General features: G+C 74.3%; 52 protein-coding genes (1 of these 52 running past the window's edge). 22 read left to right on the top strand and 30 right to left on the bottom strand.

The features are described from left to right. From SM793_RS26445 to SM793_RS26435, 3 genes are all read right to left on the bottom strand, one after another. Positions 1-1,346, bottom strand: partial view of an RICIN domain-containing protein gene (locus tag SM793_RS26445; protein WP_320440783.1) — the 5' portion only. 1,042 nt of this gene lie to the left of the window's left edge; 1,346 of the gene's 2,388 nt are visible here — the first part of the coding sequence; the start codon lies at positions 1,344-1,346; the stop codon falls past the left edge of the window. A 289-nt stretch (positions 1,347-1,635) separates the two neighbouring features. Further along, the gene (locus SM793_RS26440; protein ID WP_320440782.1) at positions 1,636-2,148 is read right to left on the bottom strand and encodes a hypothetical protein; all 513 of its coding nucleotides are present in this window, start codon (positions 2,146-2,148) and stop codon (positions 1,636-1,638) included. Positions 2,149-2,235: 87 nt separating this feature from the next. Then, the gene (locus tag SM793_RS26435) at positions 2,236-2,400 is read right to left on the bottom strand and encodes a hypothetical protein (RefSeq protein ID WP_320440781.1); all 165 of its coding nucleotides are present in this window, start codon (positions 2,398-2,400) and stop codon (positions 2,236-2,238) included. A gap of 430 nt (positions 2,401-2,830) precedes the next feature. Here SM793_RS26435 and SM793_RS26430 point away from each other — a divergent pair, with 430 nt between their 5' ends. Next, on the top strand, positions 2,831-5,896 hold the full coding sequence (locus tag SM793_RS26430; protein ID WP_320440780.1) for a cytochrome P450: 3,066 nt from the start codon (positions 2,831-2,833) through the stop codon (positions 5,894-5,896). 16 nt (positions 5,897-5,912) lie between these two features. Here the strand turns inward: SM793_RS26430 and SM793_RS26425 are convergent, their stop codons facing one another. The 6 genes from SM793_RS26425 to SM793_RS26400 form a co-directional block, all read right to left on the bottom strand. Continuing rightward, positions 5,913-6,083 (bottom strand): DUF6126 family protein, encoded by a 171-nt coding sequence (locus SM793_RS26425; protein ID WP_320440779.1) that lies wholly within the window; start codon positions 6,081-6,083, stop codon positions 5,913-5,915. Positions 6,084-6,115: 32 nt separating this feature from the next. Continuing rightward, complete coding sequence (locus SM793_RS26420; RefSeq protein ID WP_045942663.1) at positions 6,116-6,472, bottom strand: ArsR/SmtB family transcription factor; 357 nt, start codon at positions 6,470-6,472, stop codon at positions 6,116-6,118. 283 nt (positions 6,473-6,755) lie between these two features. Continuing rightward, positions 6,756-7,217: a hypothetical protein gene (locus SM793_RS26415; RefSeq protein ID WP_320440778.1), complete on the bottom strand. Its 462-nt coding sequence runs from the start codon at positions 7,215-7,217 to the stop codon at positions 6,756-6,758. 187 nt (positions 7,218-7,404) lie between these two features. After that, positions 7,405-8,232 carry a nucleotidyltransferase domain-containing protein gene (locus tag SM793_RS26410; RefSeq protein WP_320440777.1) on the bottom strand — a complete coding sequence of 276 codons (828 nt, stop codon included), beginning with the start codon at positions 8,230-8,232 and terminating at the stop codon, positions 7,405-7,407. Between the two features lie 346 nt (positions 8,233-8,578). Further along, a complete protein-coding gene (locus SM793_RS26405; protein ID WP_320440776.1) occupies positions 8,579-9,610 on the bottom strand; it encodes a glycoside hydrolase family 3 N-terminal domain-containing protein in 1,032 nt (343 codons plus the stop codon). A 489-nt stretch (positions 9,611-10,099) separates the two neighbouring features. Beyond that, on the bottom strand, positions 10,100-11,755 hold the full coding sequence (locus tag SM793_RS26400; protein ID WP_320440775.1) for an aminotransferase class I/II-fold pyridoxal phosphate-dependent enzyme: 1,656 nt from the start codon (positions 11,753-11,755) through the stop codon (positions 10,100-10,102). 28 nt (positions 11,756-11,783) lie between these two features. Here SM793_RS26400 and SM793_RS26395 point away from each other — a divergent pair, with 28 nt between their 5' ends. Further along, positions 11,784-12,680, top strand: coding sequence for a methyltransferase domain-containing protein (locus tag SM793_RS26395; RefSeq protein WP_320440774.1), 897 nt, complete (start codon positions 11,784-11,786; stop codon positions 12,678-12,680). 24 nt (positions 12,681-12,704) lie between these two features. On the opposite strand, the gene SM793_RS26390 is transcribed toward SM793_RS26395, so the two are convergent. After that, positions 12,705-13,211, bottom strand: coding sequence for a MarR family winged helix-turn-helix transcriptional regulator (locus SM793_RS26390; RefSeq protein WP_266272705.1), 507 nt, complete (start codon positions 13,209-13,211; stop codon positions 12,705-12,707). Between the two features lie 100 nt (positions 13,212-13,311). Between SM793_RS26390 and SM793_RS26385 the strand changes: the two genes are divergently transcribed. The 3 genes from SM793_RS26385 (at position 13,312) to SM793_RS26375 (ending at position 16,801) form a co-directional block, all read left to right on the top strand. Further along, positions 13,312-14,259 (top strand): EamA family transporter, encoded by a 948-nt coding sequence (locus tag SM793_RS26385; protein WP_320440773.1) that lies wholly within the window; start codon positions 13,312-13,314, stop codon positions 14,257-14,259. A 67-nt stretch (positions 14,260-14,326) separates the two neighbouring features. Further along, the gene (locus SM793_RS26380; RefSeq protein WP_320440772.1) at positions 14,327-14,962 is read left to right on the top strand and encodes an NAD(P)-dependent oxidoreductase; all 636 of its coding nucleotides are present in this window, start codon (positions 14,327-14,329) and stop codon (positions 14,960-14,962) included. 234 nt (positions 14,963-15,196) lie between these two features. Further along, positions 15,197-16,801 (top strand): alpha/beta hydrolase, encoded by a 1,605-nt coding sequence (locus SM793_RS26375; protein WP_320440771.1) that lies wholly within the window; start codon positions 15,197-15,199, stop codon positions 16,799-16,801. A gap of 187 nt (positions 16,802-16,988) precedes the next feature. On the opposite strand, the gene SM793_RS26370 is transcribed toward SM793_RS26375, so the two are convergent. The 3 genes from SM793_RS26370 to fusA all read right to left on the bottom strand — a co-directional run bounded on the left by SM793_RS26370 (position 16,989) and on the right by fusA (position 20,898). Then, positions 16,989-17,354, bottom strand: coding sequence for a hypothetical protein (locus SM793_RS26370; protein WP_320440770.1), 366 nt, complete (start codon positions 17,352-17,354; stop codon positions 16,989-16,991). A gap of 168 nt (positions 17,355-17,522) precedes the next feature. After that, positions 17,523-18,425: a neutral zinc metallopeptidase gene (locus tag SM793_RS26365; protein ID WP_320440769.1), complete on the bottom strand. Its 903-nt coding sequence runs from the start codon at positions 18,423-18,425 to the stop codon at positions 17,523-17,525. Between the two features lie 268 nt (positions 18,426-18,693). Next, entirely contained in the window at positions 18,694-20,898 is a 2,205-nt protein-coding gene (gene fusA / locus SM793_RS26360) for an elongation factor G (RefSeq protein WP_320440768.1), read from the bottom strand. A gap of 768 nt (positions 20,899-21,666) precedes the next feature. Between fusA and SM793_RS26355 the strand changes: the two genes are divergently transcribed. Further along, positions 21,667-21,978: a hypothetical protein gene (locus SM793_RS26355; protein WP_320440767.1), complete on the top strand. Its 312-nt coding sequence runs from the start codon at positions 21,667-21,669 to the stop codon at positions 21,976-21,978. 1 nt (position 21,979) lies between these two features. On the opposite strand, the gene SM793_RS26350 is transcribed toward SM793_RS26355, so the two are convergent. After that, the gene (locus SM793_RS26350) at positions 21,980-22,879 is read right to left on the bottom strand and encodes a spherulation-specific family 4 protein (RefSeq protein ID WP_320440766.1); all 900 of its coding nucleotides are present in this window, start codon (positions 22,877-22,879) and stop codon (positions 21,980-21,982) included. A 196-nt stretch (positions 22,880-23,075) separates the two neighbouring features. Beyond that, entirely contained in the window at positions 23,076-24,101 is a 1,026-nt protein-coding gene (locus SM793_RS26345) for an EamA family transporter (RefSeq protein WP_320440765.1), read from the bottom strand. A 47-nt stretch (positions 24,102-24,148) separates the two neighbouring features. Between SM793_RS26345 and SM793_RS26340 the strand changes: the two genes are divergently transcribed. The 5 genes from SM793_RS26340 (at position 24,149) to SM793_RS26320 (ending at position 27,709) form a co-directional block, all read left to right on the top strand. Then, complete coding sequence (locus SM793_RS26340) at positions 24,149-24,781, top strand: MarR family transcriptional regulator (RefSeq protein WP_320440764.1); 633 nt, start codon at positions 24,149-24,151, stop codon at positions 24,779-24,781. 81 nt (positions 24,782-24,862) lie between these two features. Then, a complete protein-coding gene (locus tag SM793_RS26335) occupies positions 24,863-25,375 on the top strand; it encodes an AAA family ATPase (protein ID WP_320440763.1) in 513 nt (170 codons plus the stop codon). Further along, entirely contained in the window at positions 25,318-26,133 is an 816-nt protein-coding gene (locus tag SM793_RS26330; RefSeq protein WP_320440762.1) for a methyltransferase domain-containing protein, read from the top strand. Before SM793_RS26335 ends, SM793_RS26330 begins: the two co-directional genes overlap by 58 nt. 72 nt (positions 26,134-26,205) lie before the next feature. Continuing rightward, positions 26,206-26,931 (top strand): AAA family ATPase, encoded by a 726-nt coding sequence (locus tag SM793_RS26325; RefSeq protein WP_320440761.1) that lies wholly within the window; start codon positions 26,206-26,208, stop codon positions 26,929-26,931. A 46-nt stretch (positions 26,932-26,977) separates the two neighbouring features. Further along, positions 26,978-27,709, top strand: a complete 732-nt coding sequence (locus SM793_RS26320; RefSeq protein WP_320440760.1) for an RNase H family protein — start codon at positions 26,978-26,980, stop codon at positions 27,707-27,709. Positions 27,710-27,746: 37 nt separating this feature from the next. Here the strand turns inward: SM793_RS26320 and SM793_RS26315 are convergent, their stop codons facing one another. Beyond that, positions 27,747-28,055 (bottom strand): hypothetical protein, encoded by a 309-nt coding sequence (locus tag SM793_RS26315; RefSeq protein WP_320440759.1) that lies wholly within the window; start codon positions 28,053-28,055, stop codon positions 27,747-27,749. A gap of 142 nt (positions 28,056-28,197) precedes the next feature. Continuing rightward, positions 28,198-28,644 carry a hypothetical protein gene (locus tag SM793_RS26310; protein WP_320440758.1) on the bottom strand — a complete coding sequence of 149 codons (447 nt, stop codon included), beginning with the start codon at positions 28,642-28,644 and terminating at the stop codon, positions 28,198-28,200. A 430-nt stretch (positions 28,645-29,074) separates the two neighbouring features. Here SM793_RS26310 and SM793_RS26305 point away from each other — a divergent pair, with 430 nt between their 5' ends. From SM793_RS26305 to SM793_RS26265, 9 genes are all read left to right on the top strand, one after another. After that, positions 29,075-29,803, top strand: a complete 729-nt coding sequence (locus SM793_RS26305; protein WP_320440757.1) for a hypothetical protein — start codon at positions 29,075-29,077, stop codon at positions 29,801-29,803. Positions 29,804-29,992: 189 nt separating this feature from the next. Further along, complete coding sequence (locus SM793_RS26300; RefSeq protein ID WP_320440756.1) at positions 29,993-31,117, top strand: DUF4185 domain-containing protein; 1,125 nt, start codon at positions 29,993-29,995, stop codon at positions 31,115-31,117. Positions 31,118-31,285: 168 nt separating this feature from the next. Beyond that, positions 31,286-33,019 (top strand): PQQ-binding-like beta-propeller repeat protein, encoded by a 1,734-nt coding sequence (locus SM793_RS26295; protein WP_320440755.1) that lies wholly within the window; start codon positions 31,286-31,288, stop codon positions 33,017-33,019. A gap of 401 nt (positions 33,020-33,420) precedes the next feature. Then, complete coding sequence (gene pqqA, locus SM793_RS26290; RefSeq protein ID WP_320440754.1) at positions 33,421-33,573, top strand: pyrroloquinoline quinone precursor peptide PqqA; 153 nt, start codon at positions 33,421-33,423, stop codon at positions 33,571-33,573. Then, positions 33,570-34,340: a pyrroloquinoline-quinone synthase PqqC gene (gene pqqC / locus SM793_RS26285; RefSeq protein ID WP_320440753.1), complete on the top strand. Its 771-nt coding sequence runs from the start codon at positions 33,570-33,572 to the stop codon at positions 34,338-34,340. The genes pqqA and pqqC overlap by 4 nt, the downstream gene beginning before the upstream one ends. Then, the gene (gene pqqE, locus SM793_RS26280) at positions 34,337-35,890 is read left to right on the top strand and encodes a pyrroloquinoline quinone biosynthesis protein PqqE (protein ID WP_320440752.1); all 1,554 of its coding nucleotides are present in this window, start codon (positions 34,337-34,339) and stop codon (positions 35,888-35,890) included. Before pqqC ends, pqqE begins: the two co-directional genes overlap by 4 nt. After that, complete coding sequence (gene pqqB / locus SM793_RS26275; RefSeq protein WP_320440786.1) at positions 35,817-36,860, top strand: pyrroloquinoline quinone biosynthesis protein PqqB; 1,044 nt, start codon at positions 35,817-35,819, stop codon at positions 36,858-36,860. Before pqqE ends, pqqB begins: the two co-directional genes overlap by 74 nt. 275 nt (positions 36,861-37,135) lie before the next feature. Further along, positions 37,136-38,707, top strand: coding sequence for a lytic transglycosylase domain-containing protein (locus SM793_RS26270; RefSeq protein ID WP_320440751.1), 1,572 nt, complete (start codon positions 37,136-37,138; stop codon positions 38,705-38,707). 158 nt (positions 38,708-38,865) lie between these two features. Further along, a complete protein-coding gene (locus SM793_RS26265; protein WP_320440750.1) occupies positions 38,866-39,516 on the top strand; it encodes an SIMPL domain-containing protein in 651 nt (216 codons plus the stop codon). Positions 39,517-39,731: 215 nt separating this feature from the next. Here the strand turns inward: SM793_RS26265 and SM793_RS26260 are convergent, their stop codons facing one another. From SM793_RS26260 to SM793_RS26250, 3 genes are all read right to left on the bottom strand, one after another. Continuing rightward, complete coding sequence (locus tag SM793_RS26260) at positions 39,732-40,844, bottom strand: DUF5954 family protein (RefSeq protein WP_320440749.1); 1,113 nt, start codon at positions 40,842-40,844, stop codon at positions 39,732-39,734. Positions 40,845-41,014: 170 nt separating this feature from the next. Beyond that, complete coding sequence (locus tag SM793_RS26255) at positions 41,015-41,599, bottom strand: TerD family protein (protein ID WP_320440748.1); 585 nt, start codon at positions 41,597-41,599, stop codon at positions 41,015-41,017. Between the two features lie 227 nt (positions 41,600-41,826). Beyond that, positions 41,827-42,474: a class I SAM-dependent methyltransferase gene (locus SM793_RS26250; RefSeq protein WP_320440747.1), complete on the bottom strand. Its 648-nt coding sequence runs from the start codon at positions 42,472-42,474 to the stop codon at positions 41,827-41,829. Positions 42,475-42,866: 392 nt separating this feature from the next. Here SM793_RS26250 and SM793_RS26245 point away from each other — a divergent pair, with 392 nt between their 5' ends. Beyond that, a complete protein-coding gene (locus tag SM793_RS26245) occupies positions 42,867-45,254 on the top strand; it encodes a glycosyl hydrolase family 18 protein (protein ID WP_320440746.1) in 2,388 nt (795 codons plus the stop codon). 75 nt (positions 45,255-45,329) lie between these two features. On the opposite strand, the gene yidD is transcribed toward SM793_RS26245, so the two are convergent. From yidD to SM793_RS26200, 9 genes are all read right to left on the bottom strand, one after another. Further along, positions 45,330-45,950 (bottom strand): membrane protein insertion efficiency factor YidD, encoded by a 621-nt coding sequence (gene yidD / locus SM793_RS36505; RefSeq protein ID WP_413816034.1) that lies wholly within the window; start codon positions 45,948-45,950, stop codon positions 45,330-45,332. Between the two features lie 113 nt (positions 45,951-46,063). Beyond that, positions 46,064-46,837, bottom strand: a complete 774-nt coding sequence (locus tag SM793_RS26235) for a hypothetical protein (protein ID WP_320440745.1) — start codon at positions 46,835-46,837, stop codon at positions 46,064-46,066. Between the two features lie 162 nt (positions 46,838-46,999). Next, complete coding sequence (locus SM793_RS26230; RefSeq protein ID WP_320440744.1) at positions 47,000-47,998, bottom strand: hypothetical protein; 999 nt, start codon at positions 47,996-47,998, stop codon at positions 47,000-47,002. 248 nt (positions 47,999-48,246) lie between these two features. Next, positions 48,247-49,653, bottom strand: coding sequence for a family 2B encapsulin nanocompartment shell protein (locus SM793_RS26225; protein WP_320440743.1), 1,407 nt, complete (start codon positions 49,651-49,653; stop codon positions 48,247-48,249). 721 nt (positions 49,654-50,374) lie between these two features. Beyond that, complete coding sequence (locus tag SM793_RS26220; protein WP_320440742.1) at positions 50,375-51,298, bottom strand: hypothetical protein; 924 nt, start codon at positions 51,296-51,298, stop codon at positions 50,375-50,377. Positions 51,299-51,726: 428 nt separating this feature from the next. Beyond that, positions 51,727-52,581, bottom strand: a complete 855-nt coding sequence (locus tag SM793_RS26215) for a YwqG family protein (RefSeq protein WP_320440741.1) — start codon at positions 52,579-52,581, stop codon at positions 51,727-51,729. 258 nt (positions 52,582-52,839) lie between these two features. Then, positions 52,840-53,349: a hypothetical protein gene (locus tag SM793_RS26210; RefSeq protein WP_320440740.1), complete on the bottom strand. Its 510-nt coding sequence runs from the start codon at positions 53,347-53,349 to the stop codon at positions 52,840-52,842. A gap of 151 nt (positions 53,350-53,500) precedes the next feature. Then, on the bottom strand, positions 53,501-55,156 hold the full coding sequence (locus SM793_RS26205; protein WP_320440739.1) for a PLP-dependent aminotransferase family protein: 1,656 nt from the start codon (positions 55,154-55,156) through the stop codon (positions 53,501-53,503). Positions 55,157-55,293: 137 nt separating this feature from the next. Beyond that, positions 55,294-55,581, bottom strand: coding sequence for a hypothetical protein (locus SM793_RS26200; RefSeq protein WP_320440738.1), 288 nt, complete (start codon positions 55,579-55,581; stop codon positions 55,294-55,296). A gap of 377 nt (positions 55,582-55,958) precedes the next feature. On the opposite strand from SM793_RS26200, the gene SM793_RS26195 reads away from it, so the two are divergent. Beyond that, positions 55,959-56,264 carry a chaplin gene (locus SM793_RS26195; RefSeq protein WP_320440737.1) on the top strand — a complete coding sequence of 102 codons (306 nt, stop codon included), beginning with the start codon at positions 55,959-55,961 and terminating at the stop codon, positions 56,262-56,264. A gap of 166 nt (positions 56,265-56,430) precedes the next feature. On the opposite strand, the gene SM793_RS26190 is transcribed toward SM793_RS26195, so the two are convergent. Beyond that, positions 56,431-56,844 (bottom strand): universal stress protein, encoded by a 414-nt coding sequence (locus SM793_RS26190; RefSeq protein ID WP_320440784.1) that lies wholly within the window; start codon positions 56,842-56,844, stop codon positions 56,431-56,433. Positions 56,845-57,182: the final 338 nt, after the last annotated feature.

The raw sequence follows: 57,182 nt of genomic DNA, 5'->3' as shown, positions 1-57,182 counted from the left end.
ATCAGGAAGCGGTTGTTGGCGACGTTCCAGTGGGTGGCGAGGTAGCTGCCGGGCGCCGGGTCGGTGTGGTAGTAGTCGTCGTGCCGGCAGTCCAGGCGCATGTCACTGGCGTTGTCCGGGCAGACCGTGCGCATCGCCGGGTAGTACGGGGCGTCCGAGTAGCACATGAGGTCCCACTCGTCGACGCAGTGGCCGCCCTTGCTGGAGTTGGGCGCGCTGTTGCTCACCGCGCCCAGGTTGTGGCCGAGTTCGTGCGCGGCGGTGTGGCCGCCCCAGCAGCCCGAGTCGGTCCGGCCGTACGAGGGGCCGAAGTTGCTCAGGTTGTCCTGGCCGGGCCGCTCGTCGCCGGCGAAGGTGCCGATGCCGCAGTACACCTTGGCATCGGCGAAGATCATGTACTTGCGGTCCTTGCGGTTGAGGCCCTGGGCCGCGATCGCACGGTTGCTGGTGTTGAAGTCGGCCATCTCCGCGTCGGACACCTGGAGGTTCAACACCGAGGCGGAGCAGTCGGATTCGGTGACGAACCGGACGTGCCGGACACCGCCCGTCTCCTGGGCGCTCGCGTTGTAGATGACGTCGACCTCGGCCGCCCACTTCTTGAAGGAGGCCAGGTACTGGGCGAACCGGTCGTTGCCCGGGGTGTGCGCGTAGACCACCTGGACCCGGTTGCCGGCGCTGCCGTCGCCCTCGCAGACGACGCCCTGGCCACCGGCGGCGGGCTCGGCGGCCGCGGCCTGGTCACCGGCCGCCTCGGCCAGCAGCGTCTTCGTCGCGGCGTCCAGGACCGGCATCGAACCCTTCACCAGGTCGGCGGCGGCGGGCGGTCGGGCATCGGCCGGGGGCGTCAGCGCGGCCGGCTGGGCGACGGCGGCGGCCACCGGCGGGACGTCCTTGCGGATGTCCACGTCCTTCGGCGGCGCGTCCGGCCCGTGGCTGCACAGCTCGCCGCCGGTCACCTCCAGGGAGCCCGCGCAGCGGTCGCCGGCGGGCAGGTTCAGTCCTGCGTAGACCAGTCCGCGCTCGGGCTGGTCCTTGGGTATCTCGTGGATCGGCGCGGCCTTCTGGTCGCGCTTCGGCCCGGGGGCCTTGGTGGCGTGCTCGGCGGTGCCGGTCTCGCCCGTGCCGTCGTCGGCGATCGTGCCGGCCATGGCACCGCCCACCCCGTCCACCGAACCCGCCACCGCGCTCGCCGCCGCGGTGTCGTGCACCGCGGACGACTCCATGGCGGTGCTGATGCCCAGCGCGCCCGCGACCAGTCCAGCCGCGACCGCCAGTGAGATCAGTGCCGTGCGCTTGCCCGTCCGTCGACGCCGCCGACGGCGGAGCTCCGTGCTCCGGTGCCCCATCGGGTGTCTCCTCTCCTCGTGCGAGGCTCCGACCACCGCTCGGGGTGATGGCCTGAACCTTCCGACACTCCGGAGACCGGCCCGGGCGGGCCGGATAACAGAAACCTCTTTTCGAAATTCGCGCGGACGGACGAGGCGGGCGGGACGGGGCGGCGGGAGCGGCCGATGACACCTCGTCGGCGCACGGCGCGGCGTGCACGGACGGGAGCGGCGCGGTGGGCGCGGACAGAAGCGGCCGGATCCGTTCGGTGCCCGGGGCCGTTCGGTCCTCCGAGGCCGGCGCGGTGCCTCAGGCCGCGACGTCGAGCCGCTGCGCGGCGAGACCGGGGCTGCCCTGCCGGTGCAGCAAGGCGAGGCCCGCCGAGAGCTGCCGGGGGTCTCCCGCCAGCCAGTACCTGAGGGCGGCCGACAGGGCGGCGCTCGCCGGGCCGACCCGCGACCCGGTCACCGCCGTGATCCGCTCGCCGACCAGTGGGAGCAGGTCGGCGACGGGCGCCGGCAGCCAGAGCGTGACCGCGCAGGGCGCGGGCCGGGCCAGCACTCGCAGCAGCCGCAGCACTCCCGCATCCCCGGGCCCTGACGCCGCCCCGACCCCGGCCCCGCCCCCCGGAGCGACGGGCAGCACCGCCGGCTCCGGCCGGACGGGGAGGACCGGGAGGACGTGCAGGCTGGGGACGACGTCGATCAGGCCGTCCGCCGCGACGTCGGACATGTCGGCACCGTGGCCACGCGCGAGTTCGCGCAGCAGGGCCCGCTCGGCGGACGCGATCCTGACGGTCAGCATGACTTCTTCGCAGTCCATGGTCCCAGTTCCCGTCCAGAGCGTGAGGGTGTGCTCGTCCGTCGTCGGTCGTGTACCGGTCAGCCCTTGCCGATCATTACCTGCCCGTCAGTGGGGGTCAGCTATCGGCGTGATCAAGCCATAGTGGCCGTCACAGCGGCGGTACAGGATCCGGCCGCGTCCGTCGCCGGCGTACTCCGCGTCCTGGCGGGGCAGTTCGCCCCGGATCTCCACCCGGACGCCGGGGGCGGACCGGCGGCGCAGACGGGTCATCAGGGGATCCTCCTCGGTTCGGCACCATGCTGGACCTGCACGCACCCTCCCGCCGAGGGCCGAAAGGCCCTGCCCACCAGGCAGGACGACCCGAACGGGCCCGAACCGTTCATCCGCCTGCGGAGTTGCCCGCGGCCATTCGGGCGACTCCATCGGGACGCCACGCGTACACCTTGAGGACACTCCACCGATGGGGTGATCAACCCCGGTACGGCGCAACGCTCACGGGACCGGCGCGTTTCCCATGGCGTGCGCCCTCTGACAGCGGCGCGCGCGGGGTCCGCGTCAACAGGCCCCCGGAACCCGGCTGTCGCGGCGGCGGCTCCGGTGGTACCGCAACGCCGGGCCGTTCGACCGGTCCGACACCGACCGGTCGCGCCGGACCGTCCCACCGGTCCGCCCCCCGGTCCATCTGGTGAGAGGTGATGTCATGATCCTGACGAACGAGACCCGCAGACCGCCCACCCCGCCGAGAACCCCCGCGGCAGGGCCCCGCCGAGCGGCCGTCCCCCCGCTCGCCCCCGGCGCACTGCCCGGACTCGGCCACGCCCCGGCCCTGCTCCGGGACCCGCTCGGCTTCCTCGGCTCCCTCTCCCGGTACGGCGATGTGGTCCGGATCCGCCTCGGCCCGCGCACGGTCTGCGTCGTCACCGACGCCGGACTCGTCCACACGCTGCTCGTCGCACTCGCCCACGACTGCCCTCGCGGCGCCGTCCAGGACACCCTCAAGACGGCCTTCGGCGACGGCCTGCTGATGTCCGAGGGCCGCGCCCACCGGGACCGCCGCCGGATCATCCAGCCCGCCTTCGCACCGGACCGGATGGCCGACTACCTGGCTGTCATGCACCAGGTCACCGAGGAGCGGGCCGACCGCTGGCGCCCCGGCCAGGTCCTCGACGTCGCCAAGGAGATGAACCACCTCGCGCTGGAGATCGTCACCCGCGCGCTGTTCGACGCCCGGCTGAGCGAGGACGCCACCCTCGCCTTCCACCGCGCCCTGCCCGACCTGGTGAAGGGGCAGATCGTCCAGTCCCTCTACCCGCACCCGGCACTCGCCCGGCTGCCGCTGCCCGTCAACCGGCGCTTCGACGCCGCCGTCCGGGTGCTCAACCGCGTCGTCGACCAGGCCGTCAACCGCACCGCGCCCGGCGGCCGGTACGGCGCGAACGGGGGGTCCGGGGGCACCGGCGGGTCCGGCGGGTCCGGCGGGTCCGGCGGGTCCGGCGGGTCCGGCGGGTCCGGCGGGTCCGGCGGGTCCGGCGGGTCCGGGGGACGGGGCACCGGCGCGGCCGGGGGCGGCTGCCCGATGACCGGGAGCGGGGCCCGGCGCCCCACCCTGCCCGCCCTGCTGCGCGCCGCCGTCGACCCCGCCACCGGCCGGCCGCTCACCGAGGCGGACGTCCGGTCCGAGGCGATCACCATGTTCGGCGCCGGCACCGAGACCGTCTCCACCACGCTGACCTGGCTGATCGACGAACTGGTCCGGCACCCCCACGTCGAGGCCCGCGTCCTGGCCGAGTTGGACGAGCACCTCCCGGCCGGGACGGTGCCCACCCCGGAGGCCCTCGCCCGACTCGCCTACACCCGTGCCGTCACCCAGGAGGTCGTCCGGCTGCACGCGCCGAACGCCTTCCTGATGCGCACCGCGCGCGTCCCGGTCACGCTCGGCGCCTACCGGATCCCGGCCGGCACCGAACTGCTCTACAGCCTCACCGCCGTCCACCGCGACCCCGCGCTCCACCCCGACCCGCTGCGGTTCGATCCCGACCGCTGGTACGACCCCGACGGGTCGGAGGGAACGGGCACCGGCGGTACCGCCGCGGCCCGCCAGACCTTCCTCCCGTTCGGTGCCGGCAAGCACAAGTGCATCGGCGAGGCCTTCGCCTGGGCCGAGTTGACCGTGGCGACCGCCGCCATCCTGCGCCGCTGGCGTCCGACGGCCGTCCCCAACGCGCGGGCCCGCGAGGTGGTCTGGACGACCGTCCAGGCCCAGGGCCTGCGCGTGCGGCTCGCGCCGCGCCGCGGCAACCGGACCGCGCACGCCCCCGGTTCGCGCCGCACGCCCGCGCCGGGCGGCCGGGACGACACGCCGGCGCGGTGCCTGCCGATCGCCGGCCCTCGCCGGTCGACCCTGCTGCCCGCGCGGTCGACCGTACTGCCCGGCCGGTCCGCGCCCGGCCGCTCGTACCCGGCGGCGCTGCACACCACCGCCCTGCGAACCGCCGCCCTGACGGTCGCCCGCACCGCTTCGCGCACGACTTCACGTTCTACTGACTCGCGTACCACTTCACGCGCCTCCGATTCACGCGCCTCCGATGCGCGCACCGCTTCGCGCACCGCCGACCGAACGGGCTTGCGCCCTCGCGGCGGTGGCGGCAGTGGCGGCGGCAGCGGTGGCCTCGCCCCGGGCGCGGGCACCGTCCGGCCCCTCGCCTCCCCCCGACAGCTCGTCCTCCTCGGTACCGCCACCGCTGTCCCCCGACCCGCGCCGTCGCTCCGCACCGCACCGCTCCCCCGACCGGCAGGCCGCACCGACGCGGCCCTCCCCCCGTTCCTCCGGCCCCGCACCGAAGAGGCCCGCACCGAGGAGGCCCGCACCCCGGCCGAACTGAGCGCCGCCACCGCCCGGCACGGCGACTGGGCCCTCGCCCGCGGCCTGCTCGCCCCGGCCGACCTCCCCCGCTACCAGTCCTACGCGCTGCCCGAGCTGATCGGCCACGCCTATCCCCGCGCCCGCGGCGCGGAACTGGATCTGCTGGTCGACATCCTGGGCTGGTTCACCATCCTCGACGACCGCTTCGACGGCCCGCCGGGGCGGGACCCCGCCGAGGCCCGCGCCATCGTCGGACCGCTGCTCGCCGTCGTGGCAGGCCGCCCCGTCCCGGTCGGCGGCCCGCAACCCCACCTGCTCGACGCCTGGCGGGAACTGTGGCAGCGCCAGACCGCCCCCATGTCACCGGAGTGGCGTCGGCGCACCGCCGAGGAATGGCACTCCTGTCTGGAGACCTTCCTCGCCGAGACCGCCCACCGGGCCGCCCGCACCCACCCCGACCTCGCCGAGACCGTCCGGCTGCGCCGCCATGCCAGCTGCCTCTATCCGTTCATGGGCATACTGGAGCACGTCCACGGCGGCGAGGCACCGGCCGCCCTGCACCGGGATCCCGCGCTGCACCGCCTGCGCGCGAACACCGCCGACGTGGCGACCCTGATCAACGACCTCTACTCGGCCGACCGCGAGGAACGCCAGCAGGTCGCGGCCTTCAACACCGTGTTCACCCTGCAACGGGTCCGCGGCTGCACCCGGGCCCGGGCGGTCCGGTCCGTCGGGACGAGGATCGCCCGGCTGGCCGCGGAGAGCGAGTCGCTGCGCCGCCGGCTGCTGCTCCGGTACCCGGACAGCGGCTGGTACCTCCACGGCACCCGGGAACTCGTCGACGGCGTGCACGCCTGGACCAGCACCAGCCACCGCTACACCGGAGAGGGCGCCGCGCGCTGATCCCGGGCGGGCCGGGTCACTTCCGGTCGCCGAGGGCGAACAGCAGCAGGACGAACCCGGCGAACAGGTGCGTGGCGAAGATGTAGATGCCCGCCCGGACCAACATCGCCCGGCGCCGCGCCTTCTCCTCCAGCGTCGCCCGCCCGCCCGTGGTGCCGTCGCCGCTGACGGTCCCGCCCGGGCTCATGGTCCCGCCCGGGTTCGTGTCCCCGTCCGGGCTCACCGGTGGCCGGCCGGGGTCGCGGGGGCCTCGGGCGCGCGAAGCTCGCCGAGCAGCGCGTCCTGGTCGGTGATCAGCTCGGTCAGGATCCGCCGGGCGGCCCGCAGCAGCTCGGCGACGTCCGGTGTGCTGAGGGCGTAGACGACGGTGTTGCCCTCGCGGGTCGCGGTGACCAGCTGGGTCCGGCGCAGGACGGAAAGCTGCTGGGAAAGGTTCGACGGCTCGATCCGGATCTCGGCCAGCAGCTCGCGCACCGGTCGCGGTCCGTTCTGGAGCAGTTCCAGGACGCGGATGCGGACCGGGTGTCCGAGTGTCCGGAAGAACTCCGCTTTCGCCTGGTAGAGCGGGACCGGCATAGTCCGTTCCCTCCTGCGGGTCGGGGATGGGATCGTTCGCCGCCCTGGCGGCGTGAAGCATCATCCTTGCGGATGAAGATCTCTTCAAGTCGTCATCACCGAACACGGAAAGCGGACGCGGAGCAGAGCGAAAGCGAAGGGAGCGCGGAGGGAGCGCGGAGGGGCGACAGAAGGACCGCAGAAGGACTCCGGAAGGACTCCAGGGAGGACTCCGGGGAGGCAGAAGGTGCGGGCCCGGGATCCGTGAATCCCGGGCCCGCACCGCCCTAGCGGGCGCGTGTCATCAACACGGCACCACAACGTCGACGGTCACCGGGTTGGGACCCCACGGGTAGGTGGCGGCGCTGAAGCTGCCGTGCACGGTGGAACCGCACGGAACGGTGCCGCCGACGCCGCGCACCTGCACGGTGCTGGCGGTGAACAGGGTGCGCCCGCTGACCGAGCCGAGCGACGAGCCGCCGACGACCTGGCCGGACAGGCCGGTGAGCACCTCGACGGTCTGCGGCCACGGGGTGCCGGGGCTCGGCGGGCCGGCCAGGCTGATCTGCCCGTACAGCTGGACGCTGTCGCCGGTGACCTCGGCACACACCCGGGTCGACAGACCGGCCTGCAGGCCGGACACGCCGCAGGTGACGGTGGTGGTCGTGGTGGTGGTCTGGGCCGCGTTCGCCTCCGCCGGCACGGCCAGCAGCGCCGCCGCGCCGACGATCCCGGCCGCGGTCAGGGTGAGTCGGTTCATCCGCATGTCCGCTCCTCCTTTTCTCTTTGATTGCAAGGAATCAGCATCGCCATATGTGACATTTCACATGTGGCATGTCGTAAGACTTTCATGTGATTCCAATGCAGGAAAGGGCCACCATCCGAACATCTGATGATCAGACTTGAAACTGGCCTTCGATGGCGGGAATTTCAGCCTCCGCTGGCTTGAACCACTACTCGCCCAACGACAATCGGCCAACACACAGCCGCTGGGCGCTCTCGATCGCCATGTCCATGAATGCGAGCGCGTCGGCCCGCCGGGTGAGCGGGTTCGGATAGAGGGAGCGACGCCGCCCGCCGTCCCGGACCCGTAGGCACTCGTCCACGATCCGGTACCACCGCTCGCCGAACACCGCCCGGGCGTACTCGCCGGCCCCGCGCTTCGAGGCGATCCGCCCGGTCGCCAGCGTGTAGTGCGCGCGGCTCACCCCGAGCACCCCGTGGGCCGGGCCCTCGCCGTTCAGAAGAGCCAGCCCCGGCCGCGAGACCAGCCGCGCGGAACGCCGCCGCCACGGGCGCCAGTGATCCTCCAGACTTCCGGCCGTCCACGCCGCGAGCGCCCCCGGCTCGGTGTCGATCATCAGTTCCTGCGCCCGTGGACCACAGAGCGTGACGCCCTGCCGCGCCAGGGTGTGCCAGAGCACCGGCGTGCGATCGGTTCTCACCCGGTGCCGGACCCTCCCCCCGAACACCTGCGGGCCCGGCGCCGCCTGCGCGGGTGGGCCCGCGAGTTCGTGCCAGGTCAGATAAGGGCCGTCGAACGCGGGGCGCGGATAGCGGGCCGCCAACCGGGCGTGCGCGCGCTCCAGCCCCGCGAGCTGCGCCGCCGTCACCGGATCGGCGGACACGGCCACGAAGTCGATGTCGCTCCGCGCCGGGTGGAAGTCCCCCAGAGCGGTTGAACCGACCACGTAGAGGCCCTCGACCAGCCCGGGTGCGGCGGCGTCGACCAGGGTCAGGTAGGCGTCGGCGATCTCGTGTACGAGAGGGTGCACAGTCACGGCGGCAAGCCTGCCATCCGGATGACCCTCCGTGTCCGCTCGTTTCCGCTACGGATCGGCGCGTGTTGGTCAGCTGCACACCCTCTTCGCGCCACCCTCACTCCCCTTTGCGCCACCCCCTCGCCACCCTCGCCACCCGCGCCACCCCGGGTGGGAGCGAGCGGGAGGCGGGTGGTAGGCGGACGGGAGCGGGCGGACAGGGGCGACAGGGGGCGGTCGGCCACGCGGCCTGCGCCGGGGAACGGGCGCGGGTAACGGGCGCCGGGCGGCGGGTGTCGGAGGCACGGGTGTCGGGGGCGGTCGAGGGCGGCGGGTGTCGGGGCGGGTGAACTCTGTGGCGTGCCGTTCAGGGGCGGCCGAGGGAAGTACGGAGGGTGTCGACGCGGCCGACGGCGTCGCTGAACTCCCCGGCATCCAGACCGCCGCCGTCGAGGGCGACGGCGAGGGCCTCGGCGGCGGCGTCGCCCTGCTGGATGTCCCGGGCGGAGCACAGCAGGAGGTCCATGCCCGCCCGGGCCGCGGCGACCGCCCGGTCCCCGGTGTCCCCGAAGGCGGCGAGGGCACCGGCCTCCAGGGCGTCGGTGACGGTCACCCCGCGGAAACCGAGGCGCCGGCGCAGCTCGCCTTGGACGACCGCGCCCGACAGTCCGGCCGGCCGGTCGGCGTCGAGGGCCGGATAGACCGCCCAGGAGGCCATCACCAGCCGGACCCCGCCGGCGATGGCGGCACGGTAGGGCTCCTCGCCCCGCGCCCGGAGTTCGGCCAGCGGGACCGGCAGGACGACCAGGCGCTCGTCGGTGTTCTCCGCACGGGCCGCGGTGCCGAGACCGGGGAAGTGCTTGGCGGTGGCGGCCACCCCCAGCTGCTGCTGGGCGGTGAGGAAGGCGGTGCCCAGCTCGGCCACCACCTCGGGCTTCCCGCTGTACGAGCGTTCGAAGTGGTCGATGAAGTTGTCCGGTGCGTCGAAGACGTCGAGCACGGGCGCGAGGTTGACGTTCAGACCCGCGCCGGCCAGGGTGCCGGCCGCTCCCGCGCCGGACCGGGCGGCGTCCCGGGCCGGGTCGGAGGCCGCGCCGGTCTGCCGGGCCGAGTGGACCGGGTCCCCGGGCAGCCGCCGGATCGCGCCGCCTTCCTGGTCGGTCATCAGCAACAGCGGTACACCGGACGGCGCTTCCTGCGCCGCCGCCTTCAACAACTGCACCGCCGCTCGGAGTTGCTCGGGCGACGGGGCGTTCTGCTTGAACAGGATGACGCCGGCGGCGCGGCCCGCCCGGATGGTGTCGAGCAGTTCGGGAGGAGGGGTGTCGCCGGGGTAGGAGTAGACGATCCGACGACCGGCGAGCCGGAGCGACGCGGTGCTGGGCATGGTGGTGGGCACGGTGGTGGTCCTCCCGGTGGGAGTCGGGGTCCCCGGGTTCGTCCCGACGGCGCCGGCCCCGGCCCCGATATCGGTCCCGGGCCTGGTATCGGTGTCGGTATCGCCGTCCGTGCGGGTTCCGGTGCCCGTGCCCGTGGCCGGGTCGACGGGCTCGCCCGGACCGGCGGGCGGCGCCGGTACGGCCAGGGGCGCGACCGGGCCGACCGCGGTCGCCGGGCCCACCGCCGCCAGCAGCAGCGCCAGGAGCGCGAAACGGGCCGGCCGACGGGGCGGCCGACGGGTCCTGCGGTGTGACGGGCGGGGTATGAGGCGTCCACGGCGGGGCGTCGACATCCGGCCTCCTCGGTCGGTCGGGGTCCGGTCCGGGCCGGCGAGCCGGCCCCGGAACGGCCAGGATCGTCGATCGGCGCGCGGGAGTCGACGGGTTCGACCGCGGGCATCCCGCCGGTGTCGCGGACACCTCGACCGGACGGCGTAACAGCAGCAGCCTCACCCCGGGAGCGGTGGTCCCGCCTCCCGGAGCAGCCGTCCGAGGACGGCGATGCCCTCCTCGATCTCGCCCGGCGTGCCGGCCGCGTACCCGAGGACCAGCCCCGGCGGGTGCGGCAGCCGGGCATGCCAGGACAGCGGGTGCACCTTCACCCCGTGGGCCAGCGCCGCCCCCGCGAGCTCGGTGTCCGTACAGGGCAGGCCGCCCGGGAAGGTGAGCATGAGGTGCAGCCCGGCCGCCGCGCCGTGGACGGCGGCGCCGGGCAGATGGGCGGCGACGGCGGCGGTCGTCGCGTCACGTCGGCGCCGGTGGCGGGTGCGCTGCAGCCGGAGGTGGCGTTCCAGGGCGCCCGAGTCCATCAGGTGGGCGAGGACCAGCTGCGGGAGCGCGGCGTTGCCGAGGTCGCTGAGCCGTTTGGCGTCGACCAGGGCGTCCCGGTAGCGGGTGGGAGCGAGCACCCAACCGGTGCGCAGCGCGGGGGCGAGCAGCTTGGAGACGCTGCCGAGGTAGAGGACCTGCTCGGGGAGGGCACCGCGCAGGGCGGGCACGGGCGGTCGGTCGTAGCGGTGTTCGGCGTCGTAGTCGTCCTCGATCACGAGCCCGCCGTCGGCCGCCCATTGGAGCAGCTCGCGCCGTCGGGCGCCGCCGAGCACCACGCCGGTCGGGAACTGGTGGGCGGGCGTGAGCAGCACGGCGCGGGCGCCGACGGCGCGCAGCGCGTCCACCCGGATCCCCTCGGCGTCGACGGGCACGGGCGGGGTGGCGGTGATCCGGTGACCGAGGTGCTGTCGGGTGCCGAGGGAGCCCGGGTCCTCGACCGCGACCACGTCGAGGCCGTCGGCCCGGAGCACCTCGCCGACGAGGGCGAGCGCCTGGGCCGCCCCGGCGACGACGAGGATCTCCCCGGGGTCGGCGCGGATGCCGCGGTTGCGGGCCAGCCAGTCCGCGACGGCGCGGCGCAGGGCGGGGGTGCCGCGCGGGTCGCCGTAGCCGAAGTCCGCTGCGGCGAGGTCGCGCAGGACGGCGCGTTCGGCGCGCAGCCAGGCGGCGCGGGGGAAGGCGGCGAGGTCGGGGACGCCGGGTGTGAGGTCGATCCGGGCGGGGGCGGTGCGGAGGGAGTCGAAGACGGTCGTGGCGGGTTCGCCGTCGAACGGCGACGCGGGCGAGGGGCCGATGACGAGGGCCGGTCCGGTGACGAGGGCGGGTCCGGGGCGGGTGCCTCCGGGGCGGGCGGGCGTCGGCCCGTCTGCCGTCGGCCGGGTGGTTGTCGGTTCGGCAGCCGTCGGCCGGACAGCCGTCGACCGGGTCGCCGTCGGCCGGACAGCCGTCAGCGAGGGCGGCGGCACGGTCTCCGGGGCGAACTGGTCGACCACGACGGTGCCACCGCGGCCCAGGCCCGCGATCCGCCCCTCCTCGGTGAGGCGGCGGTAGGCGTCTGTCACCACACCGCGCGAGACCCTCAGATCGGCGGCGAGCACCCGGGTGGCGGGCAGGCGGCTGCCGACGGGAAGCCGGCCGTCATCGATCGCCTCCCGGAGCCGCCGCGCCAGCCAGTCCGCGAGTCCACCGGCGGGCGCCTGCCCGGGATCGAGCTGGAGGAAGTCCGCACCCGCCGTTCTGGACCTGTCGATCGAATGATCATTGGACCTGTGCACCGGTCCATTGTGCCGGGAGGGTGAAGACATGACGACCACGACCACGACCACGACCTCAACCACCGCCAGCGCCGCCGCCTCCGGCGATTCGCCCTCGGCCGCTTCCCCGTCACACCTCGACCAGACCTATGTGCACGGCTACTCCCCCGCCGAGGCCCGCCGCCTGGGCGACCAGGCCGACACCCTCGCCGGACTGCTGCACGCCGGTACGGCGTACCCGCCGGGCAGCCGGGTCCTGGAGGCCGGGTGCGGGGTCGGCGCCCAGACGGTGCACCTGCTGGAGGCCAGCCCGGGCCTGCTGCTGACGGCCGCCGACATCTCCGCCGACTCGCTGGCCCGGGCCCGGGCCAGGGTCGCGGAACAGCTGCCGGAGGCCCAGGTCACCTGGCACCACGGTGATCTGCACCTGCTCCCCTTCCCCGACGGTTCGTTCGACCACCTCTTCGTCTGCTTCGTACTGGAACACCTCGCCGACCCGGCGGCGGCGCTGACGGCACTGCGCCGGGTCCTGCGCCCGGGCGGCACCATCACGGTGATCGAGGGCGACCACGGCTCGGCGTTCTTCCACCCCCGCGGCGAGGCCGCGCAGCGGGTCGTCGGCCATCTGGTCCGGCTCCAGGCGGACGGCGGCGGGGACAGCCTGATCGGGCGGCGGCTGTACCCGCTGCTCGCCGGGGCCGGGTTCCGGGACGTCTCGGTCGTCCCACGCACCGTGTACGCGGACGGCGGCCGACCCGAGCTGGCCGAGGGGTTCACCCGGCACACCTTCGTGGCGATGGTCGAGGCGGTCCGCGCCGATGCGCTCGCGGCCGGCCTCGACACGGCCGAGGACTTCGACCGCGGCGTCGCCGAGCTGCGCCGCACGGCCGAGCCGGACGGGTCGTTCCACTACACGTTCTTCAAGGCGGTGGCGGTCAACCCGTGACCGGCCGCCGGCGGTGCGGCGCGGTCACTCCGGGTCGTCCCCGAGGGTGCCGAGGAGGGTTCGCAGGGCGGCCACGAAGGCGGCGGTCCTCGGCTCGTCGAGGTCGCCCAGGATGCGGCGCTCGGTCGCCAGGTGGTCCGGCAGGGCACGGTCGATCAGGGCATACCCCTCCTCGGTGAGTTCGACCTCACGGCTCCGGCCGTCGGAGCCGCTGGGGGTTCGGGTGACCAGGCCGCGCGCTTCCAGCCGGTCGAGGCGCTGGCTGATCGCCCCGGAGGTGACCATCGCGGACTGCATCAGCAGGGTCGGTGTGAGCCGGTACGGCGGGCCGCTTCGACGCAGGGTGGCGAGCACGTCGAAGGAGGCGAAGTCGAGGTCGTGCCGGGCGAAGGTCTCCTTCAGCTCGGCGTCGACCAGTCGGGACAACCGCTTGAGGCGGCCGATCACCTCCATCGGCGAGACATCCAGGTCGGGGCGCTCGGCGCCCCACTGCTGCACGATCCGGTCCACATGATCCACGCGCTCTGCCATGGCCCCAGCCTAAACGATGCCTTAGCGGTGAGATACCTCACAGCATCCGCCGCCGGCCGGACCTTGCGAAGATTCCTTAGCGCTGAGATATATTGGCTTAGTGCTAAGGAATCGACTCGCCATCGTGCTGCTGACCGCCCTGGCCCCGGCCATCTGGGGCTCCACCTACCTCGTCACCACCGAGCTGCTGCCGCCGGGACGCCCGCTGCTCGCCGGCGTGCTCCGCGCCCTGCCCGCCGGACTGCTGCTGATCGCCCTCACCCGGCGCCTGCCGAGCGGCAGTTGGTGGTGGCGCTCGCTCGTCCTCGGCGCCCTGAACATCGGTGCCTTCTTCGCCCTCCTCTTCGTCGCCGCGTACCGGCTCCCCGGCGGGGTCGCCGCCACCGTCGGCGCCGTGCAGCCGCTGATCGCCGCCGGCCTCTCGGCCGCACTGCTCGGCGACCGACTCTCTCCGCGCACCCTCCTCTCCGGTATAGCCGGGGTGGCCGGCGTCAGCCTGCTGGTCCTGCGAGCCGGCGCCCAGTTGGACGCCCTCGGTATCGTGGCCGCACTCGGCGGCGCGGTGGTCATGGCGACCGGCGTCGTCCTCTCCAAGCGCTGGACGTCACCGGCGCCGCTGCTCGCCACCACCGGGTGGCAGCTCACCGCCGGCGGTCTGCTGCTGCTCCCGGTCGCCTTCCTGGTCGAGGGACCGCCCCCGTCCCACCTCACCGGCGCCAACCTGCTCGGCTACGGCTACCTGAGCCTCATCGGCGCGGCCGTCGCGTACGCGCTCTGGTTCCGCGGCATCCGTGCCCTCCCTCCGACCTCTGTCACCTTCCTCGGGCTGCTCAGCCCCGTGGTCGCCACCGCCCTCGGCTGGCTCGTCCTCGGTCAGGACCTCTCGCCCGTCCAGGCCCTCGGCGCGCTGATCGTGCTCGGCTCGCTCGTCGCCGCCCAGACCCAGCGCCCGCGCACCCCGTCGAGGACGGTGACCGGCCCGCCCGGCGACGTACCCTCCGACCACAGCGGTCGACCGACCAACAACCGCACCCACCAGTCCGCCTGACCGCGTTCCCGCCCCACCTCCTTCCCTTCGTTCCGATCCTTCCGACCCGCACCAAGGAGAACCACCCGTGAACATCACCGTGTTCGGCGCGACCGGCAACGTCGGCAGCCGGGTCGTGGCCGAGGCTGTCGCCCGTGGCCACCAGGTCACCGCCGTGCTGCGCGACCCCCAGCGCCCGCACCCGTTCCCCGCCACCGTCCGGATCGCCACCGGGGACGCCCGCGACCCCGAGGACGTCCGCCGCCTCGCCGCCGGCCAGGACCTGCTGATCACGGCCACCCGCCCGGCCCCCGGGCGGGAGGACGAACTGGCCGTCGCCACCAAGGGTCTGCTCTCCGGACTGACCGGCACCGGCGTCCGACTGCTGGTCGTCGGCGGCGCCGGAAGCCTCACCCTGCCCGGCGGCGGCGTCACGCTCGCCGACTCCCCGGACTTCCCCGCCGCCCTGCTGCCCATCGCCAACGCCTGCGGTGAGCAGCTCTCCCTCTACCTCGCCGAAACCGAGGTCGACTGGACCTACCTCAGCCCCTCCGCCCTCCTCGCGCCGGGCGAGCGCACCGGACTCTTCCGGCTCGGCCACGACGAACTCCTCGTCGACGCCGACGGCACCTCGACCATCTCCATGGAGGACCTCGCCGTCGCCCTCCTCGACGAGGCCGAGCGGCCCGCCCACCGCCGCGCCCGCTTCACCGCCGGCTACTGAGTGCCGCCCACCGGCTTGCTTCCCCCCGCCCTTTCCGCCCGAAACACCCCATCACCCACATGGTGGCGTGCTTCGGGCGGACAGGCATGACGGCACGTCATTTCTCTGACTCAGCAAACGTTTTGGCAGATGAGGGGCTGTACCGGGCCACCGGGTCGGGGTGGTGCAGGCACCACCGGAAAGACGGGTGCACGCCTGATCGACCACGATCGATCCGACCGTCAGGATCGTGCCATGACCACACGAGACCTGGCCCGCAGCACCAGCACCCCCACCACCGGCACCTCGACCCGCCGCGCCCGCCCAGCCCGCCGCACCACGCTCGGCGGGCGCACCGCCGCGCTGCTCGCCCTCCTCGCCCTCGCCTCCGCGACCGGCACCGCCGATGCTGTCGCGGCGCCCACCGGGGCGGCGGCCCCTGCCGCCCCCTCCCGCTACACCCACCAGCAACTCGGCTGGCAGACCTGTGCGGAGGAGGCCACGCTGGAGTGCGCCACCATGACCGCCCCCAGGGACTGGCACCACCCGGGCCGCGGCCCGGACATCACCGTCGCGGTCTCCCGGCACCGCGCGGCCGATCCGGCCCGGCGGATCGGCAGCCTGCTCACGGCCGCCGGCGGCCCCGGCGGCCAGGGTCTGCTCCGCCCGGCGGACCACGTGCGTAACGCGCCCGCCCTCGGCGCCTCTTACGACATCATCGGCTTCGACCAGCGCGGCGTCGGCCACAGCACCCGGGCCGTCTGCCAGACCCCCGAGGAGTTCCGCTCCTTCTTCTCCGGGGACTTCCGCGACGACACGCCGGCCGACCGTGCCCGCGTGATCGCCAACTCCACCGTCCTCGCGGCCGACTGCGAGCAGCGCAGCGGCGGCCTGCTGCCCTTCCTGACCACCGAGCAGACCGCACGGGACATCGACCTGCTGCGCGCCCTCCTCGGCGAGCGCCGGATCAGCTACTACGGACCGTCCTACGCCACCATGATCGGCGCCTACTACGCGACGCTCTTCCCGCACCGGATCGAGCGAATGGTGCTGGACAGCAACATCGGTTTCGACGGCACCTGGGAGCGGTTCCAGCTCGGCCAGCCGATGAGCTTCCAGCGTCGCTTCGAGGAGGACTTCCTGCCGTGGCTCGCCGCCCGCGACGCCACCTACCACTACGGCACGACCCCCGCCGAGGTGAAGGCCCGCTGGGAGGCCCGCCGCGCCACGCTGCGCGAGCACCCGATCGTCGACGGCCAGCTCACCCTCGGGCCGAACCAGTTGGACAACGGCACCATCCAGGGCATCTACCGCGAGAACAACGGCTTCACCCTGCTGGCCACCGCCCTGACCGCACTCGACGACTGGCCGACCGCCGACCCGGCCGCCCGCGCCACGGCCCGGCGGGTCTTCGGCGACTACCTCAGCCCGGAGTTCCTGGCCGAGTACTTCGCCGTCACCTGCAGCGACACCCCCTGGACCCGCGACCTCGCCCTCTGGGCCGCCCGAGGCACCGAGAACGCCGCCCGCTGGCCGCTGGTCGGGGCCCGCACCCTCGCCTTCTCCGCCGTCTGCGCCTCCTGGCCGACCCCGACCGCACCCCGGGTCCGGGTCACCGGCGCGGGTCTGCCCCCCACCCTGATGCTCAACTCGGTGCACGACCCCGCGACGTACTACGAAGCCGCCCTCTCCGCCCACCGAGCCCTGCGCGGCTCCCGCCTGGTGACCGTCACCGACAACGGCGACCACGGCCAGTACCCCGGCCCCAATCCCTGCGTGCGCACCGCCGTCGAGTCCTACCTCCTGACCGGCGCGACCCCCGCCGGCGACCTCACCTGCCCCTCCCCCACGACAACCTGAAGGGCCCCGACGAATGGCACGGCCGGCCACGGTACGGTCCGCCGCCGGGTCTCCCCCCGGAGGACCCGGCGACGGCGCGCACGGCGGGTGCGGGCGGCAGCCCGCCGATTCAGAGACTCAGGCGATCAAGGGACGAGGGGTCAGGAAGTCCGGGACTCAGGGAGTCCGGACCGAAGGAGTACGGGACTCAGGGGCGGTTCAGGGTGATGGAGTTGATCGGGGTGAGGTCGGCGTAGACGCCGGCCTGGGCGGCGATGTCGTAGCCGCAGCCGCCACCGTTGTAGCCGGTGCACAGGTGGGCGTGGGCCCCGCCGGACTGGTTGTTGAGCACCCAGTGCCAGCCGTTCTGGTTGCGGAGGTTGTGGGCGCCGTAGCTGTAGAAGACATCGGTCGGCGGCCTGCTGGTGTCGGAGTCCTGGGGGTAGATGCAGACCGCCCCGTACGGACACCCGTCCCAGGAACCGTCGGCCGCCTGGGCGCCGGAGCTCCCCATCGTGGTGACGGCGGCCGCCGCGAGGGCGAGCGCGGCGAAGGTGTGCATGATCTTGCGCATGGTGGTTCTCTCTCCGTTGCTGATCCGGCCCGGATTCGGCCGCTGATCAGCAGCGTAGGAAGCCGGTGCCCGCAGCGGTCCCTGACGAATGACAGGGTGGCGCGGGGCCAGGACGCACGGGGTCCGGGGCAGGAGTCCAGGGCAGGAGCGCGCGGCCGGGGGCGGGGGTCAGCTCGGCGTCGCGAAGGTGTCGCAACGGGCCGGGTCGCCGAAGCGGTAGCCGGCGGTGAACCAGGCCTTGCGCTGGTCCGAGGAGCCGTGGGTCCAGGTGTCCGGGTCGATCCGGCCGGTCGACTGCTTCTGGATCCGGTCGTCCCCGACGGCCGCCGCGGCGTCCAGGCCCTGGGCGATGTCCTGATCGGTAAGGGTGCGGATCAGCGGCCTCCCGGTGGAGGCCTGCGGGGCGGTGGTGGCGTGGTGCGCCCAGACACCGGCGTAGCAGTCCGCCTGGAGTTCGAGCTTCACCGAGGCGCTGTTGGCACCCTGGCGGTCGCGGCCGACCTTCTGCATGGTGCCGGTCAGGTTCTGGATGTGGTGCCCGTACTCGTGCGCGACGACATAGGCCTCGGCGAAGGGGCCGCCGGAGGCCCCGAAGCGGGTGGCCAGCTCGTCGAAGAAGCCGAGGTCGAAGTAGGCCCGCCGGTCGGCCGGGCAGTAGAACGGGCCGACCGCCGAACTCGCCGCGCCGCAGCCGGTGGACACCCGCCCGGTGAACAGGACCGTCTCGGCGGGACGGTAGGCCGCACCGGACCGGGGCAGCTGGCCGCCCCAGTAGTCCTGGAGGCTGTTGGTGACGGCGACGATCCGGCAGTCCTGACGGCTGTTGGCGTCAGCACCGGTACGGCAGACCTGCTGCACCTCGCCCGCGGTGGTGCCCCGGCCGGACCCGGCGCCCGGGTCTGCCCCACTGTCGGAGAGTCCGAGGACGCTCGGGTCGACACCGAAGAGCACCGCGATCAGGACGGCGATCAGACCGGCCGCGCCGCCCCCGACGGCGACCTTCCCGCCGGGGATACGGCGCCGGTCGTCGACCTGCGAGGTGTCGAGGTCACCCTGATCGTCGAACTGCATGCCTGCCGTCCCTGGTGGTACCGGCGGCGTCCCACGGCGCCGCGCGACCGACCACGGCCGCCCGGCCACGCTATCCGCTCGATCTGCCACCGCCGAGGAAGGACGCGCAGGTCAGAGGCGGTTCGCCACCCTCCCCGGGCGGAGAACCGCCGAACCGACCGGCCCGCCACCACTCGGCCGGCCACCACCCGACCCGCCACCACCCGCGTGCCACCCGCCGGCGGGGCCGCCGGACCCACCCGGAGGCGGATCCGGCGGCCGGCCCGCCCTACCGAGCCGGGGCCGGGGCCGGGGCGTACCCGGCCGGACGGGTGGTGAACGTGCCCCGGCCCTGGGTGCGGCTGCGCAGGGCGGTCGCGTAGCCGAACAGTTCGGCCAGCGGCACGACCGCCGTCACCGCCGCCGTCGCGCCGTGCGGGTCCGAGCCCTGGACCCGGCCCCGGCGGGCGGCGAGGTCACCGAGGACCCCGCCCACCGCCTCCTGCGGCACGGTCACCGTCACCTCGACGACCGGTTCCAGGAGCAGCATCCGGCAGGCGCGCATCGCGTCCCGCAGCGCCGTCCGCCCGGCGGTGCGGAAGGCGAGGTCGGAGGAGTCCTTGCTGTGAGTGGCCCCGTCGGTCAGGGTGACCCGCAGCCCGGTGACCGGGTGGCCGCCCAGCGGGCCCTCGGCGAGCGCGTCCCGGCAGCCCGCCTCGACCGCCTGGACGTACTCCTTCGGCACCCGCCCGCCGGTCACGGTGGACGCGAACACGAAGCCCCCGCCCTCCTGCGTGCCGACCGGTCCGTCCAGCGGCGCCACGTCGATCACGACCTGGGCGAACTGGCCGGCGCCACCGTCCTGTTTGACGTGACGGTGGACATGGCCGGTGACTCCGCGTTCGACCGTCTCCCGATGGGCGACCTGCGGGCGGCCGACGGTCACCTCCAGACCGTTGTGGTCCCGGCGGATCTTCTCCACCGCCACCTCCAGGTGCAGTTCGCCCAGACCCGAGAGCACCCGCTGCCCCGTCTCCGGATCGGTGCGGACGACCAGTGACGGATCCTCCTCCGCGAGCCGGGCCAGTGCGACCGCCAGCCGGTCGGTGTCGACCGTGCGCCGCGCCTCGACCGCGACCGTCACCACCGGCTCGGCGGTGACGGGTGGTTCGAGGACCAGCGGCGCGCCGGGCGCGCAGAGCGTGGCGCCCGCGCGGGCGGCCTTGACTCCGATCACCGCGACGATGTCTCCGGCGACCGCCGAGTCCGTCTCGGTATGACTGTCGGCCTGCGCCCGCAGGATCCGGGCGATCCGTTCGGGACGGCCGGTCGTGGCGTCCAGCACGGTGTCCCCCTTTCGCAGTGTTCCGGCGTAGAGGCGCAGATAGGTCAGACGGCCGGAGGCGGTGACGTTCACCTTGAACACCAGCGCGGTGAGCGGCCCGGCGGGATCGGCGGCCCGCTCCACCTCCGCGCCCGCCACCCCCTCCGCGCCCGCCACCCCCTCCGTACCGGCCGCGCCCGCAGAGCCCGCCGCACCCACGGCGGATCCGCGCACCGCGGGGACATCCAGCGGCGAGGGCAGGTAGGCCGTGATCGCGGCCAGCAGCGGTTCGACACCGCGGTTGCGGTAGGCCGATCCGCACAGCACGACGACGGCCTCGCCGCTGTGGGTGAGGTCCCGCAGCGCGGCGGCCAGGGTCGCGGTGGAGAGTGCCGAGTGCTCGTAGTACTCCTCCAGTGCGGCCGGATGGAGCCCGGCCACGGCCTCGTCCAGCCGTCGGCGCCGGTGCTCGGCCTCGGCCCGGAGCTCCTCCGGCACCGGCCCCTCCTGCAGACCGTCCCGCCCGGGGCCGTCGTCCCAGGTCAGGGCACGCATCGTCAGCAGGTCGACAACGCCCGTGAACTCGCTCTCCCGGCCGATCGGCAGTTGGACGGCGAGCGGGACCGGGTGCAGCCGTTCCCGGATGGAGGCGACGGCCGCGTCCAGATCGGCGCCGGCCCGGTCCATCTTGTTGACGAAGGCGATCCGGGGCACACCGTGCCGGTCGGCCTGGCGCCAGACGCTCTCGCTCTGCGGCTCCACCCCGGCGACGGCGTCGAACACCGCCACCGCCCCGTCCAGCACCCGCAGCGAGCGTTCGACCTCGTCGGCGAAGTCGACGTGCCCGGGGGTGTCGATGAGGTTGATCCGATGGCCGTCCCAGAGGCAGCTGACCGCGGCGGCGAAGATGGTGATGCCGCGTTCGCGCTCCTGCGGGTGGCAGTCGGTGACGGTGGTCCCGTCGTGGACCTCGCCGCGCTTGTGGGTCTCGCCGGCCAGGAAGAGGATCCGCTCGGTGACGGTGGTCTTGCCCGCGTCCACGTGGGCCAGGATGCCCAGGTTACGGACGGTGGTGATGCCGGCCAGGACGGCGGCGGCAGCAGCGGTGGTGGTGGTGGTGCTGGTCGTGGTGGTGACGGCGTTGTGCGTACGGCGGACGTCGGTGCGCATGGCCCGGTGCCTTTCGAGGTGGAGCGAGATGCTGGGGCGGCGCGATTGCGGCGACGACGCGCCCGGCCCTGCCGGCCTCACCACGTCCGGCCCACCCGCGAACCCGCCCGCGCCCCACCCCGCCCAGCCCGACCCGGTCAACGCAGGTGAACACCCGGTCAACACAGGTATGGAGGCGGTCGAGCACCCGGGCACACAGAGCGCAGGACACACAGGGGCCTGGGCACTCGGACGGGCGGCAGGAGACAGGAAAGCAGAAGAGCCGGAATGCGGCGGACGACCGGAGGAGTGACCCGAGGAGTGCCCCGAGGTCAGCGGTCCGTCACGCTGATCCGGTGCCGGCCGCGCAGCGGGCACCGGAGGAACGAGGACACCAGGATCACCTCGAACCGGGACGAGGGGATGACGGCAGCGGTGCGGTTTCGCACGACCGGTCCTCCCTCAGCTCATCACGGCGCGCACCGCCACCGGAACCACGGCGGTGCGTCTCTGGATGCCGAGTGTACGGAGCGGCCCGCCTCCGGGTCACGTGGTTTTCCCGAGGCGCGCCCCCGCACCGGAGCACCACCGCACCGGAGCACGCCGCCGACCGGGACCAGCAACGGGACCGCTCCCAAACCGAACCGCCCCGAACCGAACCGAACCGAACCACCCGAACGGAACCGCCCCGCGCCTCCCGCGCGTCGAAGCGCGTGTGCGTACGCACCGGCCGCCCTCCACGGTTGGGCGGAGTCGGTGGAGTCGGAGGAATCCGGGGAGGCTCTCCAGGTGTTGATCCCACTCGTCCTGCTGGTCGCCGGTGTCGGTCTGGTCCTCATGGGCGTCAACAAGCTGAACACCGCCGAGCCCACCTGCTACGGCCGGCCCATGTCACCCGGCGACATCTGCCACGTCCAGGTGAAGGGCTCCTTCGGCGACGGCATGCCGGAACCTCATGACACCACCTACCAGGAGCAGTTGGACGGCCTGACCAGCGGCGGCTGGACGGCGATCGTCTTCGGTGCCGTCCTGCTGGCACTCGCGGTCGTGATCACGGTCTCCTGGGCCGTCACCGCCGCCCGCCAGGACCGGGAGTACTGAGTCAGCCCTTCGCGGCGGCGTACGCGGTCTCGGCGGCGAAACCCCAGCCCGGGGCGGCGTCCCAGGGCACCAGCAGTGCGTCGTCCGTGGCGTAGACGTAGCCGGCACCCCGGGTGAAGGCGGCGTCGAGGGCGGTTCGCATCGCGGCCCGGTCCGGGGTGTCGTACACCAGGTGCCAGAAGGCCGTGCCGCTGGCGTCGAGGGCCGCGCCGGAGTAGTAGCCCGCCGTGGGGTTGAAGACGTTGCCGCCCAGCCAGGCGCCGGTGTAGTCGTCGTAGTCGCCCTCGAAGGTCACGAAGACGTCGGCCGTGCGGTGGCCGGGCTCGAGGTAGCAGTCGGCGACGGCGGTGCCCGGGTTGTTCACCACCAGGTCCTGGACCTGCGGGGCGACGGCGTGGACGGTCTCCTGGACGTAGCGGCGCAGCTCCGCGTAGTAGTCGCGGTCGGTGTTGCCCGGGCCGCAGTCGCGCCCGGTCTGGTCGAAGAAGATGCCGTCGACGTGCAGCCGGTGGTCGGCCGTCCTGAGGTAGTTGTCGACGACCGCGCGGACGGCGGACGGCGGGAGCGAGCCGTGGCCCGTGTCGACGTAGCCCAGCACCCGGGTGTTGGTGCCGTGCGCGGTGATCCCGGCGCGCAGCGCGTCGGCCTGGGCCTGCCAGGCCGCGTCGAAGGGGGCGTAGCCGTTGGACGGATTGAGGACGACGACCGAGGGTGCGGGGCGGGCGCTCGCCGCAGCGGCCAGCATGGGCTCGCCGGGCAGGACGTAGGCCGGAACGGCGACCTCCAGACCGTGGGGTCTTTCGGTGGTCGCCGCGTCGGCGCCGCTGGGGGACGCCAGCGCGGCCGCGGTGAGCGCCGCGCCGGCCAGCAGGACGGGCAGGGTCTTGGTGAACGAACGCATCGGGTCCCTTGCTCGCGGAAGACAGGAAGGCAGGAGAGGGCTCCCCCGCGGCGCCCGGGCACGGTCCGTCCAGCCCCTCGCGCCCCGCCCCCTCCACCCGCCCCGGCGGGGTCGGGCGCTCCCATTCCTACCGGTCCGATCCGCTCCCGGTGGCCAACTTATGGGGAAAGCAGGGAAGTTCGCGCAAGTACCGACATCAGTCGGAACCGCCCCGAGCGCTCCCGCCACCATTACCACCGACGCCACCACCCCCTCCGACCGCACCGGTCGCCGCACCAGCCGCCGCGCTATGCCCGACGGACCGCCTGTGGCGCGAGCGCGACGAGCCGCCGAGCGGGCCACCCTCCGGACGGCGGCCCCCCGGACCACCCCCCGAACCGCCACGCGGGCGGCCCAGCGCGACCCCCGCCAGCACCAGCAGCAGCCCGGCGAACTGCGGCGGGCCGAGCCGCTCGCCCGCCACCACGGTGCCGAGCAGCACACCGGTCAGCGGATTGAGCAGCCCCAGCAGCCCGACCGTGCCCGCCGGCAGTCGGCGCAGGCCCGCGAACCAGGCGGCGAAGGCCAGCGCGGTCGCCACCACCGCGACATAACCGAAGGCCGCCAGCTCTCGCCCGGCGGGCAGCACGGGCGGGCCCTCGAACACCGAGGCCAGGGGCAGCAGGACCAGTCCGCCCGCCAGCAGCTGCCAGGCGGTGGTGGCCAGGACGTCCGCACCCTCCCGCCACCGGGCGGCCAGGACGTAGCCGAGCGAGGAGACCAGCATCGCCGCCGCCGAGGCGGCCAGGCCAGGCAGGCTGACCGGTTCGCTCCTGGTCAGCAGCATCAGCCCGACACCGGCCAGGCCGACCAGGGCGCCGAGCAGGTGTGCCCGGGCGGGGCGGGCGGCGGTCAGCGCCCAGGCCAGGAGCAGCATCGCGAGCGGCGAGGCCGCCATCACGGTGGAGGCGACGCTGGTGGCCAGGGACTGCGAGGCGATGTAGAGCAGGACGAAGAATCCCGCCGTGTTGAGCAGTCCGAGGACGGCCGACCGCCACCACCAGGCTCCCCGCGGCCGGCGCGGACGCAGCGCGAGCAGGAGCAGTCCCGCGGGCAGGGCCCGCAGGGCGGCTCCCCAGAGCGGACGGTCCGCCGGGAGGAACTCGCGGGTGACGTAGTAGTTCGCGCCCCACGCCACCGGCGCGACGGCGGTCAGCAGCACCCATCGAAAACTGGCTTCCATGGAAGGCAATGTACCTTCCATGGAAGCTACTGCGCTAGGATGCAGCCATGGCACCCGCGCCCACCAGCCCTGACCACGGCCCCGCCGACCACACGGTCACCGACCGCACCGACTACACGGCCATCGACCAGACCGACCACGCTGCCACCGACCAGACCGCCACCGACCATGTGGCAGCCATCCAGGCCGAGTGGCGCCGGGAACGGCCCGACCTCGACGTCTCCCCGCAGGCGGTGATCGGACGCCTGCACCGGCTGTCCGGCCGGCTGACCGAGGAGCTCTGCCTGGTCTACGGCCGCTACGGCCTGGGCGAAGGCGAGTTCGACGTCCTCGCCGCACTCCGCCGGGCGGGCGCCCCGTTCGAGCGGGCACCCGGGGAGCTCGCCGCCCACACCATGGTCACCACCGGTGCCATGACCAAGCGGATCGACCGGCTGGAACGGGCGGGCCTGGTCACCCGCCGCCGCAGCGAGGCCGACGGCCGAGGCCGGGTGGTGGCACTCACCGAGGCCGGCCGACGGCTCTTCGACGAGGCGTTCACGGCGCACATGCGCAACGAGCACCGCCTGCTGAGCGTCCTCACCCCCGAGGAGGCCTCCGCCCTGGAGGCCCTCCTGACGACCTGGCAGCGCCGACTCGACCACCCCGGACCACCCCCGGCCGGGCACCCTCACCCCTGAGGCTCCGCCCGGCGGGGCTCACCAGGGACGCCGGATCGCCAGGGCCCGGCCTGGCCGGGTGTCCGGCGATAGGGCCGTCGGATGGTCACGGTACTGGTCAACGGGCTTCCCGGAGCGGGGAAGACAACGCTCGCGCGAGCCTTGGCAGCCGAGTCGGACCTTCCGCTCCTCAGCAAGGACGCGATCAAGGAGACCCTGGCGGACACCCTGGCGGGCCTCCGGACGCCCGAGTGCCCCGACCACGAGTGGAGCCGGATCCTGGGGACTGCCGCCGGCGAGACCCTGTGGACGCTGCTCGGCGACGCCGCTGCTGGAACGCCTACGGTGACAAGGGCGTCCACAGCGACCCGACCGGCCACAACGGTCTGGTGCGCTGAGACAGCGGCGGGAACCGACGGTCGGGCCGATCGGCCCGTCATGGGTGTCTGCCGATCGCTTCGGACGGGGCGTCGGCCGGCCGGTCCTCGTCGGTCCGCTGGAGAAACGTGCGAAGCAGCCGCCGTCGACCCTGAAACGATCCTTCATAGGGTGGGTGCATGTCCGAATTCTCCGTGCGGGATTTCTACGACGAGTTGGCCCGTGACTACCACCTGATGTTCCGGGACTGGGACGCGAGCATGGCGTATCAGGCCGGGGTGCTGAGCGAGTTCGTCCGTCAGGGGCTGGGGGCGGGGCCGCAGCGGGTCCTCGACTGCTCGTGCGGGATCGGCACCCAGGCGATCGGGCTGGCCTCGGCCGGGCATCAGGTCGTCGGCAGCGACCTCAGCCCGGCCGCCGCCGCCCGGGCCGCGGCCGAGGCGGCGGCCAGGGGCAGCCGGCTTCCGGTCACTGCGGCGGACGTGCGCCGACTGCCGTTCGCTGACGGCGCCTTCGATGTGATCGTCTGCGCGGACAACTCCCTGCCGCACCTGCTCTCCGGCGAGGACCTCCGAGCGGCGCTCCTCGGCATGAGGCGGGTCCTCCGGGACGACGGACTGCTGATGGTCACCGTCCGGGACTACGACGAGGCGCGGCGGGCCAGACCCACCGCGACGCCTCCGCAGGTCTCGGGAACGGGCGAAGGGAAGGTGATCACCTTCCAGCTCTGGCACTGGCACGAAGACGGTGAGTGCTACGACCTGGAGCACTTCCAGCTCATCCCCGCGGAGAGCACCTGGGACGTCCGGGTCCGCCGGACGACCTACTGGGCGCTGACGCGCTCGCAGTTGACGGAGTTCGTGGCCGAGGCCGGCTTCACCGGCATCACCTGGCACAGCCCGGAGTCCAGCGGGTACTACCAGCCCGTGCTCACCGCCCGGCGCGGTGGCCCGGACAGCGGATCCGTGCCGCCCGCGGTCTCCGTTCGGCCGTGACCGACCGGTGAACCGTCGGGTGGGTACGGAATCCGGATGATCCGCCCGGATGCCGCGCGATAGTGTCATCGGATGCCGAAACGGACCTGGGAACTCGTACTGCTCGGTGGCGCCTCCGGCGTCGGGAAGAGTGTGGCGGCCGCCCGGATCGCCGGGGCGACCGGTGCCTTCGTCGTGGAGTTCGACGACGTGGTCGCCGCCGTCCAGGCACTCACCACCGCCGAGCGGTATCCGGCGCTGCACCATTTCGACGGGCCCACCGTGTCCGAGCGGCCGGGGGACACGTGGCCGCCCGGGCGCGTATTGGAGCTCCAGATCGCCACCGCCGAGGCGCTGGAGCCGGCCGCGCTGGGCGTGGTGCGCAACCGGTTGACCGTCCCCGTCCCGGCCGTGATCGAGGGCGACTACCTCACTCCCGCCGTCTGCGCCCGGGCGGTCGCCCTCGGACGCGCGACGGGACGGGACGTCCGGGCGGTGTTCCTGCACGAGGGCGAGGCGGACCGGATCGCCGCCAACTACGCGGCGCGCGAACCGGCGAGCGGCGCCCAGACGGGGCGCGCCGAGGTGGGCGCCCGGTACTCGCACTGGCTCGCCGCCGAGGCCCGCCGGCACGCGCTCCCGGTGGTCGACTGCCACCCGTGGAGCACCCTCGCCGACCGCCTGGACGCCGCACTGGAAGCCACACCCCCCGCCGCACCGGCCGCCGTACTGCCCGCCGCACCGCCCGCCGCGTCGACCGATGCCCCGACCGGCGTGCCGTCGCGGATGCCGTCACGGGAGGCGCCGTGGCTCACGTAGCCCGCCGTGGTCCGGGGACCATCGCCCGTCCTGGCATGATCGCTGTATGAACGACCGAATCATCGCCGCCTGTGACGGGGCGGCCAAGGGAAACCCGGGCCCGGCGGCCTGGGCCTACGTGGTGGCGGACAGTGCCGGGGTGCCGCAGCGCTGGCAGGCCGGACCGCTCGGGCACAGCACCAACAACGTGGGCGAACTCACCGCACTGGAGCGGCTGCTGGCCGACACGGACGCCGCCGTGCCGCTGGAGGTCCGGCTGGACAGCACCTACACCCGTGATTCGGTCACCAAATGGCTGAAGGCCTGGAAGCGCAACGGCTGGAAGACCGCCGCGGGCAAGCCGGTCGCCAACCAGGAGCTGATCCAGCGGATCGACGAGCTGCTCGACGGGCGGGACGTCACCTTCGTCTACGTGCCCGCGCACCAGGTGGACGGCGATCCGCTGAACGCCGTGGCGGACAAGGCCGCCAGCGACGCCGCCCGTACCCAGGAGGCCGCCGGCGGGACGGCCGCCGACCTCCCCGTGCCGGACCCGGCCCCGAGCGGCCCCGCCCGCGGAGGAGCCACCCGCGGCGGCGCGGCCCGAAGCGGCACCCGAAGCGCGGGTACCGCCTCCCCGGCCGCGGCGAAGCGCCGGTCCTCGGGAAGCGCTCCGACGCTGTCCGCGCGCTTCCCCGGTACCTGCCCGTGCTCGCGGCCCTACGCCAAGGGCGACAAGATCACCAAGGTGGGCGGCGGTTGGGGCCACCCCGAGTGCGCGACGGGCGCGCAGGACTGAACTCGCGCGTCCGGGCCGCCCGAGCGGCCCGGACGCCTCAGGCGGCGTCCGTCCGCCGGTCCGCGCGGCGGGCCCTGAGCCAGCCGAGGGCGGCGACCAGTCCGACCGTGCCGCCGGCGCCGATCTTCACGGCGCCCTTGGCGGCCAGCCAACCGAGGCCGGGAGCCGTCCAGCCCAGCCCGTGCAGCACGAGCAGCATCACCAGCCCGCCGCAGAACGCGGCGAGCAGGGTGACCAGTACGGCCGGGCCGGTCGACAGTTCGCGCTCCTCCGACGCTGGACCGCGGTCCTCGGTCGGCAGCTTCCGGGCCTCCGGCTCCGGGTCGTTCGTTCCCCCATGATTCATGGGCCGAGTCTAACGACGCGGCCGACCCGGCCGGTCCCCGCCGATCGGCCCCTCCCGCCCGACCTCCGCCCGACCTCCCGCCCGTCCCGCCCGGCCTTCTACGAGGACTCCTACGAGAACTCGTCCGAGGGCTCCCCCGGTGTCAGCGCCGGGCGTGGTGGGTGTCCCCGGAGTGCTCGCCGGTCTCCTGGTCGGGGAAGCTGACGGCGAGGGTGACCCGGTACTCGAAGACGTCGTCGCGATGGCCGGGGACGCGCGCCCAGGCCAGCGAGTGCACCTCCGCCTCCGGCGCCTGCCGGCACCAGGCGGCGGCCTCCTCCAGCGCGCGGGCCGCCGACCGCCCGGTGCACACCACCGCCGTGTACGCGGCCACCGCGAGGTCCCCGCCGCTCCGGCCGCCCCGGGAGGCGGCCCGGACGGCGGCGGCCGCGTGGGTGAGGTCGCGGGTGAGGTCATCGACGACTCTCGGCGGCGCGGGCAGCACGGGCAGCACGGGTGGCGCGGGCAGCACGGGTGGCGCGGGTGGTACGGGTGGTACGGGTGGCGCGGCCGGGGCCTCGACCACGGTCTCCGGCAGGTTGGTGCTCATTGTCAGGGCCTCCGTCCCTCAGGTGTCCCACTGGTCGCGCGCCCCGCCCCGCCCCGGGATCCGCCTGATCACGGGCTCAGGATGCCGGGCCGCCGTTCCTGGCATGACCACTTTCACCAGAACGTCACCCGTCCGGGGAAGACGCCCTCCGGTCCTCGACAGCGACCCGACCGCACTGGTATTGAGGGATTCCGCATCCGGCCTGGTCAGTCGCTCGGCCCAGGGCGCCGCCGGGAGCCCGGCCGCACGTGCGCGTACCACCCCCGTGCCCCGGACCGCCGTTCCGGCCTCCGGAGGCGCCGGCTCCGCGCCCGTGACCGGGTTGTCCAACTCCCGTAGCAGGAACGGGAAATACCGGCCCCCTCCCGGCCGTAGGATCCTGCCACCACGCCGTCCGCCGCACCGGTGGACGACCATCGGAGGGGGTTCCATGGACCGCAGGACACCGATCACGGCCGGCCGCCGGTACACCTGGCTGCCGGCGCTGGCCCTCGCGGCCGTCGCGGTGGCCGGCTGCTCGTCCTCGGGCGGCGGATCCACCGCGGCCCCCGCGCCGACGAGCACCGCCACCACGGCCCCCGGCACCGGCACCGGCACGACGAGCAGCCCGGCGGCCACCACCCCCGCCACCGCCCCGACCCCCACCGCACCGACCCCCACCGCACCGACCCCCGCCGCACCGCCCTCGGCCACGCCGTCCGCCACCTCCGAGCCCACGGCGGGGACCACCCCGGCGGGCACCGGCAAGCGCCCCGCGGACGCCTGCACCCTCCTCACCTCCCCGCAGGTCATCGCCGTCGTCGGGACCGCCGGACCGTTCACCGGCACCCACTTCAGCCCGGTGGACGGCAAGCCGGTCTGGGGCTGCACCTGGGGCTCCCGGCAGTCCTACGCCGACATCCGGGAGAGCTCCCCCTCCACCCTCGCCGCGCTGAAGAGCAACCCGGAGTTCACGTCCACCCCGCTCCCGGGCGTCGGCCAGGAGGCCTACCTGGTCCAGCGCAAGGACGGCTTCCGGCCCGAGGTGTTCTTCGTCTCCGACGGGCACGTCTACTCCGTCGAGGTGGTCAAGGACCGGGGCCCGAACGACGAGGTCAACGCCGCGGCCGAGGCGGCGGCCGCGAGCACGCTCGCCCTCGCCCTGTCCAAGCTGGTCTAGGACAGGGCGAGGCCGCTCGGGGGCACACCACCCCGGTCTACTCACTTCGGGTGAAGGTCCGTCCACCGACCGATGCGGCGAGCGTCCTGCGCCCTAGTCTCGGTGACGGGCCGTCACCGCCAACACGCGGATGTCCACGGTCCGTTCGCAGCCGCGGGAACGCGGCTCTCCGGAAGGGCCATCCGCACCATGACACACTCATCGGACGGGCACGAAGCGACGACCGGCGGACCCTCCCGCCGCGAGCTCCTGAGGATCGGCCTCGGGGTCGCGGTGGGAGCGGGGGCCATCGGTTCGGGCGCCCCGGCGGCGGTCGCCAACGGTCCGTACGACCCGACCAGCCCGACGATCACGGTCAAGGTGAAGAACCTCAGCGGCCCAGCCGAGACCGGCCCGTTCTCGGCGCCGTGGACGGATCTCGGCATTCCCGTCCGCTGCCCCGACGGCACCATGCTCTTCGTGTGCGGCGACACCTTCGGCGGCGACCAGGTCGGCGCGCCCGACTGGAACGCGCCGGTCGGCCTGCGTTCCAGCAGCGCGGACCCCGGCAGCCTGCGCATCGACGGCGTCGTCCGCGGTGAGCACGGCATCAGCCTCGTCGACGAGCCGCACAATCCGGTCGGCGACCACAACACGACGGCGATCCCGTCCGACGCCTTCGTCGTCGACGGGGTGATGTACATGCACCTCATGCGCGGCGTCATCTACGACACCCACCACACCGACTTCTGGCGCTCCACCGACAACGGCGAGACCTGGGAGTACCTCTGCCAGTGGCCGGGGGACCTGCACGGCGGACAGTTCCAGCAGAAGACCTACGCCGTGGCCGACGACGGCTACTGCTACGTCCTGTCCACGGTCTTCAACCGTGACGTGCAGTCGGGCATGCTGCTGCACCGGGTGCGGCAGGACCGCCTCGGCGAGCCGGACGCCTACGAGCCGTGGGGCTACACGGACGACGGCTGGCGGTGGAACGCGCCCGCCCCGACGACCGTGTTCGGCACCCGCAGGTGGGGCGAGCTGTGTTTCCGCGCCATGGACGGCAAGTACGTCCTCACCTGGCTCAACATGGACCCGCTGTCGATCAGGGCGATGGTCTTCCCGCTTCCGACCGCCGACCTGACCAGGACCCTGGAGCAGACCATGATCCTCCCCGGCAACCCGGGCCAGGAGGTCGGCAACCTGGTCGCCGCCCCGTACGGCGGCTTCGTCGTCCCCGGCTCCACGTTCGGCAACTTCCACATCGTCGTCAGCCAGTGGTACGACGCGACGAACTACCGGATCATGCAGTACCGCAGCGCCCTGCTGTCCTGACCGCCACCGGATCCCGGCCGGGGGCGCCGCCGCCCGGCGCAGTGCGTTCCCCCCGGGGCGTGAACGGGGCGGGCTCCGGGGTTCGGGCGGATGCGGGTACGGCGCGGGCGTTCGCAGAATGACGCCACGGCGCCGTAGCCGTACTCCCCGACAGCCAAGGCGGATCGCATGAGCCGATCTCACCCACCCGCGCACCCCACCGGACGGCACCCCACCGGACGGCACCCGGAGCCGATACCCCGGGGTCCGATATCCCCGGACGCGACCTCCCCGGACGCGACCTCCCCGGGCGCGACCTCCCCGGGCTCGACCTCCCCGCCGGCGGGCCCCCGGCGGAGGCGCACCGGGGCGGCCCTGCTCTCCGGTTTCGCGCTGCTCGCCCCGGCCCTCGCCGCCGGCGCGCTCGGCGGCGCGGTCCCCGCCCGGGCCGACAGCCCGACCGTCTCGGTCAACACCATGCGCACCGCCTGGGACGCCAACGAACCCGGCCTCGCGCCCGCCCAGGTGTCCGGCGCCGACTTCGGACGCCGCTGGTCGACCGCCGTCGACGGCGCGGTGTACGCCCAACCGCTGGTGGCCGGTTCGACCGTGGTGGTCGCGACCTCGACCAACCACGTCTACGGCGTCAACGCGTCGGACGGGAAGATCCTCTGGCAGCGCGCGCTCGGCACCCCGGTGGCCTCCTCCACCGCCTGCCTCTCGCCGGGTACCGGCATCATCTCGACCCCGGTCTACGACAAGGCGACCAAGACGGTCTACCTGGTGAGCAAGTCCGGCGACGGCGGAGCGCACTTCTCAGTGCACGCCCTGGACGCCACCACGGGCGCCTCGCGCAGCGGCTGGCCGGTCACCGTCGCGGGCTCGCCGGTGAACAGTCCCGGGGTGCCGTTCAACCCCAACACCTCGGCCCAGCGGGCCGGACTGCTGCTGCTCGACGGCGCGGTCTACTTCGGCTTCGCCTCGGACTGCGGGGTCGGCACGTACGTCGGCACGGTCGCGGGCGTCAACACCAGCACCCGCAAACTCACCCTCTGGTCCACCGAGTCCGGTTCCGCCTCGCAGAACGCGGGTGTCTGGATGAGCGGCGGCGGCCTGGTCTCGGACGGCTCCGGGCGGATCTTCGTCGCGACCGGCAACGGCGCGGGCGAGGGTTCCTCGCCGCTCAAGGGCCCGGGCGACAAGCCCGGCGGCCACTTCGCCGAGTCCGTCGTCCGGCTGGGCGTCAACAGCGACGGCAGCCTCGCCCCGCGGGACTTCTTCAGCCCCACCAACAACCGCGAGATGGACCACGGCGACGTGGACCTCGGCTCCGGCGGCCCGGTCGCCCTGCCGTCCGGTTTCGGCAACGCCGCGCACCCGCACCTCATGGTGCAGGTCGGCAAGGACGGGCGGATCTTCCTGCTCGACCGGGACCGGCTCGGCGGCATGGGCCAGGGCCCCAACGGCACGGACGGCGTGGTCGGCACCACCGGCCCGTTCAAGGGCGTCTGGGGCCACGCCGGCGTCTGGGGCGGCGACGGCGGCTACGTCTACCTGGTCGAGAACTACGGCTCGCTGCGCGCCCTCAAGTACTCGGTGAACAGCGCCGGGAACCCCCAGTTGACCAGTGCCGCGACCAGCCCCGAGGGCTTCGGCTACGCCTCCGGCTCCCCGGTCGTCACCTCCAACGGGACGGCGGCCGGCTCGGCCCTGGTGTGGTCGATCTACTCGGGCACCGGACCGGGCGGCCAGAACGGCGAACTGCGGGCCTACGACGCGCTTCCGGTCAACGGCTCGCTCAAGCTGCGGCGCAGCTTCGCGCTCGGCACGGTGACCAGGTTCTCGGTCCCGGCGACGGACGGCGGGCGGGTGTTCGTCGGTACCAAGGACGGCCATCTGGTGGCCTTCGGCCGGTCCACCTGAGCCGGTCCGGCCGAGCCTGTCCGTCCGAGCCCGTCCGTCCGAGCCCGACACACCCCGGCACCCCCGCCGCGTCCCGGCACATCCCTTGCCGGAACACATCACCACAGCCCCGCACATCCCGCGCGGAACAACCCGTCCCGCCCTGACCGAAACTGTCCGGCTCACCCCGACACACCCCGTGACGCCCACTCGACACGGCACTGCCCGACCGGCACACTCGACACCGGTTTCCCTCCCGGGCCCCGCCCGGGTGCGGAGTCCGTCGCGTCACCCGTTCGATCGCGAATGTCACACGATCGCACGGTCCGGACCGGCGGGCGGACCCGGCGGCTCGTAGCGTCCTGCTCCAGAGGCCGCCGGACCCCGACCCCCACCCCCACTTCACCGAGGAGGGCACTCCCATGAAGTCCACGCTCACGCCCCAGCTGCCCGTCACCACCGCCGCGCCGGCCGCGCCGTCGGCCGCGGCCAAGCCCGCCTGGTCCGCCCCGTCGGTGGAGTGCCACCGCACCGGCGCCGAAGTCACCGCGTACGCCGCGCGGACCACTCGGTGACCCAGGCTTCCACCATCGCGTCGACCCGCGAGGAGTTCGCGGCCAGGCTGTACGGCCTGCGGGGACGGTACTGGGACACCCACCCGTTCCATCTGCGCCTGCACTCCGGTGGCTGCACGCCACCGGAGTTGCGGCGCTGGGTCGCCAACCGCTGGTACTACCAGCTGTGCCTGACCCGGAAGAACGCCGCGATCATCGCCAACTGCCCGCTCCCGGAGGTCCGTCGGGAGTGGACCCGGCGGCTCGGCCAGCAGGACGGGCCGCAGGAGGGCGAGGGCGGGCTGGCCGACTGGCTGGTGCTCGCCGAGGCCGTCGGACTGGACCGCGCCGAGGTCCTGGACGAGCGGCACGTGACGCGCGGTGTGCGCTTCGCCGTCGACGGCTACCTGCACTTCTGCCAGACCCGGCCGTGGACGGAGGGCGTCGCGGCGGCACTGACCGAGATGTTCTCGCCCGACCACATGGCCGAGCGGGTGATCGCCTGGCAGAAGCACTACGACTGGATCGATCCGGCCGGCTACGCCTACTTCGAGCACCGGATCCCCGACGCCCGGCGGGACAGCGCCCGGACGCTCGACGTGGTGCTGGACCACTGCGTGACGGCCGAGCAGCAACGCGCCGCGGTGTCGGCGCTCGCCTTCAAGTGCGAGGTGCTGCGGGCGATGCTCGACGCGGTCGACTACGGCCCGGAGACCGCCGCCACGGCGGAGGCCACCGCCATCGCGGAGGCCGCCGGGGCCCCTGTGCCGGCCGGGGCCGGCCGGTGAACGCCGCACCCGCCGCCGTGGCCCCCGGGCTGCGGCGCGGAGTGCGGCTGGTCCACGACCCGGTCCGCCGACAGGCCGCCCTGCTCTACCCGGAGGGCGTGCTGCTGCTCAACGGGACCGCCGCCGCGGTCCTGCGGCACTGCGACGGACGGCGCGACGCCGCCGAGGTCACCGCCCGGCTCGCCGAGGAGTACGAGGGCGTGGACTCCGGCCAGGTGCTCGCCCTGCTGGCCGACCTCGCCGAACGGCGGCTGCTCGCCCTCGACGGCACCGGCGGCCCGGCCGACCCGCAGCCGGCCGCCGGACTGCCCGGCGCCGCGGTCGGCAAGCGCGCCCCCGCCCCCCTGGGCCTGGTCGCCGAACTCACCCACCGCTGCCCCCTGCAGTGCCACTACTGCGCCAACCCGGTGGAACTCATCCGGCAGCGGGACGAACTGGACACCGAGCAGTGGCTGCGGGTCCTCGACCAGGCGCGCGGGCTCGGTGTGCTCCAGGTCCACCTCACCGGCGGCGAGCCGCTGCTGCGCCGCGATCTGGCCATCATCGTCGCGCACGCGCGGGAGCTCGGCCTCTACACCAATCTGATCACCAGCGGTCTGCCGCTGGACGGCCCCCGCGCCGAGGAACTCGCCGCGGCCGGCCTGGACCATGTGCAGCTGTCCGTCCAGGACGCCGACCCGCGGCAGGCCGACGCCATCGCCGGGCTGACCCGGTTGAAGGGTCCCACCGGGCACGAGCGCAAGCTCGCCGCGGCCGCCCTGCTCACCGGCGCCGGCCTGCCGCTCACCGTCAACGCCGTGCTGCACCGCGCCAACGTCGAGCGCCTCGGCGAGATCGCCGACCTCGCGGTCGAGCTCGGCGCCGACCGGGTGGAGCTGGCGCACACGCAGTTCTACGGCTGGGCCTGGGTCAACCGGGCCCACCTCGCGCCGAGCGACGCGCAGGTCCGGCAGGCCGAACAGGACGTCGCCGCCGCCCGCGCGCGGCACGGCGACCGGATCGAGATCACCCATGTCGTCGCCGACCACCACAGCGGCACCGCCAAGCCCTGCATGAACGGCTGGGGGAACGAGCAACTGGTGGTCGCGCCCGACGGAGCCGTGCTGCCCTGCCTGGCCGCCGCCCAACTGCCCGGGCTGCCGGTGCCGAACGCGGTCACCGACGGTCTGGCCGCGAGCTGGCACGACTCGCCCGCGTTCAACCGCTACCGCGGCACCGACTGGATGCCCGAACCGTGCCGCAGCTGCGACCTCCGCGAGCAGGACTTCGGCGGCTGCCGCTGCCAGGCCTTCCAGTTCACCGGGGACCCGGGCGCCACCGACCCCGCGTGCCGGCTCTCCCCGCAGCACCACCTGGTGCACGCGCCCGACCCGGAGGCCGGTCCGGCTCCCCGGCCGCGCCGCTTCACCGCGCCCGTCCCGCCACTGCCGTCCGTGCCGTCCGTGCTGCCGGTCCCGGCGGTCCCGACCGGGCCGGCTGCCCCGGCTGCCCCGGCTGCCCCGGCTGCCCCGGCCAAGTCTCCCGACCCGTCCGCGCCGGGCCCGGCGTGAGCGCCCCCGGCCCTGGACCCGTCCCTCGGAGCACGCCCTGAAGATCCGGATCCTCGGCACCGCCGCCGGCGGCGGCCTGCCCCAGTGGAACTGCGGCTGCGCGGGCTGCGCCACCGCCCGCCGCACCGGTGCCACCCGCAGCCAGGACTGCCTCGCGGTCAGCGCCGACGGCGCCGCCTGGTACCTCGTCAACGCCTCCCCCGACCTGCGGTCCCAGCTGCTCGCCACCCCCGAGCTGGCGCCCCCGCCCGGCACCCGGGACACCCCGCTCCGCGGCGTCCTGCTGACCAGCGGCGAACTCGACCACACCCTCGGCCTGGTGACCCTGCGCGAGGCCGCCGGGCTGACGGTGCACGCGACCGCTCCGGTCCGGGCCGCGCTGCACGAGGCGTTCCCGGTCGGCCCGCTGCTCGCCCCGTACACCAAGGCGCGCTGGCACACCGTCGTCCCCGGGGAGCCGGTCGAACTGGCCGGAGGGCTGGTGGCCGAACCGCTGGCCCTCGGCGGCAAGCGCCCCCGCTACGCCGCCGACCTGGCCGCCCTGCCGGCGGGCGAACGGTCCGAGGACCCGTACGGCGGGCGCACGGACTGGGTGATCGGCTACCGCTTCACCGAGACCGGCGGCAGCGCCGGCGCCGTGTACGCCCCCGGTCTGGCCGCCTGGACGCCCGCCATGGACCGGGCGGTGGCCGACGCGGACGTGGTGATCCTGGACGGCACCTTCGCGACGGACGACGAGCTCGGCGAGCGCACCGGCGGCGCCCGGGGCTCGCGCGGTATGGGACACCTGGCGGTCGCCGACTCGCTCCCCCACCTGGCCGGCCGACCCGGACCGCGCTACCTCTACACCCACCTCAACAACACCAACCCGCTGGCCCACCCGGGTTCACCGGAGGCCACCGCGCTGGCGCCGGCACTCGCGGCGGCCGGCGCGGCCGTGGCCGAGGACGGGATGCTCCTCGAACTCTGAGGCGCGCCGCCGCCCCGCGCGACCGGCCGTCCCGATTGTCCGCGTCATCCCGGTTGTCCCAGGTGTCCCGTTCAGCCCTGACCGTGTCCGGTCGAACCGGTCCACCGTCCGTTCACCGAACGGTGGCGCCCGGTATCGCCCCAGGCCACCGGGGACCTGTCAGATCGTCGTGATACTAATCATTCGGGTCATGAGATCTGTCATGCACCGGAAGGCACGATGGTGACAGCCCGTCCGTTCCCCGAGAACCGGACGGTGACGGGGAGGGGCAGAGCATGGTGACCAGGAACGGCACGGCCGCGCGAGGCGACGGCGGGCCCACGGGGACGGAGCGGCGGACCGGTCGGACGACCGGACGCCGGCTGCGGCTCGGCAAGCGGCTGACCGGCATGCTGGCGGTCTTCACCGCGCTCGCGGCCCTGACCGGCTCCCAGGTGACCGGCCTCCGGCTCGCCCCGACCGCCGCGGCCGAGCCCGCCCCGGACCAGCCCGGCGGCAGCGCCGCGCTCCTCCCCGGCCTCGGCGCCGACGGCACCGCGCCGTTCGGCACCGGCGCCACCCCGCTCCCGGGCACCCTCGGCACCGCGCCGGTCGACGGCGGCGGCACCCTCCCGCTCGCCCAGCCGCCGCTCGCGCCGCTCACCTCCCCCTTCGCCGATCCGCTGCGCTCCGGGCCGGCCCTGCCGGAGACGGTCTTCGCCGCCTATCGCAAGGCCGAGGCCGCGCTGCTCGTGCGCTCCCCCGGCTGCCACCTGCCCTGGCAGCTGCTCGCCGCGATCGGCGAGGTGGAGTCCGGCCAGGCCGGCCGCGGCGCGGTCGACGCCGCCGGGACGACGTTCCGTCCGATCCTCGGCCCGGCGCTGAACGGCGCCGGCTTCGCGGCGATCGGCGACACCGACGGCGGCCGCTTCGACGGTGACACCCAGTGGGACCGCGCCGTCGGACCGATGCAGTTCATCCCCTCCACCTGGGCCTCCTGGGGCGTGGACGCCAACGGGGACGGCAAGGCCGACCCGAACAACATCTTCGACGCCGCCGAGGCGGCCGGCCGGTACCTGTGCGCGGGAAGCCGCGACCTGTCCGACCCGGCCCAGCTGGACCGGGCGATCCTCGGCTACAACCACTCCGCCGAGTACCTGCGCACGGTCCGGAACTGGATGGCCCACTTCGGCTCCGGCAGCCCGGTCACCACGCCGAACCGCCCGGGCACCCCGAGCCCGCTGACCCCGCTGCTCCCGGTCGCTCCGGTGACGCCGCTCGTGCCGACCACGCCGCCGACCCCGGTCGCACCGACCCCGGCCACGATGCCGGCCACGGCGCCGACGCCGAGCCAGAGCACCGCGCCGACCGTCCCGGGCACCCCGAGCACCGCCCCGACCATCACGCCGTCGGGCGAGCCCTCGCCGAGCGCGACGCCCTCCGGCACCCCCTCGCCCTCCGCGTCCGGCTCTCCGTCCGCCGAGCCGAGCGGCACCCCGAGCAGCACGCCCACCACTCCCTCCACCACGCCGTCGGGAAGCCCGAGCCCCAGCGCGACCGCGACGCCGACGACGAGCCCCACCGCGACGCCGACCGGCACCCCGTCCACGACGCCCACCGCGACGCCGACGGCGACGCCCACGGCCACCCCGACCACCTGCCCCACGCCGACCGGCACCCCGAGCGCGAGCCCGACCGCGACGCCGTCCGGCACCCCGTCGATCACCCCCTCGGCCACCCCGAGCGCAACGGCCACCCCGACCGCCCCGGGCTGCCCCACCCCCACCCCGACGGACACCCCGTCCGCGAGCAGCACCCCGAGCGCCACGACCTCCCCGTCCGCCGCGCCATCCCCTTCGGCTCACTAGTACCTGAGCCGCGCTCCTTCGTTCCCGGGTCAACGGCTCGGGAGTACGGGGCGTGGTGGCACGGAATTGAGACCCGAGGGCTCGGCGCGACCGCCGGGCCCTCGTCCCGCGTACGGACACCTGGATCGTCAAGTCATCGTGCTGATTGGATGAGCCGTATGTTTGACAGGCATTCGATAGACGCCCCCTGGGGCGCATCCGTCTTCGGTGCGGCAAGCGTGGACGCGGTGCCGGACCTGGCCCGGCTCCGGGTGGCGATCGCGGAGACGCGGCCGAAGCCGGGTGAGGCGTTCGAGGCCACCCGGGGCGGGGTCAACCGGATCCGGGAAGTCCTGCGTGGCCACGGGATCCCCGACACGGCGGTCTCGACCTCCCGACTGGACCTCAAGTCCTCCTGGGACTACGGCAGTAAGCGCAAGTTCCTCGGTTACGAGTGCACCGCCTCGTTCGTGATCGAGCTGCGCGAGCTCGATCTGCTGGAGTCCGTGCTCGTCGATGTCGTCGAGGCCGGGGCGAACGAGGTCGACGGTGTCGAGTTCGACGTCAGCGCGAAGAAGGAACTGCGCGCGCAGGCCCGCACGGCCGCGGTGGCCGCCGCGCGGGAGAAGGCCGAGCTGTATGCCGAGGCCGCCCGGGTCCGGCTCGGTCCGGTCGTCCACATCAAGGACGTGGACTCCGAGCAGTTGCAGAACAACTACCGCAGCCACCGCGGCGGCGGCGCGGGTGGCGACGGCGACGGCGACCTGACGCCGGGCAGGATCAGTGTCACCGCGGGCGTGGTCCTCGGCTTCTCGCTCATCGGGGGCTGACAGCACCCACCTGGTTCGCGGTGCCCGGCAGGCCGTACGGCAGGGCACCGCGACCCGTCTACCGCGTCCCACACGCCGTCGGTGCCGATCGCGATGTCCTGGACCATGGCGGCGACGGCCGTTCTCCCCGGTCGTAGCGGCGACTGACACACCGTCATCGTCACCGTCGACCGGGGGCGGCGGTCCCGGCGGCGGGGGGTGGGTGCGGGCCTTCGTCAACCGGGCTTCCCGCGCTCCTCGGGGGCGCCCTCGCCCTCGTTCTCGCCCTCGTTCTCGCCCTCAGCCTCGTTCTCAGCCTCGTTCTCGGCGTAGCAGATGCCCGCCTCGCGGTCGCGCTGTTCCTGAACGCGCAGCGGGAGTTCCGGGTCCCAGTCCGAGCTGCGCGGAAGTTCCGGGCCGTCGGGGCCGAGGCGGACCACGGGCTCGACCCGGACCAGGCGGAAGTGGCGGCCCGCGGCGCGGAGTTCGTCGGAGCGCTCGGCGTCCAGGCGGTCGGCGGCCTCCGCGTACCGGGCGAGTTCCTCCTCCCCGAGGTGCGGGTCCAACCGGGGGGCGAACTCGCGGAGGTAGGCGGCCAGGGTGTCGCGGGCGTGCTGCGGGGTCTCGCAGGCGCCGGTCATCGGGCCCCAGCCGCCGTCCCGGTACTCGGCGACCGCGCAGTGCACGGGCAGCGCCAGCACGTTCGGGTGGAGGTGGGAGGAGCGCCGCGCCTGCTCCCGGACGTCCTCCGGGATGGAACGGCCGGTCGGCACCAGCGACATCATGTCCAGCCGCAGGATCCCGTCGACCAGGGTGACGCCCGCCGCCGGGTCGATCACGAACCCGTTCATCCGGGGCGCCAGCCGGTGCCCCTCGCCGACGGCGGCCGGGTCCGGGTCGGTCGGCCGGGGCGGCTCGATACCGTCCGGGCCCGAGCGCAGCACCTGCTCGGCGCGGAAGATCCGGTAGTCACGCCCGCCGGCGGAGATCTCGTCGAGCGCCTCCCGTTCCATCCGTCCGTAGGCCGCGCGGTAGGAGGCGCGCTCGTCCGCGTCGAGGTCCCGGTCGGCGGCCCGGCTCGAACCGGGCTCGGCGAGCGCCCAGGCCCGGAACGCGTACCCCAGGCCGTCCCGGGCGGCCTGCGGGGTGGCGGCGTGGAATCCGACGATCCGCCAGGTACCCGAACCGGTGCGCTCCAGACTGCCGAAGACCGGTGGCATCATCATCAGGTTCGGGTACTTCCCGCGGGATGCCCAGGCCTCCAGACCGGCCACCGCGGCGACCGGGTCGTCCGTGTGGGTGACCCGGATCGTGAGGTGCTCCGGCAGCTGCGCAGCGTCATCGTCCATGCGGCCAGTGTTAGCGGACGTGCCGAGAGCCCCGCAGGGTTATCACGGAACTCCACCCGACCGGTCCCGCCCGCCGTCGGCCGCCCGCCGACGGCCTGGCGCGCGGCCAGGACGGGACACCGGGCGGGACACCGGGCGGGACACCGGGCGGGCCGCGCGGCCGGGGCGACTCAGAGGTACTTGACCAGCTCCGGCATGAGGTCCTGGAAGGTGCGGCCGCCGGCCGGCTGCCCGATCGCGGTCAGCTGCCAACCGGCCTGGGTGCGCTGCATCTTGGCCATGATCTGCGCGGTGTACGCGCCGCCGCCGGTGAGCGTGTACCGGGCCAGTTCGGTGCCGGTCTGGGTGTCGACCAGCCGGCAGAAGGCGTTCTCGACCTCCTGGAAGGTCTGGCCGGTGAAGGAGTTCACGGTGAAGAGGATCTGGTCCACCTCGGCCGGTACGGCGTTGAGGTCGACGGTGATGGTCTCGTCGTCGGTCGCGTCCCCGGCGCCGCCGGTCAGGTTGTCGCCGCTGTGCCGCACCGAGCCGTCGTTGCTGGTGAGGTGCTGGAAGAAGACCACGTCGACCGGCTTGCCCCCGGAGAACAGCACCGCCGAGGCGTCCAGGTCGATCTCCTGGGACGCGAACAGCTTGGCGAGGAAGCCCTTGCGCTGCGCCGCCCGCCAGCCGAGGCCCATCCGTACCACGCCCAGGCGGCCTCCGCCCGGCTTCTCCAGGCTGAGCTTCTGCCCCTTCGCCAGCGAAACGCTCATCGCGCCCTCCTCGTTGATCGCACTCGCGCCTTGAATCTCTTGAATCTACAGCACTGTAGATCTTTTTGGCGCTGCGGGACGCCATCGTCCCGGGACACCTGCATACCCCGTGCGACCGCCGCGGATGCGGGCGACACCGCACCGCGTCCGGTCGAGGCGGACGGCCCGGGCGGCCCTGGCGGCCCGGGCGGGCGGCCAGGACCGGCCGCCGGGACCGGTGGGCCGGTTCAGGCCGGCCGCTCCAGTCGGACCAGGGCGTCCACCGCCACCGCGCCGCCGGCCGCCGGCTCTCCCCGGTCCCGGTGGCCGACCCCTAGGACGACCGGGCGCAGGGCCCGTTCGGCCCGGACCGTCCGCAGACCGGCGCCGGCCAGGTCGGCGAGCACGTCCTCGGGGGTGTAGAGCACGGCCGGGTCCTGCGGGCCGCCGACCCCCTCGGTCAGGTTGGTGGAGTCGTGCCCGACCACCAGCAGGGTGCCGCCCGGCGCGAGCGCCGCCGCGGCGCACCGCAGTGCCGCCCTGCGGTCCCCGGCCGCGAGCTGGAGGTAGGCGACCAGGACCAGGTCGTAGCCCTCCGGCGGGGCCTCGAAGGCCCGGGCGTCGCCGTGCCGCCAGGTCAGCCGGTCGGCGACCTCGTCGGGCAGCGAGGCGGTGAGCCGTTCCGCGCGGCCGAGGGCCACGGTGGAGAAGTCGAGCCCGGTGACCTCCCAGCCCAGACCGGCGAGCCAGATGCTGTTGCGGCCCTCCCCGGCGGCCAGGTCCAGGGCCCGTCCGGGCGCGAGTCCGGCCAGCTCACGGACCACCCAGCGATTGGGCTCGGTGCCCCAGACCAGCTCGCTCGCGGCGTAGCGCTCGTCCCAGGCGCGGCTGTCCATGGCCGTTCTCCGTTCGACGCGGGGACTTCTCGGGAGGCCACCGTACCGGTCCGCCCGGCCGGCCATCGGGTGCCCGACCGGTCCGCGATTCACTACCGGAGACCCTTGACGGCGAATATTGGTCCAGTCCAATCTGTGATGTCGTGACGCGCCGGCCCCGGCCGGTCCGCGTCGAGGCTTCCGCACGCCGTACGCCCGTACGTCCGCACCTCCTGTCGCACCGCACCGCACCACACGGCACCGCACGCACCACCGGCACCGCCCGCACCCTGCACCGCACCGCCGCACCGTCTTCACCCGGCCGCGCGCCCCCCACGGCGTCCGGCCCGGCTCCCCTGGCCCACCCGGGCCGCCGCACCGCCGGAAACCCCACTCCTCCGGAGGACAACCGCATGCACGACCGTGTCATGTCCGCGCGCCCCGCCGAGCGCAGGGCCGCCGCGCCGCGCCGCCGAGCGCTCGCACTCGCCCTGGCCGCCACGCTCAGTACCGGCGGCGCCGCCCTCGCGCTCACGCTCGACACCGCCTCGGCCGCCGCCGTCAACCTGCTGACCAACGCGGACCTGGAGACCGGCACCCTGGCCGGCTGGACCTGTGCCAACGGATCCGTCGTCACCACCCCGGTCCACGGCGGCGGGTACGCGCTCAACGGCGCCGTCTCGGCCTCCGACACCGCCGAGTGCCGGCAGACGGTCACCGTCCTGCCGAACACCACCTACACCCTGGCCGGCTGGGTCCGGGGCAACTACGTCTACCTCGGCGCGACCGGGACCGGCGTCAACTCCCAGAGCTGGACGCCAGGTACGGGCGGCTGGACCCAGCTGAGCAGCACCTTCACCACGGGCGCGAGCACCACCTCGGTGGCGGTCTTCACCCACGGCTGGTACGGCACCGGCGCCTACCAGGCCGACGACCTGACCCTGACCGGTCCGGCCGGGCCGACCGGCACCGGCAGCCCGACGGCGACGAACAGCCCGACGGCCACGAACAGCCCGACCGCGACCACCAGCCCCACCGGCAGCCCGACCGCCACCGGCAGCCCCACGACCAGCCCCACCGTGACCACCAGCCCGACGGGGTCGAGCAGCCCGACGGCCACCGGCAGCCCCACCCCGACCGGGACCGGGACGGCGACGCCCACCGCCACCTCGACGGCCACCGGCCCCGCCGGGGACGGCAAGGTCACCACGCCGGCCGGTGTCACCGTCACCAAGGTCACCCACAACGCCGTCGTCCTGCGCTGGCAGCCGTCCACCGCGACCGCCGGTGACGCCCCGGTCGCCTACAAGGTCTACGCGGGCGACCAGTTGGTGGCCACCTCGATGGGCACCTCGGTGGCGGTCAGCTCGCTGCTGCCCGCCCGCGGCTACGCCTTCACCGTGCAGGGCTACTCCGGCAGCCACGCCTCCGCCCAGTCGGCCCGGGTGGGCACCACCACCACCGCGGCACCCGCCGCCGGCCCGTTCCGCTCGGCCTACTTCGACCAGTGGGGCGTCTACGAGAACGCGTACCACGCGAAGAACGTCGACACCAGCGGCGCCGCCGGCAAGCTGGACGTCATCAACTACGCGTTCGCCAACATCCACCCGAGCAACCTCACCTGCTTCCAGGCGGTCAAAGCCTCGGACTCGGCGAACGAGAACAACCCCAACGCCGGCGACGGCGCCGGTGACGCGTACGCCGACTACCAGGCCGACTACAACGGCGCGGCCAGCGTGGACGGCAGCGCCGACACCTGGGAGCAGCCGCTCAAGGGCAACTTCAACCAGCTGCGCCAGCTCAAGGCCAAGTACCCGAACCTGCGGTTCACCATCTCGATCGGCGGCTGGACGTACTCCAAGTACTTCTCGGACGCGGCCGCCTCCGACGCCTCCCGCAAGAAGTTCGTGTCCTCCTGCCTGGACATGTTCCTCAAGGGGAACCTGCCGGCGAACGTCTCCGGCGACCCGGCGGGCGGCGCGGCCTCGGCGGCCGGGCTCTTCGACGGCGTCGACCTCGACTGGGAGTACCCGGGGTCGGCCGGCGGCCACACCGGCAACCACACCTCGCCCGCCGACAAGCAGAACTTCACCCTGCTGCTGAAGGAGTTCCGCACCCAGCTGGACGCCCTCGGCAACGCCCAGGGCAAGCGGTTCCTGCTGACGGCGGCGCTGCCCAGCGGCCAGGACAAGATCGCCCAGCTGGAGACCGACAAGATCGGCTCATACCTCGACTACGCCGACATCATGACCTACGACATGCACGGCGCGTGGGACGCCAAGGGCCCGACCAACCACCAGGACCCGCTGCACGACAGCCCGGCCGACCCGACCACGCCGATCACCCCGGGCAACCGGAAGTACAACATCGACACCACGCTCACCGCGTACACCACCGGCCTGCCGGAGTACGGCATCGCGGGCGGGTTCCCGGCGGCCAAGCTGGTGCTGGGCGTGCCGTTCTACTGGCGCGGCTGGACCGGCGTGCCGGCCGGCTCCAACTTCGGCCTGTACCAGAGCGCGACCGGTCCGACCCCGGCCAAGCCGCTGAGCGCGGAGGCCGGACTGGCCGCCTGGAAGGAGCTCAACCCCACCGCCGCCAACACGCACTGGGACCCGGTGACGGAGTCCTCCTGGGTGTACGACGGCACCAACTTCTGGACCGGTGACACCCCGCAGGCCGTCCAGGCCCGCGGCGCGTACGCCAGGAGCAAGGGGCTGGCCGGGATGTTCGCCTTCTCGTTGGAGAACGACGACGCCGCCGGGTCGATGCTCAACGCCATGAGCAGCGGTCTGAACTGACGCCCAGTCCGACAGCGGGGCCCGACCGGGACGATCCGGTCGGGCCCCGCGTGCGGCTCGGCGTACCCGGGATGCTCAGCGCTCCGGCACCGGGTCGACGCCGTTCCTCCGCCGCGCGGCAGCGGGACGGCAGCGCAGCAGCCGGCCGGCCGTGAGGCGGGCGCCGCGCACCGCACCGTGCCGGTGCAACGCCTGCACGGCGTAGGTGGAACAGCTCGGCGTGTACAGGCAGCAGGCGGGGCGCTGCGGGCTGATCTCGGTGCGGTAGTGGCGCACCGCGCCGTAGAGCACCCCGGCCACCAGGCCCTGCGGCGCGGGCGCGGCCCGGTCGGCCGTGCGGCTCGCGGCGCCGCCTCCCCGGCCGGCGCCGAGGGCGAACCGGAGGCCGGCGGCCAGGGTCATCGGGAGCAGCGCGAGCAGGCAGGGTCCGTCGCACCCATCCCCTCCCCCGCCGCAGCCGCCGTTGCCACCACCACGGCCACCGTTGCCGCCGCCGCCGTTGCCACAGCCGGAAGGCAGGCAGTTGTCGAGGTCGTTGTCCTTCTTCCGCTCCCCGTGCCTGCGCAGGTAGGCCTTCCACTCCTGCTGCCGGCGCTTGCGGTCGCGCCGCTCCTCGGCCGGCAACCACCACCAGGCACGTCCGGGACGCTGGGTCGTCGGGAACTGTTCGCCCTGGCCGGGCTGCTGGTACGCCACTGCTCGCGATTCCTCTCGGCGCGCGCGCCGGGGCCGACCCCCAACGGCCCGATCAGATTATCGAAGGCCCGGATCGTGGGGGTCGGCCCGCAGGAGGATCCCGCGCGGTGTGCTCAGTCGCTACCGCCACCCAGGGTGGGGAACAGGTCGGTGAACGTCTGGGTGGTGACCGAGACGCTCCGGCCGAACGGGTCGTCGAAGTCCCAGATCAGGAAGAGCAGGAAGGCGATCAGCGCACTGAACGCGCCGGCCAGGATCAACTCCCTCGGGGAGCGCCGGATCTGGAGGAAGAACACCATGCCCACCGTCACCACCGCGCCGACGATCAGGCCGAACCAGACCACGCCGGGCATGCTCGGGCCGGCGTTCTGGCCGCGCGCGTTGCGGGCGTCGTCGGCGACGCTGATCCGGTCCAGGATCGGCTGGTACGCCTGGGCCTCCAGGTCGGAGGCCGGGGGACGGGTCGCGACGTCGGTGCGCAGCTTGTCCAGCAGCTCGGTGCCGCGTTCGGAGATCTCGCCGTTCTCGCGCATGTACGTCCACTCCACGTCGACCACGTAGGAGACGTAGGCGTCGACGTCGGCCCGGACCTTGTCGCGGAACTCCACCGGATAGACCTGCGCGCGAGCGCTCACCTCGTGCAGCGCCTGCGCCTCGCGGAAGACGTCGTCCTGCGCCACGCCGCGGGTCTCCCAGACTCCGGCGATGGCCAGGCCGAGCACGATCGCGTAGACCACGCCGATCATCATCGTCATGTACTCGATGACGTCGGGTGTCTCGTCGGTGTCCTCGTCCGCACCGACGCGGCGGTGCCTCAGCAGCACCACCGCCACCACCACGGCACAGGCCGCCAGCATGGCGATGGCCAGCGCCAACCATTCGGACATCGGGACTCCTTTCTCGGTCGGGGATCGACAGAAGTCGATCGGAATCAGTCGGACAGCTGGGTCGGGCTACGCCGGGCCGGGCACCCGGGAACCAGGAACGCCCAAGCCAGGGGGACCCGAACAAGGGGGTCGGCAAGCGGAAAGGGGTGGCACGGAGCGGCGTCAGGAGCCGCTCGAACCACCGGAGCCGCTCGAACCGGCAGCTCCACCGCGGCCGCCGGAACGGCCCCGTCCGCCTCCCCCACCGCGCGGGCGCAGCGCCGCCACGGCGAGTACGGCGGGCACGGTGACCACCAGCATGGTCCGGGTCGGCGAGTTGCCGTGGTGCACGGGTGGCGCCGGCACGGGCTGGGCCATCGGGACGGGCCGCAGTGTCGGGGCCGGACGCACCGGGCTGGGCGCCGGGGACACCGGGGTCGGCGTCGGGACCGGGGCCGGTGGCGCGGGAGCAGCGGGTGCCGGGAGCGGGACCGCCGGCGCCGTGGACGGCCTCGGGCTCGCGGGTCTCGCCGAGGGCGTCGGCGAGGGCGGCGGGGTGGACACGGGCGGCCGGGGCGGCGCGGGCGGCGTGGTGGGCCGCGGCGTCGGGGCGGGCGGCACCGGGACCGGGGTCGGGACCGGGATCGGAGGCGGCGGTGTCGGCACCGAGGTGGGAGTGGGAGCGACGGTCGGCGCCGGCGTGGGCGTGGGCGTCGCAGTGGGGCTCGGGGTCGGCGCGGGCGTCGTCCGCGTCGGCGTCGGGGTCGGCGTCGGGGTCGGCGAGGGGCAGGGGTGGTGGTGCGTCGGCCTCGGCGGCCAGGGCCCGGTGGGCCACGGCTTCGGGTGGTGCAGGATGCCGGAGAGGTCGACGTCCACGCCCACCTCCACCTCCACGTCCACCTCGGTGTCCACGCCGTCCCGGCCCGCCCCGACAGACACGCTCGTACCGGTGTGGACGCAGGTGTCGACGACCGGACCGTGCGGGTGCCCGCCGCGCTGGGCCGTCGAGGAGCGGGCGGTGGCCGAGCCGGTCAGCAGTGCGCAGAGCGCGACCACACCGGCGGCCGCCGCGACCAGTCGGACCCTCCGCGCCCGGGGGCCGGCGTCCTCGGCGCGGCCGGATCCGGGTTGGACGGCGCGGCTGCGGGGGGCGCCGTCCGCCGACAGCCGGTCCGCGGTCACGGTGCCCCGTCCATCGGTATCCGCCGGGGCGGCTGGTGCTGCGGCATGGGCTCCATGCACCTCTCGTGTCGTCAGGAGGACCGGCCCACGCCGGAAGGGGGGCCGACACCGGACGGCCCGCCGCAGTGGGCGGGCCGTCCGGCATCAGGTGAAACGATCATGCGGAGAACCGGTTACGGCCGCTCCGGGGCGTGCGACGCAGGCTTGCGACCCGGCGTGCGACCCGGCCCTACGGCGCGGCGCGCGGCTCAGTGGCGGCCGTGCGCGATCTCGACGTTCTCCAGGACACCGACGGCGTCCGGCACCAGGATCGCGGCCGAGTAGTAGGCGCTGACCAGGTAGGAGATGATCGCCTTCTCGTCGATGCCCATGAAGCGGACCGAGAGGCCGGGCTGGTACTCGTCCGGGATGCCGGTCTGGTGCAGGCCGATGACGCCCTGGTTGTCCTCGCCGGTCCGGATCACCAGGATGGAGCTGGTGTTCTCCTTGCTGATCGGGATCTTGTTGCAGGGCAGGATCGGCACACCGCGCCAGGCCGGCACCTGCTGTCCGCCGAGGTCGACGTGGTGCGGGTAGATCCCGCGCGCGTTCAGCTCACGGCCGATCGCGGCGATCGCCCGCGGGTGGGCGAGCAGGTAGTCGGGGTCCCGGCGGCGGCTGAGCAGCTCGTCCAGGTCGTCCGGGGTGGGCGGGCCGGAGTGGGTCTGGATCCGCTGGGCGAAGTCGGCGTTGTTGAGCAGGCCGAACTCCGGGTTGTTGACCAGCTCGTGCTCCTGGCGCTCGCGCAGCGCCTCGATGGTCAGCCGGAGCTGGTGCTCGATCTGGTTCATCGGCTGGTTGTAGAGGTCGGCGACCCTGGTGTGCACCTTGAGGATCGTCTGCGCGACGCTCAGCTCGTACTCGCGCGGCTTCAACTCGTAGTCCACGAACGCGCCCGGCAGCTGGTACTCGCCGTGGTGGCCGGCGGACATGGCGATCTCGGCCTCGCCGCGCTCGTTCTGGCGCTGGAGCGGCAGGGCCAGGAAGGCGGTGAGGTGCTCCTGGAGCGCCGGGGAGTTGTCCCGGATCTGCTCGAAGTCCCGGCGGGGCAGCGACAGCACCGTGCCGGCGGTCACCGTCTTCGCGGTGAACTCCCAGACGGCGTCCTGGTCCAGCACGGACTGCTCACCGAACCGGTCGCCGTCACCGAGCACGCCGACCACCGTCTCGTCACCGTACTTGCCGATGCCGATCTGGTTGATCTTGCCGTGCGCGATCAGGTAGATCCGGTCCGCCGCCTCGCCGCGCTCGGCGAGCACCTCGCCCGGGCCGAAGTCGCGCTGCTCGCAGCGGTCGGCCAGCGCCGTCAGTACCTCGTCGTCCTCGAACCCGCGCAGCAGGGCCAGCTCACCCAGCTCCTGCGGGATGACCCGGACCTGGGAACCGGTCTTGATGAACTCGACCCGGCCGTCACCGACGGTGTAGGTCAGTCGGCGGTTGACCCGGTAGGCGCCACCGGCGGCCTGCACCCAGGGCAGCACCTTGAGCAGCCAGCGGGAGGTGATCTCCTGCATCTGCGGCGCGGACTTGGTGGTGGTGGCGAGATTGCGGGCAGCAGCCGTCGTCAGGCTCGACTGCGCCACCTGCGGTGTCTCCGGGGCCGTCTCCACGGTCATCGGCAGGGTTCTCCATTTCGTGTGATCAGTCACGCCGACCCGTCTCGCGACCGGCGGTAGCCGGGGGCCAGGTGTCGACGGATCATCAGATACGCGTATCGGTGCGGGTGTTGACTGTCTTCGCGATGCGGTGCGCCCGCTCGGGCGATCCACCGGAACCCTAGATCACCACCACACGGCCCATCCCGTACGACAACCGAGTGCCCCCCGATAGGGTGAATCTCTCCGATCGGAAGGTTTGAATCCGTCACCCCGGCACCGGTGGGCCGTCACGTTTCTGCGCATGCGAATCATCCAGACGTAGGAACGATTCACTCCACCCGAACGGAGCAGCGCGAAGGCCCGCACCCCAGCCGGTGGGGCACAGGCTCGGCGAACGTGCGTTCGATGCTCGAACACAGTGCGAATCCGGGTGCCTGTCGCACCGCCTCGGGCGCCCTCGCGATCCACGCCCCGGCGCCGAACCAGGGCCGCCGCTCGTAGGAGGCCGGGCCTCAACCGGTCGGACCGGGCCGCCCGTTCGTCGTGGCGGGCGAGGAACGGCCGGCCCACCCCGTCCGGCGGGGGCATCGCTCGCGCCCCGGTCGTGTACGGGCGCATCCACGCACTCTTCCCCCGGCCGCTCCTCGCAACCCTGCGGGCAGCCCGGCCGGCGCCTTCCGAGCCTCAGCCAGGGGGGCCGGGGAGCCGGAGGACGGAGCCGTCCCCGGTCACTCCCCGGTCACTCCCCGGGCCCGTGCTCCGACCGGGCCGCGCGCCTCGCCGCCCGCAGGTTGCGCCGGTGCCCCGTCCACCACAGTGTGCCCACCGTGACGGACAGGGCGATCAGGACCAGGGCCAGCACCGGCCAGCGGCTGTCGGCGAGCCGGATGTCGGCCAGCAGCAGCCCGGCCACCGCCGCGACCGGGACCAGCAGCGCGGCCAGGGCCCGGCCCGCCGCGGCCACCACCCCCGGGTCCGCCCGGGCCCGGCGGAGTCCGGGCCAGCCGGACGGGTCGCCGCCGAAGTAGTGGGCGACCCCGCGGACCGCCAGCCGGTCGGTGGCCCAGGTGTAGGACAGCGCCATGTACGGGAGCCAGACCAGCGGGGCGACGGTGCCCATCAGGAGGACTAGCGCCAGCAGGGACCACTCCCCCGCCGACCGCCAGCGGGACGGCGGCGGGACGGCGTCCTCGCTGGTGATGCCGAGCAGGCGGGCCATCCGCCGGACCAGCTCCCAGAACCCCCGGAGGCGGCCGGGAGGGCGGGAGGCGTCGGCGGCGGGCTCCGGACCCGCCGCGAGCGCCCGCTCGGCGGTGGCGAGGTCGGGGTGGGCGCCCTGGAGGACGAGCAGCTCGGGGGCGCGGGCCCGGTCGGCGGGGTCCTTCCCGGCGAGGGCGGCGAGCTCCAGCAACAGCTGGGCCTGGGCCAGCAGGGCGGTGCAGAAGGCGAACGGGATGAGCCAGAGGAACGGCCCGCCGACGAAGGCGCCCTCGCTCTGGCTGACCAGCCGGGCGTGGTCGACGGCCCGGGCGGCCAGGTCGCCCGTCGTGGCCTCGGGGTGGGCCGCGCGCAGTGCGGCGACCCGGCGCGCGGCACGGGGGCCCCGGTGGCGGACGGCGAAGACGGCGAGCAGTTCCGGCATCCGGGCGGGGTGGGCCCGCATCGAGCGCACCAGCTCGGCGACGGGGGCGCTCTCCTTCGCCGCTCCGGGGGCTCCGCACTGCGGGTCGGACGGGTCCGACGGGTCCGACGGGTCCGACGGGTCCGACGGGTGCGACTGTGCGGACAGGTCGGACGGTGCGGACGGGTCCGGTGGTGCGGCGGGCCCGGCGGCTTCGGGCGGGCGCGCGGGACCCGGGCGCGCTGGACCCGGGCGCCCGGGGTGCTCCGGTCGTCCAGGGTGCTCCGGTCGTCCGGGGTCCGGGTGCTCGGGGTCCGCGTCTGTTTTCGGGGCCACGTTCGTCCCACCGCTCCGCCGCACGCTCCGGCCGTGCCCGGACCGGCGGCCGACCGCTCGCGTCCGACCGCTCACCCGGGCTTTCCTCCACCCTAGGCCCCGCTCTCCGGCCACCGCCTGCCGGACGGCCCGGGTCAGGCGACCCCGAAGCCGTGCCGGACCCGGTCGAGGCGGCCGGCCGCGAAGTCCTCGTCGGAGATCCAGAAGGAGACGTTGACGCACTCGCCCCACTCGACGGCCAGCGCCCCGCTCCCGATCTGAAGCAGCGGGCGGTGACCCTCGGGCCGCCCGGTGTCCGTGTCGCACCAGCCCAGCAGCCGGACCTCGGGCCGGGGCAGCCGCTCGGCGAGGTCCTGGGCGAGGTCGAAGGCGACCAGGAAGTCGTCCGGGAACAGCCGCTCCAGCTCCTGGTCCTGGTAGGACGGCGCGGAGAGCGCCCAGGCGGCCCGGACCGGAACGGCCGGCACGGCGGGCACGCCGTTCCCGACGGCCGGGGCCGGCCGGGGCGGCGCGCCGGTGGGGACGTGCAGGACCCGGCAGCCCCGGCCGGTGAAGTCGGAGAGCAGTTCGTCGTGGAAGAAGAGCAGCAGCCCCTCGGCGGGCAGCGGCCAGCCCTCGGCGCCCGGCCCGGTGGACCGGAAGGCCGCGGCGAGGGCGGCGCAGTCGAGCTGGGCGAGCAGCTGCATCGGACGGCCGCCGGCCTCGGGCCAGGCCGTGCCCGCCGGGAGCGCGGGCAACCCGCCGAGCCACCCGACCGGCACCGCGTCCGCACCGGGGAGACCGAGCGCGCCGGTCCGGTCCGGGTCGGGCACCCGATCCAGGTCCGGCACCCGGTCCAGGACGAGCGAGGAGCGGAACAGCCCCTCGACCAGGGGCGCCGGCCGCTCGCCGACCCGGGCCCGGATCAGCTCCGCGACGTCGCCCGGAATCGGCGGTACGCCCTCGGTGGGCGCGGCCACGGGGGTGTCGGTGGTCACGAGTTCGGCCATGCGCCAACCCTGCCACGAGGGTCCGACAACACCGGCCGGCCGGCCCGGCGCACGGCGGGCGGGGTGCTGCGGGGAAGGCTGGCGGGCTCGGCGGGCGGGAACGGCGAAGGCCCCGTCAGGTGCCGGTACGGGGGGATGGCCGGCACCTGACGGGGAGCGGGCCGACGACCTGTCGGACGGTCGGCCCGGCTGTGGGAGCGGTTCAGCGGCAGCGGTTCAGGAGCAGCGGTTCAGGAGCAGCGGTTCAGCGGGACCGGTTCAGGAGCAGGTGACCTCGTTGCCGGGGACCTGGAAGATGCCGGAGTCACTGGCCGCACCGGAGGCGTACTCGTAGTAGAGGTACGTGTAGAAGTCGATCCGCGCGCCGCCGCCGCAGACCGAGTCGGTGCCGATGGTGTAGGTCAGGGTGACGGTGGTGGTGGCGCCGGCGGCGACCGGGACGGAGTGGTGGACCAGGCCGCTGGTGGCACCGGTGTCGCAGGCGGTGACGTTGCCGCCGCAGGAGGAGAAGGCGTACTTCAGACCGGCGTTCAGGGTGGTGCCGTAGGTCGGCTGGACGGACTCGTAGACGAAGTACGCGGCGGTGTCGTGCGGGTTGGTCAGGGTCAGCGTCAGGGTGACGTCCGAGCCGGGGGTGGCCGTGGTCCGGTCGACGGAGACCGACAGCAACGGGGTGTCCGCGTGGGCGGGGGTGGCCGACAGCAGCAGGCCGAGGAGGAGGGCGAGGATCGCGGGCAGGCCGGTACGGGCCAGAAATGAAGTGCGCATGACCAATGAGCCTAGGCACCCGTGCGCATGCCGGGGCCCGCCTCCACGCCGGTCCGTACCGGCATATGACAGAGGAGCGGACACCCCGAACCATTACCTCCCGGTTCCGCCCGCCGTCGGCGGCCGGACGCCTACCCTCCGCGCCCGGCCCTCAGAGCAGCGGCGGCAGGATGGCGCAGAGCGCCTCCAGCGCCGCCGGGTAGGCGTGGTCCGGCGGGGTCGCGTAGCCCACGACCAGGCCGTCCGTCACCGGCATCGCCTCCGCCGCGAGCAGCGGGTGCCGGTAGTCGGCCAGGCCGTCCAGGACCAGCCCCCGGTAGGCGGCGGCCTTGAGCACCGAGCGCTCCGTCCCGGGCGCGAGCCGGAGCACCGCGTGCAGCCCGGCCGCGATCCCGGTGACCTCGATGTGCGGGGCGTGCTCGGCCAGCGCGCCGACCAGCCGGTCCCGGCGGTCCCGGTAGCGGCGGCGCATCCGCCGGACGTGCCGGTCGTAGCCGCCGGAGTCGATGAACTCGGCGAGGGTCAACTGGTCCAGGGCGCTGGCCCAGGCCTCCCGCTCGCCCTTCGCCGCGAGCACCCGGTCCACCAGGTGGTCGGGCAGCACCATCCAGCCGAGCCGCAGCGCGGGGCTGAGGCTCTTGCTGGCCGTCCCCAGGTAGACCACCCGCTCCGGGTCCAGGCCCTGCAGGGCGCCGACCGGCTGCCGGTCGTAGCGGAACTCGCCGTCGTAGTCGTCCTCCAGGACCAGCCCGCCGCGACCGCGCGCCCAGTCGACCACCGCCGCGCGGCGGCCCGGGTGCAGTGGTCCTCCGGTCGGGAACTGGTGGGCGGGCGTCAGCAGCGCCGTGCGGATCTCCGGGTCCTCCGCCAGCCCGCCCAGCCGCGCGCCGTGCTCGTCGAGCGGGAGCGGGCGGGTGGTGGCCCCGGCGGCGGCCAGCAGCCCGCGGTGGAAGGCCAGCCCGTAGCCCTCGACGGCGAGCGGCCCGGCCGTGCTGGCCGGGAGGACCGCGTGCGGGCCGTCGAACAGCAGCCGCAGCGCGTGCGCGAAGCCCGAACAGACCACGATCCGGTCCGGGTCGGTGCGGACGCCGCGGGCCCGGGCGAGGTAGTCGGCGAGGACTTCGCGCAGTTCGCGCCGGCCCTGCGGATCACCGGGCCCGAACGCCTCGTTGGGCGCGGCGGTGAGCGCCCGCCGGCCGGCGGCGAGCCAGGCGGTGCGCGGGAAGGCGGCGGCGTCGGGCTGGCCCTGGCGCAGGTCGTGGGCGGGGCGCGGCGGGCGGGAGGAGCGGCGGGCCCGGGTCGGGGGGACGGGTTCGGCCCGTTCGGCGACGGTGGTGCCGGAGCCCTGGCGGGCGGTGAGCCAGCCCTCGGCGACCAGTTCGGCGTAGGCGTCGGCGGCGGTGTTGCGGGCGATGCCGAGGTCCGCGGCGAGCGCGCGGTAGGGCGGCAGCCGGGTGCCCGGGGCGAGCCGGCCGCTGCGGATCGCCTCGCGCAGGGCGTCCATCAGGGCGGACCGGCGGCTGCCGGTGGCGGGCAGGTCGAGGTGGAGGTCCGCCCCGGCGGAGCCCGCGGCTCCTGCGGCTTCCCCGGCGGGGCGCTCGGTGGCCGAAGGGGCCGAAGGGGCTGGGCGGGCCGCACCCTCGGCGGGGCGGGTGGCGGCGGGACGGGTGGCGGCGGTGGCGTTCCCGTCGTCCGGCCGGGTGGCCCCCGGCCGGTGGCCCCGCCGGGCGGCCGGGCGCGGTGCCTCGGCCGGTCCGGCGGTACTGCGGCGGGGTATCCGGGGCGGATCGACCGAAGTGTCCGTCATGGTTCCGCAGCCTATCGCCGGGCCCGCGCGGCCACGGGGCCGGGCCCGCCGTCCCCGGGGCCGCCGGACCGTCCGGCGCGGTCCGGCGCGGTCCGGCGCTATTCGGCAGCGGTGCGGCGACGCCGGTCAGTTGTCGGTCAGTCGATCCGGATCGAGCTGACGATGAACGAGCGCACGTCGTTGCGGGTGCGCTCGGCGAGCGTCGAGTCGGTGGAGCAGGCGCTGACGGTCAGCCAGGTGTTCCCGGACTGCGGGACGCAGACGACGATCGCGATCACGTCCGCGTTGCCGCCGATCACCTGGTAGTCGCCGTCGCCCGCGAGGTCCCAGACCTGGAAGCCCTGGCGCAGCAGCGCCGTCCGGGCCAGGCCGAGGCAGTCGCCGAGGGTGTCGTTCTTGGTGAAGGTACCCCAGTGTGCGTACATACGGGTCTCCCGTTCGTGCCGTGGTGGCGGCCGCCGCCGGACTGGTCCGACGCCGGTGGCGGCCGTCCCTCGAGCGTCGGGGAGCGGTTGTCCCGGATGCACGGGGCCGGGGTCCCGTTCCGGCCCGGCTCTCAGCCCGGGACGGGTGCGAGGAGTACGGCGGGGACGCGGGCGCCGGGGGCCCGCCGGACACCCGGGCGCGGGGCCCGCCGGACGCTCCGGGAGCGGACCCGCACCACAGTGACGGCCGGACCGCCCCTCCGGTGCGCCGGGCGGGCGGCGGGACTCCTGCATCGGTGTGCGGTTCCGCCTGCGATCGGGTGACCCTATGGTCGGATTATGTCGCTATAGGCGTGTCGACTGGCTATTCCTTCGCCATGACCAACACCAGGAAGTACCTGCTCGCCGCCGGCCTCAGCGCCGCACTGGCGGTCCTCTCCGCCGGTCCCGCCTTCGCACTCGACTGCGACGACACCCCCGTGCACCACACCCCGACCGCCCCGGCCCACACCGGCCTCCCGGGCGGTCTCCCGGGCGGCGGCGGCACCGTCTGCATCAACGAGGGCGGCGCCTACGCCAGCGGCATCGTGGCCAACTCCCCGGGCGTGCTGTCCGGCAACCAGATCCAGATCCCGATCAACATCCAGACCAACATCTGCGGGAACAGCCTCTCCATTCTCTGACCGGTGCCCGGCGCGCGCCCGCGGTGCGCCCGGCGCCCCCGCACCGACAGCACGAGGGCTGCGGCCCGGCACCCGCCGGCGCCGCAGCCCTCGCCCCCGTTCCCCACTCCCCACGCGCTTCCCTGCTCACGGCGCCGGCCGGGGGGATCCGAAGGACACGGCCCGGCTAGGGCACCACGGTGACCGGCCAGCGGCCCGCCTTGACCAGTCGTACCGCGACCGAGCCGATCACCCGGTGCCCGGCCTGTTCGGAGGCGCCGACCACCACGGCGTCCGCCCGCAGTTCGTCGGCCAGCCGGGCCAGGCCCGAATAGGGGTCGCCGCGCACGGTGAGGAAGCGCCACTCCACCCGCCACACGTCGCGCAGCCGGTGCTCCGCCTCGCGGACGGCGGCGAGCAGTTCCTCGGCGATCTCCTGGGTGGTCTCCTCGACGGCGGCGCCCGCGAGCGCGGTGGCCGCGCCCAGCACCGGCTGGATGTACGCGATCGCCAGGGTGGCGTTCTGCCGCCGGGCCAGGCCCGCCGCGTAGGCGGTCGCCCGCCAGGAGGAATCCGAGCCGTCCAGGCCCGCCACGATCATCTTGGGCCCGTCGGTGCCCAGCTCGAACCCGGACGGCGCCACGGCCGCGCCCGGCTCCCCGGCCTCGTCGGCGGCCGCCGAACCCTGCTCCGCATCGCTCTCGTTGCTCATGGCCCGAGGCTATGCCGGACACGGCGGGTGACGGATGGGGGCGCGGCGGGTGAGGGCTGTGGCCCGGACCACCCGCAGCCATCGCCGCACCCCGCCCGGCACCCCGATTCCGGCACCCACCGCACCCGGGCCGCCACACCCCGTCGACCGTGTGCCCGGCCTCACAGGCCCCCCGACGTGGCCCGGACCACTTCCACCCACTCTTCGATCTTGAAAAACGGGACATA

It is taken from the genome of Kitasatospora purpeofusca (assembly GCF_034043715.1).
Classification (GTDB): domain Bacteria; phylum Actinomycetota; class Actinomycetes; order Streptomycetales; family Streptomycetaceae; genus Kitasatospora; species Kitasatospora purpeofusca_A.
Note: the sequence above shows the minus strand (reverse complement) of the source record. Positions and strands in the feature narration are given on the sequence as shown.

Coding starts and splice junctions, on each gene's coding strand:
- SM793_RS26425 (WP_320440779.1), bottom strand. CDS start 6,083: ATGAGCCCGGGCGGGACCGTCAGCGGCGACGGCACCACGGGCGGGCGG.
- pqqA (WP_320440754.1), top strand. CDS start 33,421: ATGAAGTCCACGCTCACGCCCCAGCTGCCCGTCACCACCGCCGCGCCG.
- SM793_RS26205 (WP_320440739.1), bottom strand. CDS start 55,156: ATGACGGACACTTCGGTCGATCCGCCCCGGATACCCCGCCGCAGTACC.
- SM793_RS26440 (WP_320440782.1), bottom strand. CDS start 2,148: ATGGACTGCGAAGAAGTCATGCTGACCGTCAGGATCGCGTCCGCCGAG.
- SM793_RS26420 (WP_045942663.1), bottom strand. CDS start 6,472: ATGCCGGTCCCGCTCTACCAGGCGAAAGCGGAGTTCTTCCGGACACTC.
- SM793_RS26395 (WP_320440774.1), top strand. CDS start 11,784: ATGACGACCACGACCACGACCACGACCTCAACCACCGCCAGCGCCGCC.
- SM793_RS26325 (WP_320440761.1), top strand. CDS start 26,206: ATGCCGAAACGGACCTGGGAACTCGTACTGCTCGGTGGCGCCTCCGGC.
- SM793_RS26225 (WP_320440743.1), bottom strand. CDS start 49,653: ATGACCGTGGAGACGGCCCCGGAGACACCGCAGGTGGCGCAGTCGAGC.
- SM793_RS26245 (WP_320440746.1), top strand. CDS start 42,867: ATGCACGACCGTGTCATGTCCGCGCGCCCCGCCGAGCGCAGGGCCGCC.
- fusA (WP_320440768.1), bottom strand. CDS start 20,898: ATGCGCACCGACGTCCGCCGTACGCACAACGCCGTCACCACCACGACC.
- SM793_RS26340 (WP_320440764.1), top strand. CDS start 24,149: ATGGCACCCGCGCCCACCAGCCCTGACCACGGCCCCGCCGACCACACG.
- SM793_RS26430 (WP_320440780.1), top strand. CDS start 2,831: ATGATCCTGACGAACGAGACCCGCAGACCGCCCACCCCGCCGAGAACC.
- SM793_RS26295 (WP_320440755.1), top strand. CDS start 31,286: ATGAGCCGATCTCACCCACCCGCGCACCCCACCGGACGGCACCCCACC.
- SM793_RS26270 (WP_320440751.1), top strand. CDS start 37,136: ATGGTGACCAGGAACGGCACGGCCGCGCGAGGCGACGGCGGGCCCACG.
- SM793_RS26365 (WP_320440769.1), bottom strand. CDS start 18,425: ATGCAGTTCGACGATCAGGGTGACCTCGACACCTCGCAGGTCGACGAC.
- SM793_RS26235 (WP_320440745.1), bottom strand. CDS start 46,837: ATGTCCGAATGGTTGGCGCTGGCCATCGCCATGCTGGCGGCCTGTGCC.
- SM793_RS26320 (WP_320440760.1), top strand. CDS start 26,978: ATGAACGACCGAATCATCGCCGCCTGTGACGGGGCGGCCAAGGGAAAC.
- SM793_RS26345 (WP_320440765.1), bottom strand. CDS start 24,101: ATGGAAGCCAGTTTTCGATGGGTGCTGCTGACCGCCGTCGCGCCGGTG.
- SM793_RS26415 (WP_320440778.1), bottom strand. CDS start 7,217: ATGCGGATGAACCGACTCACCCTGACCGCGGCCGGGATCGTCGGCGCG.
- SM793_RS26210 (WP_320440740.1), bottom strand. CDS start 53,349: ATGCGCACTTCATTTCTGGCCCGTACCGGCCTGCCCGCGATCCTCGCC.
- SM793_RS26335 (WP_320440763.1), top strand. CDS start 24,863: ATGGTCACGGTACTGGTCAACGGGCTTCCCGGAGCGGGGAAGACAACG.
- SM793_RS26390 (WP_266272705.1), bottom strand. CDS start 13,211: ATGGCAGAGCGCGTGGATCATGTGGACCGGATCGTGCAGCAGTGGGGC.
- SM793_RS26200 (WP_320440738.1), bottom strand. CDS start 55,581: ATGTACGCACACTGGGGTACCTTCACCAAGAACGACACCCTCGGCGAC.
- SM793_RS26435 (WP_320440781.1), bottom strand. CDS start 2,400: ATGACCCGTCTGCGCCGCCGGTCCGCCCCCGGCGTCCGGGTGGAGATC.
- SM793_RS26220 (WP_320440742.1), bottom strand. CDS start 51,298: ATGCGGGCCCACCCCGCCCGGATGCCGGAACTGCTCGCCGTCTTCGCC.
- SM793_RS26300 (WP_320440756.1), top strand. CDS start 29,993: ATGACACACTCATCGGACGGGCACGAAGCGACGACCGGCGGACCCTCC.
- SM793_RS26265 (WP_320440750.1), top strand. CDS start 38,866: ATGTTTGACAGGCATTCGATAGACGCCCCCTGGGGCGCATCCGTCTTC.
- SM793_RS26305 (WP_320440757.1), top strand. CDS start 29,075: ATGGACCGCAGGACACCGATCACGGCCGGCCGCCGGTACACCTGGCTG.
- SM793_RS26330 (WP_320440762.1), top strand. CDS start 25,318: ATGTCCGAATTCTCCGTGCGGGATTTCTACGACGAGTTGGCCCGTGAC.
- SM793_RS26195 (WP_320440737.1), top strand. CDS start 55,959: ATGACCAACACCAGGAAGTACCTGCTCGCCGCCGGCCTCAGCGCCGCA.
- SM793_RS26255 (WP_320440748.1), bottom strand. CDS start 41,599: ATGAGCGTTTCGCTGGCGAAGGGGCAGAAGCTCAGCCTGGAGAAGCCG.
- SM793_RS26215 (WP_320440741.1), bottom strand. CDS start 52,581: ATGGCCGAACTCGTGACCACCGACACCCCCGTGGCCGCGCCCACCGAG.
- SM793_RS26375 (WP_320440771.1), top strand. CDS start 15,197: ATGACCACACGAGACCTGGCCCGCAGCACCAGCACCCCCACCACCGGC.
- SM793_RS26190 (WP_320440784.1), bottom strand. CDS start 56,844: ATGATCGTGGCGGGCCTGGACGGCTCGGATTCCTCCTGGCGGGCGACC.
- SM793_RS26350 (WP_320440766.1), bottom strand. CDS start 22,879: ATGCGTTCGTTCACCAAGACCCTGCCCGTCCTGCTGGCCGGCGCGGCG.
- SM793_RS26250 (WP_320440747.1), bottom strand. CDS start 42,474: ATGGACAGCCGCGCCTGGGACGAGCGCTACGCCGCGAGCGAGCTGGTC.
- SM793_RS26260 (WP_320440749.1), bottom strand. CDS start 40,844: ATGGACGATGACGCTGCGCAGCTGCCGGAGCACCTCACGATCCGGGTC.
- SM793_RS26315 (WP_320440759.1), bottom strand. CDS start 28,055: ATGAATCATGGGGGAACGAACGACCCGGAGCCGGAGGCCCGGAAGCTG.
- SM793_RS26370 (WP_320440770.1), bottom strand. CDS start 17,354: ATGCGCAAGATCATGCACACCTTCGCCGCGCTCGCCCTCGCGGCGGCC.
- SM793_RS26310 (WP_320440758.1), bottom strand. CDS start 28,644: ATGAGCACCAACCTGCCGGAGACCGTGGTCGAGGCCCCGGCCGCGCCA.